The sequence below is a fragment of the Pseudoalteromonas sp. AWH4_217 genome (assembly GCF_056161105.1).
Genome location: NZ_JBSWYM010000001.1, coordinates 288,357 through 346,027 on the forward strand (window position 1 = coordinate 288,357; position 57,671 = coordinate 346,027).

Annotated in this window: 52 protein-coding genes and 1 riboswitch (2 of these 53 cut by a window edge); of the genes, 18 read left to right on the forward strand and 34 right to left on the reverse strand. The window is 49.0% G+C overall.

The genetic code is table 11. The features are described from left to right. From ACXAH1_RS01250 to ACXAH1_RS01265, 4 genes are all read right to left on the reverse strand, one after another. Positions 1 to 2,896, reverse strand: partial view of an efflux RND transporter permease subunit gene (locus ACXAH1_RS01250; protein ID WP_475193143.1) — the 5' portion only. 161 nt of this gene lie to the left of the window's left edge; only the first 2,896 of its 3,057 coding nucleotides appear in the window; it begins with the start codon at positions 2,894 to 2,896; the stop codon falls past the left edge of the window. Beyond that, complete coding sequence (locus ACXAH1_RS01255; RefSeq protein WP_475193149.1) at positions 2,893 to 3,960, reverse strand: efflux RND transporter periplasmic adaptor subunit; 1,068 nt, start codon at positions 3,958 to 3,960, stop codon at positions 2,893 to 2,895. Before ACXAH1_RS01255 ends, ACXAH1_RS01250 begins: the two co-directional genes overlap by 4 nt. A gap of 12 nt (positions 3,961 to 3,972) precedes the next feature. Further along, positions 3,973 to 4,662, reverse strand: a complete 690-nt coding sequence (locus ACXAH1_RS01260; RefSeq protein ID WP_475193151.1) for a DUF3313 family protein — start codon at positions 4,660 to 4,662, stop codon at positions 3,973 to 3,975. A 238-nt stretch (positions 4,663 to 4,900) separates the two neighbouring features. Then, positions 4,901 to 6,811, reverse strand: a complete 1,911-nt coding sequence (locus tag ACXAH1_RS01265; protein ID WP_475193154.1) for a flavin monoamine oxidase family protein — start codon at positions 6,809 to 6,811, stop codon at positions 4,901 to 4,903. 468 nt (positions 6,812 to 7,279) lie between these two features. On the opposite strand from ACXAH1_RS01265, the gene ACXAH1_RS01270 reads away from it, so the two are divergent. Next, entirely contained in the window at positions 7,280 to 7,840 is a 561-nt protein-coding gene (locus ACXAH1_RS01270) for a hypothetical protein (RefSeq protein ID WP_475193157.1), read from the forward strand. Between the two features lie 28 nt (positions 7,841 to 7,868). Here ACXAH1_RS01270 and ACXAH1_RS01275 read toward each other — a convergent pair whose 3' ends face one another. The 12 genes from ACXAH1_RS01275 to ACXAH1_RS01330 form a co-directional block, all read right to left on the reverse strand. Next, positions 7,869 to 8,135 carry a hypothetical protein gene (locus tag ACXAH1_RS01275; protein WP_290444398.1) on the reverse strand — a complete coding sequence of 89 codons (267 nt, stop codon included), beginning with the start codon at positions 8,133 to 8,135 and terminating at the stop codon, positions 7,869 to 7,871. A 59-nt stretch (positions 8,136 to 8,194) separates the two neighbouring features. Beyond that, positions 8,195 to 8,827 carry a DUF4178 domain-containing protein gene (locus ACXAH1_RS01280; protein ID WP_138550818.1) on the reverse strand — a complete coding sequence of 211 codons (633 nt, stop codon included), beginning with the start codon at positions 8,825 to 8,827 and terminating at the stop codon, positions 8,195 to 8,197. A 68-nt stretch (positions 8,828 to 8,895) separates the two neighbouring features. Beyond that, complete coding sequence (locus ACXAH1_RS01285) at positions 8,896 to 9,585, reverse strand: PspA/IM30 family protein (protein WP_138550819.1); 690 nt, start codon at positions 9,583 to 9,585, stop codon at positions 8,896 to 8,898. 15 nt (positions 9,586 to 9,600) lie between these two features. Beyond that, positions 9,601 to 10,014 carry a DUF2170 family protein gene (locus ACXAH1_RS01290; RefSeq protein WP_046004856.1) on the reverse strand — a complete coding sequence of 138 codons (414 nt, stop codon included), beginning with the start codon at positions 10,012 to 10,014 and terminating at the stop codon, positions 9,601 to 9,603. A gap of 79 nt (positions 10,015 to 10,093) precedes the next feature. Beyond that, positions 10,094 to 11,785, reverse strand: a complete 1,692-nt coding sequence (locus tag ACXAH1_RS01295; protein ID WP_475193295.1) for a polyamine aminopropyltransferase — start codon at positions 11,783 to 11,785, stop codon at positions 10,094 to 10,096. Positions 11,786 to 11,833: 48 nt separating this feature from the next. Further along, complete coding sequence (locus ACXAH1_RS01300; protein WP_138550820.1) at positions 11,834 to 12,733, reverse strand: DUF350 domain-containing protein; 900 nt, start codon at positions 12,731 to 12,733, stop codon at positions 11,834 to 11,836. Between the two features lie 24 nt (positions 12,734 to 12,757). After that, positions 12,758 to 13,702 carry a CHAD domain-containing protein gene (locus ACXAH1_RS01305; protein ID WP_475193164.1) on the reverse strand — a complete coding sequence of 315 codons (945 nt, stop codon included), beginning with the start codon at positions 13,700 to 13,702 and terminating at the stop codon, positions 12,758 to 12,760. Positions 13,703 to 13,993: 291 nt separating this feature from the next. Then, positions 13,994 to 14,440 (reverse strand): hypothetical protein, encoded by a 447-nt coding sequence (locus ACXAH1_RS01310; RefSeq protein ID WP_253050437.1) that lies wholly within the window; start codon positions 14,438 to 14,440, stop codon positions 13,994 to 13,996. A gap of 90 nt (positions 14,441 to 14,530) precedes the next feature. Continuing rightward, entirely contained in the window at positions 14,531 to 15,313 is a 783-nt protein-coding gene (locus ACXAH1_RS01315) for a sporulation protein (RefSeq protein WP_475193167.1), read from the reverse strand. A 437-nt stretch (positions 15,314 to 15,750) separates the two neighbouring features. Further along, entirely contained in the window at positions 15,751 to 17,400 is a 1,650-nt protein-coding gene (gene groL / locus ACXAH1_RS01320) for a chaperonin GroEL (RefSeq protein WP_054014886.1), read from the reverse strand. Between the two features lie 61 nt (positions 17,401 to 17,461). After that, positions 17,462 to 17,749 carry a co-chaperone GroES gene (locus ACXAH1_RS01325; protein WP_010383739.1) on the reverse strand — a complete coding sequence of 96 codons (288 nt, stop codon included), beginning with the start codon at positions 17,747 to 17,749 and terminating at the stop codon, positions 17,462 to 17,464. Between the two features lie 163 nt (positions 17,750 to 17,912). Then, on the reverse strand, positions 17,913 to 18,419 hold the full coding sequence (locus ACXAH1_RS01330) for an FxsA family protein (protein WP_054014888.1): 507 nt from the start codon (positions 18,417 to 18,419) through the stop codon (positions 17,913 to 17,915). A gap of 174 nt (positions 18,420 to 18,593) precedes the next feature. On the opposite strand from ACXAH1_RS01330, the gene cutA reads away from it, so the two are divergent. The 6 genes from cutA to ACXAH1_RS01360 all read left to right on the forward strand — a co-directional run bounded on the left by cutA (position 18,594) and on the right by ACXAH1_RS01360 (position 24,341). Then, a complete protein-coding gene (gene cutA, locus ACXAH1_RS01335) occupies positions 18,594 to 18,914 on the forward strand; it encodes a divalent-cation tolerance protein CutA (protein WP_475193173.1) in 321 nt (106 codons plus the stop codon). Further along, on the forward strand, positions 18,914 to 20,743 hold the full coding sequence (locus ACXAH1_RS01340; protein WP_475193176.1) for a protein-disulfide reductase DsbD: 1,830 nt from the start codon (positions 18,914 to 18,916) through the stop codon (positions 20,741 to 20,743). The genes cutA and ACXAH1_RS01340 overlap by 1 nt, the downstream gene beginning before the upstream one ends. Before the next feature lie 236 nt (positions 20,744 to 20,979). Further along, positions 20,980 to 21,441, forward strand: coding sequence for a type II 3-dehydroquinate dehydratase (gene aroQ, locus ACXAH1_RS01345; protein WP_054014891.1), 462 nt, complete (start codon positions 20,980 to 20,982; stop codon positions 21,439 to 21,441). A 19-nt stretch (positions 21,442 to 21,460) separates the two neighbouring features. Further along, a complete protein-coding gene (gene accB / locus ACXAH1_RS01350; RefSeq protein ID WP_475193178.1) occupies positions 21,461 to 21,925 on the forward strand; it encodes an acetyl-CoA carboxylase biotin carboxyl carrier protein in 465 nt (154 codons plus the stop codon). A 21-nt stretch (positions 21,926 to 21,946) separates the two neighbouring features. Continuing rightward, on the forward strand, positions 21,947 to 23,287 hold the full coding sequence (gene accC, locus ACXAH1_RS01355; RefSeq protein WP_058796541.1) for an acetyl-CoA carboxylase biotin carboxylase subunit: 1,341 nt from the start codon (positions 21,947 to 21,949) through the stop codon (positions 23,285 to 23,287). A 169-nt stretch (positions 23,288 to 23,456) separates the two neighbouring features. After that, a complete protein-coding gene (locus ACXAH1_RS01360) occupies positions 23,457 to 24,341 on the forward strand; it encodes a DMT family transporter (RefSeq protein ID WP_475193296.1) in 885 nt (294 codons plus the stop codon). 11 nt (positions 24,342 to 24,352) lie between these two features. Here ACXAH1_RS01360 and ACXAH1_RS01365 read toward each other — a convergent pair whose 3' ends face one another. The 4 genes from ACXAH1_RS01365 to ACXAH1_RS01380 all read right to left on the reverse strand — a co-directional run bounded on the left by ACXAH1_RS01365 (position 24,353) and on the right by ACXAH1_RS01380 (position 27,391). Then, on the reverse strand, positions 24,353 to 24,859 hold the full coding sequence (locus tag ACXAH1_RS01365; protein ID WP_475193179.1) for a DUF2489 domain-containing protein: 507 nt from the start codon (positions 24,857 to 24,859) through the stop codon (positions 24,353 to 24,355). Positions 24,860 to 24,862: 3 nt separating this feature from the next. After that, the gene (gene yihI, locus ACXAH1_RS01370) at positions 24,863 to 25,438 is read right to left on the reverse strand and encodes a Der GTPase-activating protein YihI (protein ID WP_475193182.1); all 576 of its coding nucleotides are present in this window, start codon (positions 25,436 to 25,438) and stop codon (positions 24,863 to 24,865) included. A 22-nt stretch (positions 25,439 to 25,460) separates the two neighbouring features. Beyond that, positions 25,461 to 26,111 (reverse strand): class I SAM-dependent methyltransferase, encoded by a 651-nt coding sequence (locus tag ACXAH1_RS01375; protein WP_253050416.1) that lies wholly within the window; start codon positions 26,109 to 26,111, stop codon positions 25,461 to 25,463. Between the two features lie 647 nt (positions 26,112 to 26,758). Continuing rightward, entirely contained in the window at positions 26,759 to 27,391 is a 633-nt protein-coding gene (locus tag ACXAH1_RS01380; protein ID WP_253050414.1) for a c-type cytochrome, read from the reverse strand. A gap of 370 nt (positions 27,392 to 27,761) precedes the next feature. Here ACXAH1_RS01380 and yihA point away from each other — a divergent pair, with 370 nt between their 5' ends. Beyond that, positions 27,762 to 28,409 carry a ribosome biogenesis GTP-binding protein YihA/YsxC gene (gene yihA / locus ACXAH1_RS01385; RefSeq protein ID WP_253050412.1) on the forward strand — a complete coding sequence of 216 codons (648 nt, stop codon included), beginning with the start codon at positions 27,762 to 27,764 and terminating at the stop codon, positions 28,407 to 28,409. A 29-nt stretch (positions 28,410 to 28,438) separates the two neighbouring features. Here the strand turns inward: yihA and ACXAH1_RS01390 are convergent, their stop codons facing one another. From ACXAH1_RS01390 to polA, 3 genes are all read right to left on the reverse strand, one after another. Next, the gene (locus ACXAH1_RS01390) at positions 28,439 to 28,969 is read right to left on the reverse strand and encodes a DUF1285 domain-containing protein (protein ID WP_475193187.1); all 531 of its coding nucleotides are present in this window, start codon (positions 28,967 to 28,969) and stop codon (positions 28,439 to 28,441) included. Beyond that, complete coding sequence (locus ACXAH1_RS01395) at positions 28,962 to 29,525, reverse strand: YceI family protein (protein WP_475193189.1); 564 nt, start codon at positions 29,523 to 29,525, stop codon at positions 28,962 to 28,964. The genes ACXAH1_RS01390 and ACXAH1_RS01395 overlap by 8 nt, the downstream gene beginning before the upstream one ends. Before the next feature lie 437 nt (positions 29,526 to 29,962). Beyond that, on the reverse strand, positions 29,963 to 32,716 hold the full coding sequence (gene polA, locus ACXAH1_RS01400) for a DNA polymerase I (protein ID WP_475193190.1): 2,754 nt from the start codon (positions 32,714 to 32,716) through the stop codon (positions 29,963 to 29,965). Positions 32,717 to 33,150: 434 nt separating this feature from the next. On the opposite strand from polA, the gene elbB reads away from it, so the two are divergent. The 3 genes from elbB to ACXAH1_RS01415 all read left to right on the forward strand — a co-directional run bounded on the left by elbB (position 33,151) and on the right by ACXAH1_RS01415 (position 37,166). Further along, positions 33,151 to 33,801, forward strand: coding sequence for an isoprenoid biosynthesis glyoxalase ElbB (elbB, locus tag ACXAH1_RS01405; RefSeq protein WP_475193191.1), 651 nt, complete (start codon positions 33,151 to 33,153; stop codon positions 33,799 to 33,801). 233 nt (positions 33,802 to 34,034) lie between these two features. Beyond that, complete coding sequence (locus ACXAH1_RS01410) at positions 34,035 to 34,424, forward strand: c-type cytochrome (protein WP_253050401.1); 390 nt, start codon at positions 34,035 to 34,037, stop codon at positions 34,422 to 34,424. A gap of 168 nt (positions 34,425 to 34,592) precedes the next feature. Then, on the forward strand, positions 34,593 to 37,166 hold the full coding sequence (locus ACXAH1_RS01415; RefSeq protein ID WP_475193194.1) for a sensor domain-containing diguanylate cyclase: 2,574 nt from the start codon (positions 34,593 to 34,595) through the stop codon (positions 37,164 to 37,166). On the opposite strand, the gene rep is transcribed toward ACXAH1_RS01415, so the two are convergent. Next, entirely contained in the window at positions 37,155 to 39,167 is a 2,013-nt protein-coding gene (rep, locus tag ACXAH1_RS01420; protein WP_054014906.1) for a DNA helicase Rep, read from the reverse strand. The genes ACXAH1_RS01415 and rep overlap by 12 nt on opposite strands. A gap of 127 nt (positions 39,168 to 39,294) precedes the next feature. On the opposite strand from rep, the gene ubiK reads away from it, so the two are divergent. Further along, positions 39,295 to 39,567 (forward strand): ubiquinone biosynthesis accessory factor UbiK, encoded by a 273-nt coding sequence (gene ubiK / locus ACXAH1_RS01425; protein WP_054014907.1) that lies wholly within the window; start codon positions 39,295 to 39,297, stop codon positions 39,565 to 39,567. Between the two features lie 3 nt (positions 39,568 to 39,570). Here the strand turns inward: ubiK and can are convergent, their stop codons facing one another. The 8 genes from can to ilvG form a co-directional block, all read right to left on the reverse strand. Continuing rightward, positions 39,571 to 40,239 (reverse strand): carbonate dehydratase, encoded by a 669-nt coding sequence (gene can / locus ACXAH1_RS01430; protein ID WP_138545212.1) that lies wholly within the window; start codon positions 40,237 to 40,239, stop codon positions 39,571 to 39,573. Positions 40,240 to 40,248: 9 nt separating this feature from the next. Continuing rightward, on the reverse strand, positions 40,249 to 41,442 hold the full coding sequence (locus ACXAH1_RS01435) for a methyltransferase (protein WP_475193196.1): 1,194 nt from the start codon (positions 41,440 to 41,442) through the stop codon (positions 40,249 to 40,251). Positions 41,443 to 41,517: 75 nt separating this feature from the next. Then, complete coding sequence (locus ACXAH1_RS01440; RefSeq protein WP_475193199.1) at positions 41,518 to 42,573, reverse strand: ABC transporter substrate-binding protein; 1,056 nt, start codon at positions 42,571 to 42,573, stop codon at positions 41,518 to 41,520. Between the two features lie 62 nt (positions 42,574 to 42,635). Then, complete coding sequence (gene ilvA, locus ACXAH1_RS01445; protein ID WP_475193203.1) at positions 42,636 to 44,180, reverse strand: threonine ammonia-lyase, biosynthetic; 1,545 nt, start codon at positions 44,178 to 44,180, stop codon at positions 42,636 to 42,638. Positions 44,181 to 44,182: 2 nt separating this feature from the next. After that, positions 44,183 to 46,039, reverse strand: a complete 1,857-nt coding sequence (ilvD, locus tag ACXAH1_RS01450; protein WP_475193204.1) for a dihydroxy-acid dehydratase — start codon at positions 46,037 to 46,039, stop codon at positions 44,183 to 44,185. A 110-nt stretch (positions 46,040 to 46,149) separates the two neighbouring features. Then, complete coding sequence (locus ACXAH1_RS01455; RefSeq protein ID WP_054014913.1) at positions 46,150 to 47,073, reverse strand: branched-chain amino acid transaminase; 924 nt, start codon at positions 47,071 to 47,073, stop codon at positions 46,150 to 46,152. A gap of 18 nt (positions 47,074 to 47,091) precedes the next feature. Beyond that, positions 47,092 to 47,331 carry an acetolactate synthase 2 small subunit gene (gene ilvM / locus ACXAH1_RS01460; protein WP_010383772.1) on the reverse strand — a complete coding sequence of 80 codons (240 nt, stop codon included), beginning with the start codon at positions 47,329 to 47,331 and terminating at the stop codon, positions 47,092 to 47,094. A gap of 32 nt (positions 47,332 to 47,363) precedes the next feature. Continuing rightward, complete coding sequence (gene ilvG, locus ACXAH1_RS01465; protein WP_475193207.1) at positions 47,364 to 49,019, reverse strand: acetolactate synthase 2 catalytic subunit; 1,656 nt, start codon at positions 49,017 to 49,019, stop codon at positions 47,364 to 47,366. Positions 49,020 to 49,526: 507 nt separating this feature from the next. Here ilvG and ACXAH1_RS01470 point away from each other — a divergent pair. Together ACXAH1_RS01470 and ACXAH1_RS01475 are read left to right on the forward strand one after the other, a co-directional pair. Further along, a complete protein-coding gene (locus tag ACXAH1_RS01470; RefSeq protein WP_475193209.1) occupies positions 49,527 to 50,408 on the forward strand; it encodes a TraB/GumN family protein in 882 nt (293 codons plus the stop codon). Between the two features lie 96 nt (positions 50,409 to 50,504). Next, positions 50,505 to 51,119: a hypothetical protein gene (locus ACXAH1_RS01475; RefSeq protein ID WP_475193212.1), complete on the forward strand. Its 615-nt coding sequence runs from the start codon at positions 50,505 to 50,507 to the stop codon at positions 51,117 to 51,119. Here ACXAH1_RS01475 and ACXAH1_RS01480 read toward each other — a convergent pair. Beyond that, positions 51,103 to 52,857: a response regulator gene (locus ACXAH1_RS01480; protein WP_475193213.1), complete on the reverse strand. Its 1,755-nt coding sequence runs from the start codon at positions 52,855 to 52,857 to the stop codon at positions 51,103 to 51,105. The genes ACXAH1_RS01475 and ACXAH1_RS01480 overlap by 17 nt on opposite strands. A gap of 173 nt (positions 52,858 to 53,030) precedes the next feature. Next, positions 53,031 to 53,207, forward strand: a riboswitch (Lysine riboswitch). Positions 53,208 to 53,320: 113 nt separating this feature from the next. Here ACXAH1_RS01480 and dapA point away from each other — a divergent pair. Genes dapA through ACXAH1_RS01500 form a run of 4 tightly spaced genes read left to right on the forward strand, consistent with a single transcriptional unit; the run spans position 53,321 to position 57,303 of the window. After that, positions 53,321 to 54,217 carry a 4-hydroxy-tetrahydrodipicolinate synthase gene (dapA, locus tag ACXAH1_RS01485; RefSeq protein WP_475193214.1) on the forward strand — a complete coding sequence of 299 codons (897 nt, stop codon included), beginning with the start codon at positions 53,321 to 53,323 and terminating at the stop codon, positions 54,215 to 54,217. 10 nt (positions 54,218 to 54,227) lie between these two features. Next, complete coding sequence (locus tag ACXAH1_RS01490; protein ID WP_138550849.1) at positions 54,228 to 54,968, forward strand: 2,3,4,5-tetrahydropyridine-2,6-dicarboxylate N-succinyltransferase; 741 nt, start codon at positions 54,228 to 54,230, stop codon at positions 54,966 to 54,968. Continuing rightward, positions 54,968 to 56,188: a PLP-dependent decarboxylase gene (locus ACXAH1_RS01495; RefSeq protein ID WP_475193216.1), complete on the forward strand. Its 1,221-nt coding sequence runs from the start codon at positions 54,968 to 54,970 to the stop codon at positions 56,186 to 56,188. Before ACXAH1_RS01490 ends, ACXAH1_RS01495 begins: the two co-directional genes overlap by 1 nt. Positions 56,189 to 56,190: 2 nt before the next feature. Beyond that, on the forward strand, positions 56,191 to 57,303 hold the full coding sequence (locus ACXAH1_RS01500; protein WP_475193218.1) for a succinylglutamate desuccinylase/aspartoacylase family protein: 1,113 nt from the start codon (positions 56,191 to 56,193) through the stop codon (positions 57,301 to 57,303). A gap of 303 nt (positions 57,304 to 57,606) precedes the next feature. Here the strand turns inward: ACXAH1_RS01500 and ACXAH1_RS01505 are convergent, their stop codons facing one another. Continuing rightward, positions 57,607 to 57,671, reverse strand: partial view of a hypothetical protein gene (locus tag ACXAH1_RS01505; RefSeq protein ID WP_138545198.1) — the final stretch only. The gene runs 139 nt beyond the window's last position; 65 of the gene's 204 nt are visible here — the last part of the coding sequence; its start codon lies beyond the right edge, outside the window; it ends in the stop codon at positions 57,607 to 57,609.

The window sequence follows — 57,671 nt, forward strand, 5'->3', positions numbered from 1 at the left end:
TTGCAGTGGTCAACAGAATTGGCCGCATCCGCTGTTGCGCAGCCTGAATAATGGCCAGTACCGGTTCGCCGCCCTGCTCTAACTCATACTTAATTCGCTCCAGTAACACAATTGCATTGTTGATCACTATGCCTGCCAAAGAGATGATCCCAAGCAGGGTCATAAAACCAAAGAAAGATTGCCCTACCAGTAGTCCGGCAACCACACCGATAAAGCCAAGCGGTACGGTCGTCAATACTATGGCTGACTTACGTAATGAATTAAACTGACCAACCAGCAGGATAACTATGATAAATACTGCAATGGGCATTTTCTCTGCAATGGACTGGTTGGCCTTACCTGACGACTCTGCTTCCCCCCCCAGTTCATAGCTGTAGCCAAATGGCCAGGTTTTTTGCTGCTCATTCAACCAGGGGATCAACTTAGAAAAGCCCTCGTCTGCGGTGATACCGTCCAGCTGAGCGCCCACAGTCACAGACTTGAGGCGGTCACGCCTGAGGATTTGTGCGTTTTCCCATACCACTTCGATATCTGCAACCTGCTTAAGTGGCACCGACTTACCCGATGCCTGGGAATAAACGACCATGGCTTCAAGTTTGCCAATGTCCTGTCTGTCAGCAGCCACAGAGCGCAGTGTCACCGGAATAAGTTCATCTCCCTCGCGATATCGCGTTAACTCCAGCCCACTGAGCCCGGTTTGCAATGAACTGGCAATATCCTTACTGGATACGCCAGCGCGCCGGGCACGAGTCTGATTGATTTTAATCTGCAACTTTTTAATGGGTAATCCCCAGTCATCACTCACAGCCTTTAACCCCTCAGTGTTACGCATCTGCGTTTTCAGCTCATTCACCAGCCCTGTCAGAACATGAATGTCATTACCAGACAGCCTCACTTCAACCGGGTTTTCTATGGGTGAGCCATTTTCGATTTTGCGCTGTTTGATAAGCAAATCGGGGTGTCGTTGCAGGGCATAAGTCTCTATCTTCTCCATTAATTCGTCGATATGACGATAAGAAGTTGTTGAGACTATCATCAAAGCATAATTCGAGCTGGTTGGTTCTGGCGTATGCGTTAACAAAAACCTCGGCCCGCCATTACCCACGTAACTTACCCAATTGGTAACCCCTTTTTCACGGCTCTCATTCACTTTGAGATCGCGAAGTAAGAACGCTTCCATGTCTTTGACCATAGCTTCCGTTGCACTCAGGCGCGTGCCAATCGGCAGCTCCAGCTCAACCTTAAAATAATCCCGATCAGACGGTGGGAAAAATAACTTAGGCACCAGCTGCAGGCCCTGTAGTGCAATGAAAAACATCAGGACACAGCCACCGACTGTCATCCAGCGATACTTAATCAGTCCCATCAGGATTTTCTTGTAGGTTAAGTACACCCCGCTGTCGTAATTGGCTGCCTCAGATTTTACTCGGGTAAACAGCACACAGAGCATAGGGATCATGGTCATTGCCAGCAACCAGGAGCACAGTAGCGTGATGGTAACCACTTTAAACAAAGACGCGGTGTACTCTCCTGTGGCTGATTCCGCCAGAAAAATAGGTAAAAATGCCGCCCCCGTTGTCAGTGAAGAAACCAGCAAAGGGACTTTCAACTCTTCAGCCGAGTCGACTGCGGCATCGACGGCAGACTTACCTCGCTCCATCTGCACCATAATGCTTTCTGACATCACAATACCGTTGTCCACCAGCATTCCTAACGCAATGATCAGTGCCGCCAGAGAAATTTGATCTATGCTGATGTCAAAAAACGACATAGCGAGTATGCCGAAAACCATACTCATCGGGATCAAGCTGGCCACAATCAAACCGGTTCTCAGTCCTAAGCTGAACAACATCACGATCGTGACTACCAGTACCGCCTGGATAAGATTTGATACAAAGTCATCGACTTTCTGTTCAACTTCTCGCGGTAAAAAAGACAATAGCTCGAAGTCGACACCTATCGGATACACAGACTCCAGATAATGAATTGCGTTGAGTACTTGCTCACCCAATAGCAAGTTATTACCGCCATGGCGCATTGAAATGGCAATGGTCATACCTTGTCTGTCAGCGACCCGTACCTTCACTTTGGCCGGATCCACATAATCTCGGTACACCCTGGCGATATCACTGAGCAAAATGACCTGCTCAGAGCCGGCGATATTAATAATGGTACCGGCAATGTCCTCTACCGACTCAAAATTACCGCTGGGTTCCAGTGCCAATGTTTCATCGTCAATAAAGATTGAGCCGCCCGGATTCACAATATTACGAGCTGCCAGTTGATCTTTCAGTTGCCCTGGCGAAATCCCCAGTGATGCCAGTTTGGCATTTTCGAATTCAATAAAGACGCGCTGTTCCTGGGCGCCAAAAATATCCACTTTGGCTGCTTCAGGGAGTCGTAACAGTTCATCTCTGACCTGTTCAGCCACTTCCTCCATTTCCCGATAGGAATACCCCTCAGCGGTCAGTCCTATGACAACCCCAAACACATCGCCAAATTCGTCATTCACTATGGGCTTTTGCGCGTCACTGGGGAGATCGTTTTCGACGGTTTCAATCTTGCGACGCAGATTGTCCCAGATTGGCCGCATTGCTTTGTAGCTTTCTTTGATGTTTACGCTAACGATCGAGACACCCGTTTTCGAGGTGCTTTTTACAAAATCCAGCTCTGGAATTTGTTGCACAACCTTTTCAATTTTATCGGTAACCAGCTCTTCGACTCGCTGTGGGCTTGCGCCGGGAAAGTAGGTAACAACCTGGGCTGTTCTGATGATGAATCCGGGGTCGTAATCTTTGGGCATTTTATTAAACGCCACTACACCAAAGAAGACCAAGGCAAAAATCAGAACCCACGTTGTGCGATTATTTTCTAACGCTAAACGGGTAATGTTCACTCACGACCTCCCTGGAATTTCACGACTTGCTGATCCGTCACTTTGCTCATACCAGCGGTGACCACATGAGCACCCGCAGTGACGCCGGAGATAACCGGAAAGCCCAGCGAAGATACTTCGCCGATCTGCACTGGCGTTTTACTTATTTTGCCTTTTCCTTCACCAAGTGATGATACCGTCCAGACATAATGCCCTTGTTCATCTTTCAACACTGTAGATAAGGGTAAATACAGGCGAGAACGCGCTTCGCTTGGTGCGCTGGCCATCACTTTTGCCGTCATGCCCGGCAAAATATTGTATCCGGGAGGAGGGAGCATCCCTAGTGTCACTTCGTAGGTTTTCGTCACCTCGTCAGCTTGTGTACTCACCTCGACAAACTCCAGTTCAAAGCGTTTACCCTCAATCGCAGCAAACTCTGCAAACACCTGCTTTGGCGTGTCTTTACTGACATGGATCATCAGGCTTTCCGGCACATTCACCTTCAAATTGATGTGCTCTATATCCTGTAATGTCGCCACCACTTGTTTGGCCTGTACTTCCTCAAACTGCTCCACATGTGTCCGTGCCACGATCCCCGAAAAAGACGCCTTCAGCTGTGTATACTCAAGGTTGTTTCTGGCATTGGCCAGCTTGGTTTTGGCGCTGGCAAACTGCGACTTCAGCAAGTCATAGTCAGACTGACTGATGGTGCCTGTTACAATCAACTGCTTACCACGCTCAAAATCGGCTTCTGCTTTCTCAAATGACGCCTGCGCTTCTTCCACTGCCAATTTATAGTCAGTATCATCCAGTTTCGCTATCACATCTCCTTTGGTGACTTCCTGGCCTTGTTTCACATTCAGGTGGGTTAGCTCACCAGATACTTTGAACGATAAATCAGCCGTGCTGGCTGCATCTACCACTGCCGGAAATTCCTGTAACGGTCCGAAATTATTAACACTGAGCTCAATGGTTCTGACTGGCCGCAATTGTGGCGCTTTGTCAGCCGTGGTCTGTTGTTCAGAACACGCGGACAGGTATGTCGTCATGGCAACGACTAAAAGGAAGGTGTGCTTTCTTATCATAGGTGATCACCGCTATATCATTTTTGATTTACTGATTGCTGTTACGAAGTTATCTATCCAGATATCGAGTACCGCTTTAACAGCTTGTGTATTTTCTTCGCCATTTTGCTTAAGAACTGATTCCACCTCTTTATGTGCAGACATCATCAGCACAGGTTCTGTGCTTTCGCCCAGGTAAAACATGCTTTCCAAAGACACTGAGGTCACAACTTCTGATTGCTCCGTTGCCATCAGATAGGCACTTTTGCCCGCACTATAAACCAGACGGATTGGAATAAAATCGCGTACTTCCATTGCTGTTTCCGTGAACTCAATTTGGGTAAACGCACCGCGAATCGTCAGTACGTCAGAATTGCGGCTCTGCGGTTGCTCAAGCACAACCCGATAATAGGGTGACAGCTTTTTCTGCAATTGGCTTTGCATATAGACACTTAATTTCGCTAAATGTCTTGGACTCAGTGCCATTTTTCTTTGTTCATCAAGTTGCAGCCAAATTTCAAAGTGAGGCAGGTAAATGGTACGCACCTTCTCCAGCGCACCGCTTTTAAGTAACTCCGATACGTACAGGGCTGTATCAGGGTATGTCTCTGAGGGTGCTAAACGCTGATAGTCAGGTAAAAACCCTGACTGGGTTGTCTTTTGAGTACTGCTACAGCCTGTCACGAACAGGGCCAGAAAAAACCATAAGATGATACAACGCATCGTCAAATCTCCATTTGATATTCAGTCCGCAATTCATACACCAGTTCAGTGCAACAGTCTGATCTAACGTGTTAATTGATGTATTCACATCGGCATTCAAAGTCTTCTATAAAAATAGCAGCCTTTTGCTTGGGTGCAGCAACATTTCCCCATCAAGACACCATTTATTCAGCAGATGTGCTGACAATGCATAGATCCAGAAGTGGCGTCTGTTGCGCCACTTCTGCTTGTTATACCGCTAAACGCCTTCAACCATAAGACGTGTATCCGGCAGACATGCCAAGTGCGGAATGGCCAGATCCGGACGTTCCATACGGTTCAACGCGTTCAGTGCCGCGGCAATAGCCCCCTCTTGCCAACCCGGTAATGACGACAGCTGATCACCGACGATAAAGAAGTTTGGCTGGGTTTGCGCTCCCTCAGAGGTCGTCACTGAACTCCCCTGCGTCAACACGTTAAAGTGGTGCACAGCCTGATCACCAACGACATGCCATTGGGCCCAGCCCCCTTTAATATAGGGCATGTTTTGCCAGGCAATCGCCAGACCATGCTCCAGACCATCACCAAATGCGTGACCAAATAACTTGGCACCTTCACGTGCTTTGTCCAGACGCGCCTGAACTGGTAATTTACCCCACTCATAAGCAATTTCAGAGAAGTTATAAGCCCCTGTGAGCACGCCTTTTTGATCATGATAAGCCGTTGAAGGATACCAGATCTGAGTAATATCATTGTCTGTCCATGAAATCCCACCGAAAATGGGGACCACGCCAATCTCGGAATCTGGCACGCTCAGGACATCCACATTAGCACTATCATCATGAACTTCCTGAACCTGGCTGCCCTGCCACAAGTAACGGTCTGCCTGCCAGCCCACTTTGGTGGTACAGGCCAGAAACTTAGCCTGATAACCGCCTTGATCATCGATAAACTGCGACTGATATACCGCCTGTAGTGCCGACTTAAACTCGCCATTGAGGCCCACTTTGCTGTTTGGATCCTGAAGCGTCTCTGAAAGTATTTCTTTTAAGAAAGGGATCGCCATATTGCTAAAGCAATAGTCAGCATACACAACATCAACATCTTGGGTGCCTATTTTGGCAATAGAGATAGCAAACTGCTGACGTGATGCGTCCCAGTCTATATGCCTGACCGGACTATTGAGTAATATGGTACCACCGAGTGCGGCGACCTGTTGCGCGAATGCATGCTGAACCTGATCCATGCCCCCTACCGGCTGAAACAACGTTGCCTGCCAGAGAAAATCAACGGGCTGATAAAAACGCGTCTTGTCCCAAAACTCTGAGCCCAGCAAGCTATCAAAACTCAAAGGTTCAGCTATCGTGCCGGCATCCACACCTGGCAGTTCGGTATAACCTGCCCGGGAACGACCATTCTCCATACCATCCTGACCGGCGGTGACCACATACTTGCCCATATTCGGCCCACTCGGGACTAGCTCTCCAAAGCTGATCATAAGCTCCCTAAGCTGCTCAGCGCGGCGCTGCACATCTTGCGCGCCGACCCCACACTCTGTGGTTTTGATCAACTGCTCAGCGTTTTCAAATACCATTTGTGCCAGCCAGCCACGCGTATTATGGTCAAGGCGTCGGTATACCAGCGGGAGACCCGCAAAACTATCCGACATCTGAACCAGGTTTGATTCACTGTTCATCACGTAAACTTCCACATCTACACTGAACTGTTTGAGGTATGACAGCAGACGTTTATGGCTCGAGGGGATCCGCCCCGGACCGGCATTCAGGTAAGGTTCCGCGTCACCCTGTGGTCTGTCAAAACGGACCACCTGAGGCTGGCCCGGTTTGGAATTAAATAACTGGCTGTCGACATCTTCTATTAACGTGTCCCCTGTACGCAGGCTCAAACAGCGACCTCCTGTGCGGCTTTGCGCTTCTAACACAGTGACCTCCATGCCCGACTGTTGTGCTAACAACTCATAGGCAGTCGTTAGCCCGGACACGCCTGCACCGATGATCACGGCTTTTTTGCCCTGATATTTATTTTTGGTCAGAGTAACGGGGCCCGGAGTGACCTTAAGTTGCTGATTGGTTGCATCATCCAATGCGGCATGCGCTCTGGCTTTGGGATGCTGTTGAAAAAAACGTGCGCGTGATTGGTGTTCTGCCATGAGTTGCTCCTTAAAAAAACACCGCCCCATGCCAGCTCTTTCACTCATCGTGGTTAACGGGTACACACCCGACATACATATCATGATGTAACACATAGAGCCGACCTGGTGGCCTGGGATAATAAACTGTCCCTACTACCTGCTGACTCCAGTAAGGTTTACCGCCTGTATCGCAAGCTGTTGCCTATGATGCAAGCCAGCGGTGATATCAGGCTCTGTAACTCTAGTTCAGTCACGCCTGTTCTGCCTGCTCATATTATGAATATATTCATGGTTACCACGAAACCGTGCGCTTCCCGCTCCATTTTTCCAAGCCACTATCATTTAATCAAAATACTCAAAGGTTGGTAAAAAGCAAAATATAAAGCTCAGTAACACGCTAAAAATCAAGGAATTAAATATGGAACATCCATTGCTTTCATACGTTAAATCCTAACCTAAGAACAACCGCTATAAGGAAGACAAAGTATGAATACGCAACAACTCAGCAGAACAAGAAATGTGTTTCTGATTGTCGTTCTGCTACTTCAGGCAGCTCAACTAATTTGGGAACATTTCAATGGTGGCATCGTCACCCATCATTTACTGATGCGTGCAGACTTACCGGGCATTTCAAACTGGTGGGGGCTGATTATTTTGCCCGCGCTGGTGTGGATAACAGGCATGCACATTCAGGCTAGGTTGACTGCAAATACACAGCACGACATGGTCGACAATAAAGCCTGGCGTAATATTCAACTGGGGTTTTGGTTACTGTTACTGTTTAGTCTGTGCCAGGCAATTATCTTCAGTCTGGGCTTTCATACGCTGGCCAAATTCATGTTACTGGGGCTGTTGATCACCGCACTGTTTATGCCACTTTATAGAATGGAGTGCATTTTGGGCTATGTTCTGGGCGCCAGTTTAACCTCAGGGCCCGCGATGCCTTTCGTCGGTGTGGTATTGTTTGCAACGGTATCGGCTTTGTCTCATTTTGCGATAAAACCGGTGATTGCACACGTTATTACCAAAAAGCACACCACAAGCTGATGAAGTAGGAAGCAGGGTGAGCACAGAGCTACCCCTGCGACTCGGTATAGCGATTGATCAGTAAACTGGCAACTTGCTGCTTTACTGCGCGCTTGTCGGTGGGGTCCACACCAAAACGTTGTGCCAGCAAGGCAATTTCTTCATCGGTAAGATTAAACGACAATCGCTGCCGGGTCTTTTTTGATTTGACCTCTAAATCGAGGATTTTTCGGATCATATCCGACGGCGTGAGTTCTTCGTCAATAGCCTGCTTTTTAAGGCTTTTCTGAACCTCAGTGGTTAGATCAAACGCCATCTGGGTGGCACGCAACGCCCGTTCCTGACGTTGCCATTTAGCTTGTTTATCAGTCACTATCAGGCCCCGGGAAACAGATCAACAATGTCGCTAAGCGGCCGAGTTAAAACCAGAGATACGTCTGTCTCACCGCCATCCCAAATTTCAATATTGATACTGTGCTTCTCGTCGGGCGATACCAGCTCAATCACTTCACAGGTTTCACCGCTTTCATCCTGGTAACGTGGCAATGTGCGACCCCGATAGTCCTGCTCGTAATAATAGGCCACATAAGGTGCCTCGCTTTGCTGGTAGCTCTGTCCCAGAAAACGCTCAAAGGCTGCCGGTCTGGCCTGTGTCTTAATTTCTGTCAGGGATTCTTCATCAAAAATCCGCGCAAATTCGTCCAGCGTAAATATCGCATCCACATCATCGCGTTGGATCTTCACTGCAAAGTTAGCAAATTCTTCGCCGTCATCTTGTTCTATCTGTAAAAAGACCACTTTGCCTGACTCTGATTCAAGCACAAACTCATACTCAGCACTGTGTTGATATTGATAGGTTTGCACCGCTGTAACCTTAAGCGTCTGACCTTTCAGCCAATCGGGGTAGGCAAAGGAATCAATCACCGTCAACATGTCTCCGACACGCAAGTCACGGGCATGATTCAGCTGACGCTCAGGGGCTTTCTTAGATTTGAAAAAACCAAACATAACTCACCTTTGAGAAAATAAACAAGGCAAAAAAGGAGGCCAGGCCTCCTTTTATCATTCAAACCACATTACTTGGCTTGTTTTGCCTTAATGCGATCCAGAATATCATTGCTCTTTTGCGTTGAGCCAATGCCCGCTTCCGCCATTTTTGCTTTCAGATCCGCGCCTGTTTCAGCAGCTTCCAGCTCTTTCGCTGCGGCCAGTTGATCTTGTCTGTCCAGCTGACGTTGCTTAATACGCTCCAGTGACTGACGTGCATTCACCATAGACGACTCATTGGTGTTAAGCGTGCTGTTTACCGCCATGGTGGCCTTTTGCACGCTTTCAGTGGTTTTCACCATAGTCAATTGACGCTGATTTTCTTTGATCGACTTTTCTGCGTCCTTAACTTGTTGCTTAAGCAGGATCACATGCTTAGTAAAACCATCCAGCACTTGCTGATGCTCTTCTTTCTCTGTTTCAAATTCACCAATCTTTTCAGCGATTTCGACTGCCAGCGCTTCATTACCCTGCTGCAATGCCTGACCTGCGTAGTCTTCATGCTCGGCAATGCTCTCATCCAGGGCGGCTAGTTTGCGTTTAGTCTGCATCTCTTTCGCCATCACTTCGGTCAGGCTTTTTTTGGCTTTTGCCAGCGCATTTTTGGCGTCGGCAATTTCCTGCTCAAAGATACGAATGCCATTGGCATCGACAATCGACTCACCCACTTCACGGGCACCACCACGTACGGCTGTAAATAATTTCTTTAAAATACTCATCTCACTGCTCCACAATTAATCTTTTAAATACACAGTCACGGCATCAAGCGCTTCGATGGCATTGTCTGCCAGAGTGACCAGTTCGTGCGTTATCTCATCGATGGAGGAGGAAACAGCCAGTGCGCCAAAAATAGCGTACTGTTCATCAATCTTAGCAAACGCACTCAAGGGGATAGGTACATTGAGTTTTAACAAAGCTTCATTTAACTCGTTCAATAACTCAGGCTTCACTTCGTTTTCGTTAAACAGATAGCTGATACACACCAGCTGCTCTTCTGTCTGAGTCACAAAAATCGGTAATTCGTCATTTCCCTCTACAATCACTTGCAATACATCTTGCTCACCCTCATTGCTGATCAGAAAGGACTCGAAGTTAGCACCTTCCGTTTCAAATGATGCCAATTTGATTGATAGTTCATTTAATTCCATCTTTTTTACCTTTTCGTTTTGACATATTATGTCTGAGTTAAGATTTGCACGTGCGACATAATATGTCAACACTGTTGCGTTAATTTTTATACAACTCATCTTCCGTTTGCCATGCCTGGCGGTAATAATCGTACAGAACACCAGAACCTAAACGATTGACTTCAATATCTTTATTCTTATCAAAGAAACGGTTAGGAAACGCGAAAGAGGACAGTAAATATTTTTTGCTCACCCAGTTGCTGGCAACCGGCAGGTGCTCGGCTGATGCAATTCTTGCACTGGCGGGCTGGCCGGTACGCGTTGCAATTGTCCACCCCCATTGACCAAAGGAGGGAATGTTCTGCTGATACTGCTCTACATGCTCAAACCCGGCCTGTTTTACCGTTTTTGCGATACTGATAAAGGCACTCTTGGCATGGTAAGGCGATGTCGACTGAATGGCTAATGCCCCATCGGGTGCCAACAGTTGACGAATATGATTATAAAAATAATCACTGTAAAGTTTATTCAGATCCGGATGGTTAGGGTCTGGCAGATCAATAATAATTGTATCGAATTGCTCACCGCGGTCGAGCATACTTTCGACTTCCAAAAAAGCGTCTGCCACAATCACCTCTGCTCTGGGGGAATTAAGCGCATCCTGATTGAGCCGCACCAGCTTGGAGGTAATCTCTGGTCTTGCCTCAAACGCCTGCCCCGGTAAACCAAACAATGACAGCAGCTGACCATCCAGGTCAATCAAGGTTGCGCTTTGTACCGGCCACTTAAGTACATCACGTAACGCCAGTCCGTCGCCACCACCAATGATCAGCACTTTATCATGGCGATTAGACGCCAGCATAGCCGGGTACACCAGCATAGTGTGATAGATTTGCTCGTCTACCGATGAAAACTGTAAGCGCCCATTTAAAAATAAGTCATTGATAGGAGTCGCCTGCGTACGACTGAGGCGCTCCGTGATCACCACATGCTGATATTTGGTCGACTCGGAGTAAATCACTTTGTCTTTGTATAGCACATTGCTGAGGTCTTTCATCCATGCAGTACCATTGAGTAGTATCACGGTAAACACGCCCAGCAACAGGATATGACACACCAGCAAGAGCCTGGCAAAGCGCACATACGGATGATAACGCCACAAAAAAATCAGCCCGGCAACAATGTTAAACAACGCTGTCCAGGCAGCAGCCTGCATAATGGGCAGCGCCAGCATAATCATGACCCAAATCGCGGCGCCGACGCCCGCACCAATATAGTCTGCCCCATAAATAGTGCCGGCGTTATTTTCCAAAAAGCGACCATAGACCTGCTGACGAATACGGGCGATCAAGGGAATTTCCATGCCTATCAATATGCCCAGAATTAAGCCAAATATATAAGGCAAAAAGCGGGCAAACTCTTGCAACTGCTGGAGCGGTCTGCCATCGAGTAAACTATCAGGTGGCAGGTTATAGAGACTGGAGAGGGTGTGCGGTAAGGTGTAGGTCAATGCGATAATGCTGGCGATGATCAAAATACTGCTCATCCCCAATAAAGCAATCAGGCTTTCCAGCCAGGCAAACGCCGTAAATGGGTCTTTAAACCAGCGCGCTAAAAATGCACCTATTCCCATTGCCACTATCATAGTGCCAATCATGGCATAAATGGCGCTTTCAACTGAGCCAAGTACCCTGCCGGCATAATGGGAGAGTAAATATTCATAGATCAGACCACAACCAGCTAAAATGGCCATCACACCGATCAGTAACACATCGTGACCAAGCAGCGACATGCTGCCGGTCACTTTAGGTTGATTTGGGGGTACCGATACACTCAAGAATTACGCACCCAGCAAGGTTGCCATGGTAACACCGACCGCAAAGGACACCGCCGCGGAAATGGTTGCCACACCAATGTTCTTCTGACGATTCACTTCATCGGAAATATCAGTGCCGGCCAGAATAACCTTGATCATCACCAGATGTAACAGCGCGAACAACACGATACTACCCAGCGCGGCAATACTCCAGTACGTCAGGCTACTGACCATATTGTCGGCCACATAAGGTGCCAGGCCAGACGCGGCAGTCAATGCCAATGCTGCACCAATAAGAAACCCGGCATAGCGAATACCAACCGCCACATTGTTGTCCACAATGGCCTGTTGCAAACAGTCACCGTTACGGTTTGTGCGTTTAAACAGTTGTACCCGGTATTGGCTTACCAGCAACATGCACACGTTACCTATGACAAAAGCTGCCACCACGATAGGCAACCCATACCAGCCTTCCGTCAGTACCCATAGCAGTGCTGAGCGGATCACAATGGCAACACTGACCACATGACCAAAGTCAATCAAAGCCGACGTGATGTTGCCTTTGAGGATTTCACTGTGCAAATCCACTTTGCGCAGCGCCACTTTGTCCTGAAAAAAATGTCCCAGCTTGATCAACACAATCCCCACGGCGCCATAGCCTGCCATTTGCAGGGCTTCCTGAGTCAGTGTACTTGCGAAAGCACCGCTGGTTATTCCAGTCAGTACAATGGCAAGCCCGGTCAAACCACCTGCAAAACTCAAACCAAAAGCAAAGTTGTCGCGCTCGGTAATTTCGTCATTCGCGTGCAGGTTTGACACCCACCCCTTGATATATTTTAAGCTCACAAACAGGGCAATGATCACCGCCATATCGATGAGAAGTGCCTGAAATGTCCAGGCAGTTAATCCGTTAAATTGATACATGTATTAACTCCGCTATCTGATGCACTACTTGCCCCGGCTAACGCCGCGAGAGGTCCGGTTTGAACTATTGCGAATTGAGCCTGATCCCGATTTTGCTCTCGAGTAGCTGCTTCGCGATACTGATGAGGGGGTGTGACTGGCACGACTGAGACCAGAAGCGCCCGATTTTCTTTTTGCATAGGGGCTAGTGAACTGCTTACCCTGGCGCTGATAAGACTGTCGGGTACGCTGCTCAATTGTATTCTGGCGCTTGTAGCTCTGATAACTGGTGTATCGTTTGCGGCCATAATCGCTGTAGTAGCTATATTTTCGACGCTTACTCCAGCTACTGTATTCCACATCCCCCACCAAATCACCGAGCATTCTGTACATGCCATACCACATCCAAAAACTGGTACCATTGGAGCTGGTCTGCCACTCACCATAGTTGGCGTTGCCGACTAATTGGTTACCCACTGCTTGCTGGCCGCTATTGGCTGCCTGCTCGGCAGCCTGACTGACAGCACCGACCCGAGCCAGTGTGCCGTTGGACATATCTGCCAGAACATTGATGGGATCAGTCAGTGCATCGTTGAATAAACTCACAGAAGCGGCTTCTTTGAGTAGTACCGCCTGCTCAATAAGGTCATCACTGCTCATACCCGGCTGAGGAGATTTGAGCGCCTGATAGCGGGTCAGTAAATTTTGATATAGTGGACCGGCACTGGTTGCATCCTGTGCAACCAATTGAGCAATCTTACTCAATTGTGGATTCTGCTGGCTCAGCACCTTGCCATATTCGGTTAAGAGATTGGCATTACGCACTTGATTTTTATCGAGCGCATCACCTAAGGTGTTGATGGCCCTTGAGGCGTCCTGAAGTGTGTAAGTAATCGTTTGCTGGATGCGCTCCTCTTTCGATTCGCACCCCAACATTAAGCACATTACACAGAGCAGACTTATCAGTTTCCAAACTTTAAAATCGGACATTCATTGTCACCTGATCTACCTTGATACGAATTCAGATTTTCTATTCTACATAATTGCAGTGGATAACCAAGCACCAATATATAACTCGCTTCATAAAGTTCAAAAAATAAAGGTACAGAGGTGAAAGCAAGAATGTGTAGACATACACAAACATTGAAATAAAAATGACGTTTAAATGAGATATAGATACTTGCGCAAAAAAGACAGTATTAACAATTCATTTAATAATAATCACATAGTGAAGAATAATGGGCAGATTTATTCTGCCCATAAATACGCAAATGCCAAAGGCTAGAAAGTCACCAGCACTTCAACATCATCACCTTCATATAATGCTGTATAGTTAATGATTGCAGGCTTTTGACCACCAGGGCTCATCATACTGGCACTGCACCATATTTTTTGTAAACTGACGTCCTGAGAGGACTGTGCGATATCTGAATACCTCAGATCCTGTTGCTCTATCGCTTCGTCGACAGCATCCAGCACTTTTGCCAAATCTGCCGAGCGCCCTTTTACCTCAACAGCTCGCTCGTACGTGATTTCGCCTGCTTTGCCTGCCTGGGTTAGCATCACATTAAACAACTGAGATTTTGCCTCTTCTTTTACGATGTCATGAACCAATTCCATGACATCATCATCGTCGCATTGTGGCAGCTCAGTGGAGGGTTCGTCACTACCACATGCAGTAAGCAGTAATAAGGCTGGGATAGTTACCAAAGAAGTGAGTGCTTTCATTATAGTCCTTATAATTATCTATAAAATAGTCAGTGCCTGCGGCATAACTGCCGTGTTGTATACCGCGGGCCTGGCAATAAAACCTGAGTGTTAACAGTTATCCTCAAGCAGGTCATAAATCAGATCTTCGAGGTCCTCCAGGTTATCTTCGTCAATAACCAGGCGGGCCTTTGATTCATCTAAATCCAGTGCCTCGGCAAAAAATCCTCTGAGGCCCCGAGCTTTACGGTCAATTTCAAAAATAACCTCCAGCTGACTGCCACGATTGAAAAAGACTATCTCTACTTCATCGAAACGGCCATGAAATTCGCCGGCAATGGTTTTGAACTCCAGCTCCTGTACGAATGGCAGGCGAGAGAAAGAAGCCTCTTCAATACCTTCACAGTCCGATTCATACAATTTGAAACCCAGTTCTTCCATGCTGTCGATAACGGCTTGTTGCAGGTCGGTTGGTACGACACGGATATAATCACGATCGGATTTATCCAACGCCATGTCGATGTCCAGATTAGTGGCAATCCAGGTTTGAGACTCGCCGACTGTGATAGGCGTTTCCAGGTCTAAATCGAATGCAAAGGGAATATGCTTTTCATCACCCGGCTCAATGGTAAACCGCTCATTAATGCGAAATTTGGCCAAGGTGTGTTGCTTTGTGACAGTTTCCGACTCACCTTCACTGTTTTCTCTTTCAACGGTGTAAGTACACATCACTTTGAGATCGATTTTGTTGATCTCCTGAGCGACTTTGCCACCGTTAATTTTGACTGTGCCGGAAATTTCCTCGCCAGGTGCAACCTGGTGGTGATCTAACAAAGTGTCTACTTTTGCTGCGCCAATACCAACAGCGCCAAGTGCTTTCTTGAAAAAAGACATATTCATCCTTATTGATTTTATTACCCTCAATCTTTGAAGGTTTTCACGGTCGATTATAGAAAAGAATATAAACGCGTCAACCGCTTTTTCTTTGCAAATATTTGACGATAATAATATAAACTCACAAAAGCACGCCACATTGAGAGTATATTTCCCCAACACAAACACACTAACAATAAGAAGCATTACTTATTTAACCATTAAAATGAGAAGAAAAGCTCACATAAATATGATTATATTTATATGGAAGAGTTAAATTAAATAGATTTGCATCTATTAAAACAGATATATCGCACAATCCTGATGTTCAATTTCCTCAGTACATACAACCCCAACGACCTCATCACATCATTCACTTTGCCAAATTTTTAATACACAAAATAAAAAAACCCGGCAAAGCCGGGTTCTTTTTAAAGCCTAAAGTGCTTGGGGACAGATTACATCATACCGCCCATACCACCCATGCCGCCCATGCCACCCATGTCAGGGGCACCCGCTGCTTCTTCCTTTGGAATTTCAGCAACCATAGCTTCTGTGGTGATCATCAGACCAGCTACAGACGCTGCGAACTGCAGTGCAGAACGTGTTACTTTAGTTGGGTCAAGGATACCCATTTCGATCATGTCGTCGTACTGACCGTTCGCCGCGTTGTAACCATAGTTACCTTCGCCGCCTTTCACTGCGTTAACAACCACAGATGCTTCGTCACCCGCGTTTGATACGATTTGACGCAGTGGTGCTTCCATCGCGCGTAGCGCCACTTTAATACCGTGGTTCTGATCTTCGTTGTCGCCTGTTAGTGATTCAATCTTGCTCGCAACGCGAACCAGTGCAACACCACCACCAGGTACTACGCCTTCTTCAACCGCAGCACGCGTTGCGTGCAGGGCGTCTTCAACGCGGTCTTTCTTCTCTTTCATTTCAACTTCAGTTGCGGCACCGACTTTGATCACTGCAACACCGCCGGCCAGTTTTGCCATACGCTCTTGTAGTTTCTCTTTGTCGTAATCTGAAGTCGCTTCTTCGATTTGTGCTTTGATTTGCGCAACGCGGCCGTCAATGCCTTCCTGCTCGCCTGCACCATCAATGATGGTTGTGTCATCTTTAGTGATTACAACGCGCTTCGCAGTACCCAGGTCTTCAACCGTGGCTTTTTCAAGCTCAAGGCCAATCTCTTCAGAGATAACCGTACCGCCAGTCAGGATAGCAATATCCTGTAGCATAGCTTTACGACGGTCGCCGAAACCTGGCGCCTTAACCGCTGCAACTTTTACGATGCCACGCATGTTGTTCACAACCAGCGTCGCCAGCGCTTCACCTTCTAGGTCTTCAGCAATGATCAACAGAGGCTTGCTGGTTTTTGCAACCGCTTCCAGAGTTGGCAGCAGTTCACGGATGTTAGATACTTTTTTGTCAACCAACAGAATGTGTGGGTTGTCCAGTTCAACCTGGCCTTTTTCAGCATTGTTGATGAAATACGGAGACAGGTAACCACGGTCAAACTGCATACCTTCAACAACGTCTAATTCGTTCTGTAGTGACTGGCCTTCTTCTACGGTGATAACACCAGATTCACGACCTACTTTTTCCATTGCTTCTGCAATGATGTCACCAATTTCTTTGTCAGAGTTTGCAGAGATAGTACCTACCTGCGCAATCGCTTTCGCGTCTGAACAAGGAACAGATAGCGCTTTAAGCTCTTCAACCGCAGCAATCACTGCTTTGTCGATACCACGCTTCAGATCCATCGGGTTCATACCCGCAGCCACTGATTTAAGACCTTCGTTCACGATAGCTTGTGCCAGTACCGTTGCAGTGGTAGTACCGTCACCCGCCGCATCGTTTGCTTTAGACGCGACTTCTTTTACCATTTGTGCGCCCATATTCTCGAACTTGTCTTCCAGTTCGATCTCTTTTGCAACAGATACACCATCTTTAGTGATAGTAGGGGCACCGAATGATTTATCCAGTACTACGTTACGGCCTTTTGGACCCAAAGTTACTTTTACTGCGTCTGCCAGTACATTTACGCCTTTAAGCATTTTAGTGCGGGCATCGCCTGCAAAACGAACTTCTTTAGCTGCCATGATATTTATTCCTCTAAATTCTTTTCGATTAACCGTTAAATGTTGAGTGCGACGACCAGGCTTATTCTACGATACCCAGGATGTTGTCTTCGCGCATGATCAGGTATTCCTGACCTTCGATTTTTTCTGTTTTCTCAACGTACGAGCCAAATAATACTGTGTCGCCCGCTTTAACTTGTAATGCTCTCACTTCACCATTGTCCAACACGCGGCCGTTGCCCACAGCAACCACTTCACCACGGGTTGATTTTTCAGCGGCAGAACCAGTTAAAACGATACCGCCAGCAGACTTTGTTTCTTCTTCAAGACGCTTAACAATAACGCGATCATGTAAAGGACGAATGTTCATGTGTTTAGTTCTCCTAACAGTTTCTGAACAATGACAGAATACATAGTGTAAGATGTTTGCCCGCTCAAACTCACCGTTTATAAGGGGCTAACTAATTAATTTCTAAGTTGCTTCACTTTATGGGGATGGGCAAAACAAAACCCAAGCATTTTTTTCAATTTTTTTAGTCCTTGCGTTTAAACTCGCCTTCTAACGTGGTATTCCCCTCATCACGCTGCGATTGTCCATGACCTGAAGGACGACCAGCAAACGGGTCGAACTGCTGCTCTTGTTGCTGTGTAGTGTGTTGGCTGAACATGCCACCACTTTGCACCTGCACGGTGGCACGTTGCAGCAGCGCCTTGGCTAATTTTTGGCGAATGGCCGGCGTGAGCAGCATAAAGCCCAATACATCAGTCATAATTCCCGGCGTCATCAGCAATACACCGGCAATGATCACACAAATACCGGCAAACAAATCGCTGGCGGGTAACTGGCCGCGTGCCATTTGTTGTTGCACGTTGGCGTAGGCACCCAGACCTTGTTGCTTTACAAGGCGCGCCCCAAACACCGCGGTCAGGATCACCAGTGCCAGGGTGGCAAATCCGCCGATGACTTCACTGACTTGCAATAACAGGGCTATTTCAGCGATGGGAATAACAATAAAGAGTAGAAAAAGGACTTTAAACATAGGATCTCCAAAATAACTGAAATAGATGTATGGGTCCTCGGGTCTTATTTCAAGCCCGCGCATCAGGCACGGCAATGCACACGACCAATGCGCTGAAAGTAAAGGTGAAGCGCTTGGGATACCCAGCATGTTTGGTTACACTAGAGCAAATTTAGCTCAAGTGAAAGGATAACCATGACGACGCCTTACCGATTGGTCATGACCACCTGTGGCACTCATGCGCAGGCCCAAGACATTGCCAAGCATCTGGTGGCAAATAAACAGGCAGCCTGTGTGAACATTTTGCCAAACGTTGAGTCCATCTATGTGTGGCAGGGTGAGGTCACTCAGGACAGCGAGTACAAGTTAATGATTAAAACGCATGTTGACTTGGTCGAGGCCGTCATGGAGATCATTCACCGTTTGCACCAATACGATGTGCCTGAAATTCAGGTCATTGAAATCTGTGCGGGATCGCGGGACTATTTTAACTGGATTGATGAGGTACTGAATTAATGCGAATGCTGACGCGCTTTTTACCCAGCGGCATACTGGCCGTTTTGACCGCCCTGTTGATGCTGCTAAGCACCAGCAGCCAGGCGGCAGGCAATGCCACTGTGCTCGATAGCTTGCTCGCTCCCAAGCAGCAAACGTTTTTACCCGTCGAAGAAGCGTTTAAGTTCGACTTCGACCAGCAGGGCAAAGTGCTGTTTACCGGCTGGGACATTGCACCCGGCTACTACTTATATAAGAAGAAACTGGAGATCATCGCCAAAGGGGCCGACATTTCAGTGCCCGAATATGCGCAGGGTGAAATGATCGAGGATGAATTTTTTGGCAAAACCGAAGTGTATTTTGACCAATTTGCCGTGATCTCACGACTCAGTAACATCACCGACGGTGCGGTAGTCAAAATTCGCTATCAGGGCTGTGCCGAAGCCGGGCTGTGTTACCCGCCCGAAGTGATCACTGTGCCTTTAACTGTACTCGTCAGTGGCGGCGATGCTGATGCAACCCCTCCCGCCAAAGCAACCAGCCAGCCTGAGCCTGGATCCGCTAACGGCGACGATGTGAGCTTCACGGAGCGACTGGCGCAGCAATCGCTGCTCACTAACCTGGCGGTGTTTTTTGCGGTGGGTGTGGGCCTGGCCTTTACACCGTGTGTTTTCCCGATGTTTCCAATCCTCTCTAGCCTTATCGCCGGACAGCAAAATTTGTCGACTAAAAAGGCCTTTAGCCTGTCTTTTGTTTATGTTCAGGGCATGGCCGTGACCTATGCCGCTCTTGGTTTAGTGGTGGCCTATTTTGGTGGCCAGGTGCAAGGCTATCTGCAACATCCGGCGGTGCTGATAAGCTTTAGTTTACTGTTTGTGTTACTGGCCTTTGCAATGTTCGGCTGGTACGAAATCAAACTGCCCAGCGGCATGATGAGTAAGCTTACTGAGATCAGTAATCAGCAAAGTGGCGGCAACTATGCCGGAGTGTTTTCCATGGGCGTGTTGTCAGGCCTGATTGCCTCACCTTGTACCACGGCCCCCTTGTCTGCGGCCCTGCTTTATGTTGCTCAAAGCGGCGACTTTATGGTGGGCGGCCTGACGCTGTATGCGCTGAGTCTGGGTATGGGTCTGCCGCTGCTGCTGCTTGGCACCTCAGGCGGTAAACTACTACCCAAAGCGGGAGGCTGGATGGATCAGGTGAAAACCCTGTTCGGTTTTGTCATGCTGTTTGTGCCTTTGATCCTGCTTGAGCGGATCCTCGACTTCAATATCATTCTGGGGCTGGCCTCGGTACTGGCAGTAGCTACGGCCCTGTATTTGCATCACTGGCAAAGTGGTCAGGCACAAGGTAAAGGTAAAACCCTGCTGTGGGCGATGGCAACCAGCTTGTTTGTGGTTGGCTTACTGACTGCCAGAAGCGTGGTTTTCCCTGGCACAGAAACGACTCAGGTGAGTGTAGCACAACAAGAGTCCAAGCAAGGCTTCAGACTGCTGGACGACCTGGCTGCGCTGAATGCAGCGGTCGAGCAAGCCAACAGTCAGGGAAAAATCGCCATGGTGGATCTGTATGCCGAATGGTGTGTGGCCTGTAAAGAGTTTGAAAAATACACCTTTCCTACCGAGCAGGTACAGGCGCAGTTTGCCTATTTCGACACCCTAAAACTTGACCTGACCGAGAGTAACGACACCACCATAGAAATCATGGAAGCGTTTACGGTGTTCGGTCTGCCCAGCATTTTGTTCTTTGATGCGCAGGGCAACGAGATCCCCGAACTGCGCGTAACCGGATTCCAGGATGCCGATGAGTTCGCTGCCCACCTGGAAAAAGTGCGCCAACACGTCCTGTAACCTTCTTTTCAGCGAACGATTCGCTATCCACGACACAGAGGCCTGAAGATTTGCCTCTGTGCCTCGTCTCTTTCTATGCTGATTAGACCAGTATTTTGCTGCTATTTACCTTGAACTCTCTATAATAGTTCGCGAACGTGAGAAATATTTGCTATTTACTGTGCATACGCTTAAGTTAACAAGGTCTTTTTCGAAAAAAGTGGCTTTGTTTTCTAAATAAAGGAATTTCACGCATTATGTCTACAAATTTGAAGATTTTAGTCCTGAATGGCCCAAACCTGAACATGCTGGGCCGACGTGAGCCGGATAAGTACGGCACCCGGACCTTAAAAGACATCATGCAGAGCCTGACGCAAAGCGCAGTAAATTACGATGTTGAGCTAAGTCATTTTCAGAGCAATAGCGAAGCAGAGCTGATTGAGCATATTCATGCTCAGTATGATCGTGTTGATTGTATCATCTTCAACCCAGCTGCTTTCACGCATACCAGTATTGCTTTGCGAGATGCCCTACTAAGCGTCAGCATTCCGTTTTATGAAGTGCATTTATCAAATGTCTATGCACGCGAGCCCTTTCGCCACAAGTCCTACTTTTCGGATGTGGCGCAAGGCGTAATATGTGGATTAGGTGCACTGGGCTACGAAGCGGCATTAATGGCGGCCGTAGCCAAGCTGCGCAAACAAGATAACTCAAATTAACTAACAGGCGGGTCAAGTTATGGATATTCGCAAGATCAAAAAACTTATCGAATTAGTAGAAGAATCAGGCATTGCTGAGCTGGAAATCACCGAAGGTGAAGAGTCGGTACGCATCAATCGTCACAGCAGCGCTCCGGTTATTGCTCAGCCACAGCAGTACTCAGTACCAGCCGCAGCGGCTCCAGCACCAGTAGCAGCACCAGCTGCGCCAGCTGCAGAAGCACCGGCAGCAGCAAATAACACGCCAGCTGGCCATCAGGTGAAGTCACCTATGGTTGGTACTTTCTACTCAGCGTCTTCTCCAACTGCTGCGGCTTACGTAGAAGTGGGTTCAAAAGTTAACGTGGGCGACACACTGTGTATCGTTGAAGCGATGAAGATGATGAACCAAATCGAGTCAGACAAAGCCGGTGTTGTAAAGGCGATCCTGGTTGAAAATGGCGATGCGGTTGAGTTTGATCAACCTCTGTTCATCATCGAATAATGCCCCTGGAAGGTTAACACTATGCTAGATAAAGTAGTCATTGCAAACCGAGGCGAAATTGCGCTTCGCGTATTGCGTGCCTGCAAGGAGCTGGGGATTAAAACAGTTGCGGTCCATTCGACTGCCGACCGTGACCTCAAACACGTGCTACTTGCAGACGAAACCATTTGTATTGGTAAACCCGCCGCCAGTGAAAGTTACCTGGATATTCCACGCATCATTGCTGCAGCTGAAGTTACTGATGCCGTTGCCATTCACCCAGGCTACGGCTTCCTGTCTGAGAATGCAGATTTTGCCGATCAGGTTGAACAGAGCGGCTTTATCTTTATCGGTCCAAAGGGCGATACCATTCGTCTGATGGGTGATAAAGTGTCAGCGATTGAAGCAATGCGTAAAGCAGGCGTCCCTTGTGTACCAGGTTCAGATGGTCCGCTAACGGATGACAATGAGCGCAACGTACAGATCGCTAAGCGTATCGGTTACCCGGTAATCATCAAAGCCGCCGGTGGCGGTGGTGGTCGCGGTATGCGTGTTGTACGTTCTGAAGAAGAGCTACTTGACTCAATCGCACTGACGCAAACTGAAGCCCAACAGTTCTTTGGTAATGGCATGGTATACATGGAGAAATTCCTTGAAAACCCACGTCATATCGAAGTACAAGTCTTAGCAGACGGACAAGGTAATGCCATCCATCTGGGCGAGCGTGACTGTTCAATGCAACGTCGTCACCAGAAGGTTGTGGAAGAAGCACCTGCACCTGGTATTACTGCAGAAATGCGTAAGTTCATTGGTGATCGCTGTACACGTGCCTGTATCGAGATCGGTTACCGTGGTGCCGGTACGTTTGAATTCTTGTATGAAAATGGTGAATTCTACTTCATTGAGATGAACACACGTATCCAGGTAGAGCACCCGGTGACTGAAATGGTGACTGGCGTTGACCTGATCAAAGAGCAGCTGAAAATTGCTGCAGGTCAACCCTTGTCTATCACTCAGGATGATGTTGTGATCCGTGGCCATGCGATTGAGTGTCGTATCAATGCTGAAGATCCGGAAAGTTTCATTCCGTCTCCAGGCAAGATCACACGTTTCCACCCAGCCGGTGGATTGGGCATTCGCTGGGACAGCCATATTTATGCTGATTACACAGTGCCGCCGCATTACGACTCAATGATCGGTAAACTGATCACTTACGGTGAAAACCGTGACGTGGCCATTGCCCGAGCGCGTAACGCGTTGAATGAACTTGTGATTGACGGTATTAAAACCAATACCCCGCTACACAAGAAAATTCTGGCGGACGAAAACTTCCAAAACGGTGGCACAAACATCCACTATCTGGAAAAGAAACTGGGCCTGTAAGCCCGTTTACGCAGGGGAGAAGGCGCCCCTGCGTATATTCCCTCCCCTTGCCCCAAATAGCCACTTTCAGAACTCATTGTTCATTTATCGTTGCATCCAGACGCCACTTCCGTCACTTTAATTGCATTATTCACCTCACCTGCAGACTGGCTCTGTAAAAGGGAAGATGATGACATTATCTAGTTTTTTACGTTTGATCTGTCTGGCAGCAATCTGGGGCGGTTCATTTTTGTTTATGCGTATTGCCGCACCGACCTTTGGACCGGCTTATCTAATCGAGTTCAGAGTGAGCTTTGCCGCACTTGCTTTGCTCGTGATAGCCTGGTATCTGAAGCAATCACTACATTTTCGTGTTCATGCACGCCACTATTTTACGCTGGGCTTACTCAATACCGCGCTGCCCTTCGTGCTCTTTGCCTATGCGGCGCAAACGCTTACCGTATCTATGCTGGCAATTTTAAACGCCACGGCTGCCATTTGGGGTGCTTTGATCGCTTTTTTCTGGCACCGAACGCCTCTTTCAGTGAAGTCCCTGCTCGGTATGGGGCTGGGTATTTTTGGCGTTATTGTCTTAGTTGGCTGGGATAAGACTCTTGTATCAGAAATACTGGTTTGGCCGGTCCTGGCAGGTGTACTTGCTGCTGTCAGTTACGGGGTTGCGAGCAACTATGCTAAAAATGCACCCCAGATCCCCGCGTTTGATAATGCCCATGGCAGCATGTGGGCCGCCGTCCTCTGGCTACTACCGCTGCTCCCTTTCATGCCCATGCGGGCAGTACCAGATAGTGCCGAGATCTCTGCCGTGATCGCCTTAGGGGTGATCTGTACCGGCATTGCTTACTTGTTGTATTTTAGATTAATTTCAGAGGTAGGCGCGGCTTCTGCGCTATCGGTGACTTTCTTAATCCCCCTGTTTGGGATTATCTGGGGCTATCTGGTGTTAGACGAGCAGGTTGGGCTCAATACGTTAGGCGGGATGGTACTGGTATTAACGGGCACTATGCTGGTGACGGGCTTTTCACCCGCCACCCTGCGAGCTGTGCGCGCACAGTAGATCATGTATGGCTACTGAAATACCACATTTTCGCTGCCAGGCAGCGGTTTAAAACGATTCAGTAGCTTTTCACAGTCTTCCAGGATCTGAGCTTCAAGGCGCTCTTCAGCACGCCAGCGCTGCGCATCCATTTTATAAATCTCTTTCTTACTGTATTTTTTTCGAGCGTCATGGGTCGGCATTTCTTTAACTTCCTCGTACATCTCATGCACGCCCGGATAACTCTGGCTCAGCTCGATTTCCTCGTCAAAGCTGTATTGAGACATCAGCACCCATACCCGCAAACAGCCTTCAGAGTATTCACACTGCTTCTGCTGCATCGCTTTGGCTATCAGATTGATACTATCGGACAGCTTGGCATTGCGTTCCTGACGAGAACGTGCCAGCTTCTCTTTTTGCTCCTGCTGCAATTTTGCTATCGTGTCTTTCTGAATTTTCAGCTGCCACAGCAGCTTGCCGGCGTAAAATGCCAGACCGGCGATGATCAACGCGCCTACCACAATCGCGGCTATCCACATAGTTTAACGCTCCTCGTCTTCGTCTGTTAACCACTCATCTGCCAGATCACTGCTCATCCACTGATCCAGCTCATCTTCTTGCGCCATATCAGCTTCTTCGAACTCATCATCAATGCCCAGTAACTCACATAACTCCTGATGGCGTGCCACTGACTTATTGAAGTACTTAGCATCTTTGCCAGTCAATAGCTCACCACGCTCATGACGCTCCAATAGTGCCATCAGACGCTCATCATTTTCCAGTTGGCGCAGCTCTTCTTCCGGCGTTAATGCCACTGGCGCGACCTTCTTCAACTCCACCTGAGGTTTGAGGTCACGATTAAGCTTAGGCTCGCTGGCCTGATGTGGCTGAGGTACCAGCGCAACCGGCTTTTTACTGCCCGCACGTGGATCCTTCTTACTACCCGAAGTCTTACTCTCTTCCACTTTGGCTTCTTGTGCATTGCGAGATCCAGGCTTCTTACCCTTGTGCTTTTTATTGCGCTGCTCTTTGAGCGCTCTGAGCTCCTGGAGCTTCTCTTTGCTTAACCTTGGCGTACCTATGTTGCCAACCTTACGGGATTTCTTCTTTCTCGTCATACTAGTCTTTACTCATTCTGTACTATCGCTTAGTTAAAATGATGACATCATTACCAATCACTTCAACCTGGGTATTAAATTGCTCTGCAATATAGGCAAATGTCTCACGGCTAAAAAACGCAATATGGGTTTGATCGTTTTTATAGTGCCAGTTTGCAAAGCGTGCTGGATCTATTACCAGCTTAGTCATTAATGCCAATGGTGCACCAGGCTTGAGCATCGCCAGTAACTGGTGCAGCACTTTGCCGGGCTGGGCCAGGTGTTCTATCACCTCACTACAGGTAATAAAGTCATACTGGTGATCCAACACTTTGGGATCATTGGCATAGTATAAATCATATAGCGCCATTCGATGGCCGGCCTCGGTTAGCATTTTAGCTAACAGGGGGCCTGGACCACAGCCAAAATCCAGTCCTGATTGGGCCGCCGGTAAGCGCTCGCACAGTGGGTCAGCCAACCGGGACAGAAAGCGCCGATAGCCGGGATCCATCAGATCATTTTCATGGCTGTCATAAATGGCTTTTTCTTGCTCAGCGCTTAATCTCTGTTCGGGGGAAACTGACACCAGCTTGCAGCGCTGACACTGCCAGTAGTCTCTGAATTTGTCCTGATGGTAGTGCGTCAGTGAGTCGCCTTCGCAAAGGCCGCAACGCCATGACTGTGGATTTTGCAACTGAGATAAACCGAAATGCCTTAAAGGCCGTATTGTATCAGCAATCAATTAGTGAACAAATATGCACACACAAATAAAAAAGCGGCAGAGATTGCTCTCTACCGCTTACTAATCTGAGCGTCACAAACTGGACACTTCTCCCTTCGACTTTTAAGTCTTTATTATTTTTATTGTGGTATCTTCCGTTTTGTTTTTGTTGTCACTTCCGTGAACACTTTCCATATTGTTATTGTTATCAAACTTCCAATGCATTTTTTATTTTCGGTCTTCCTGACACTTTCTTGGTCATCCTGCGTATTCAAAGAGAATACCTAATCTTGCCACCGACGCTTCCGATACGAATTGTCCCTGTTTTTGTATTATCTGGCGACAACGAATAATCTACGCCGATCTGAAACAGTTACAACTAAACAATAACAAAATTATTACCTGAATATTTTAGAACAACATTAAACCAATTTTATTACAATAGGTTACAACTGAACGCAGGATGAAATTAAGTCAAGTCCTACACACTTCATAAGCATATATCCTACATCAATATTGAGATATATCTCACAAAGCAAGATCAAAAAAAGGCAGCCCTGTTGCTGCCTTTTTTACAATACCCAGAGTTTACACTGGGCTTATTTTGTATCTATACGACTTTAGTGTAGGCCACCTAAGTATTTAGACAATACTTCGATGTCTTTATCGGTCAGTTTTTTCGCAATGTCACTCATCATGCCGTTTGGATCGTTGTTACGATCGCCACTGCGGAATTTTTCAAGCTGTGCCTTGATATACTCAGGGTGCTGGAATGAGATTTTCGGGAACTTTGACAGAGACGTACCGTTACCACGTGGACCGTGACACGCAGCACAAGACGGAATACCACGCTCAGCATCGCCCGCTTTATATAGTTTTTGACCGACTTCAACCACATCTTCTGGTGTAGTACCTGAAGACATAGGCAGCGACGCAAAATACGCAGACAAGTCTTTCATGTCTTGATCCGATAAAGGCATAGCCATGCCACTCATCACAGGATCCATACGACCTTCTTTACCACCCGACGTCATGCCAAGCTTAAACTCTTGTAGTTGCTTGTAGATGTAATCCGCATGTTGACCAGCGATTTTCGGATACATAGTAACAGGAGCATTGCCATCCGGACCGTGACACGCCGCACAGGTTGCTGCCTTTGCTTTACCGGCTTGCGCATCGCCATCAAATGCCGCGACGTTGCTGGCTGACAAGGACCCTAGCAACATAGTTAAAGTTAATGCTATTTTTTTCATGGTAAATTCTCTGTTTCCGACCCTGTAATTTTGACCCCAGCCGAAAAAGCCTCGTTTCTTTTACTGCGTGGGCAAATCTTATTTGAGACCGACTGACCAAGCTTGCTAATTGTGCACTAATTGGCACCGACAAAGTCAACGGGCTCGAGTTTTACGTTGCAATTGCTACATTCTACACGATATTAATTTCTCTGGCACGTTTTCTGCTCACATTAAGCCCATAAATTATAGGGATTTGACCTGGATTAAGTTTCCCCTTGAGGACATAGCGTAAAAACTCACCCAAGGTGAAGATTTTATCGGCTTTTGCTTTAGCAACCAAGTATAATAAAATAGACAATAATGAGATCAATCCCCTTGAGGAGTCGAAGTGCTAAAATCCCGCATGCCGTATAATCGTGCTCAGTTTGTGACGAGTGCCCCTGATATTTCCCGATTACCCGCCGATACCGGCATTGAAGTCGCGTTTGCCGGACGCTCCAATGCAGGGAAATCCAGTGCGCTAAACGCCCTGACTGATCAGAAGCTGGCACGGACCAGTAAAACGCCGGGCCGTACTCAGCTCATCAATACCTTCTCACTCGATGATGATAAACGCCTGATCGATTTACCCGGATATGGCTTTGCAAAAGTGCCGCTGGAAATGAAAAAGAAATGGCAGAAATCACTGGGCGAATACTTGCAAAAGCGTCAGAGCCTGAAAGGTATTGTGGTATTGATGGACATTCGTCACCCGCTCAAAGACCTGGATATGGACTTGATTAACTGGGCTGCTGGCAGTGACATTCCGGTACTGGCACTGTTAACCAAGGCCGACAAGTTAAAGCAAGGCAAGCGTAAAGCAGAGGTACTGCAGGTGCGTAAAGCACTGGCGGAGCTTAACGCCGATATTACTGTACACGCGTTTTCTTCTTTAAAAGGGTTGGGTCTTAAAGAGCTGGCCTGGCAGCTGGATGACTGGTTCCTGGGACCATATGTCAAAGAAGAGGCTGAGCAAGACACGCCTGCTGCTGAGTAATAGACTTCAGGCTGCGCCCCTGGCGCAGCCTAGCCAATCACAAACGGCATATCTGCCGACGTTAACACAAACTCATCACCCCGCGCCTGTGCTAATTCAGCCCACTGATAATAGACCGAACGGCTAATTCGTGCCGATAAACCATAATTGAGCATCAAATATGGGACCGGCTGATCTTGGTAGGATTTAAGCACCAGGGGAAACTCGCTGCAAACAGGCCATAGCCGGCCCAAATTATCCTGTGCGATTAAAGTCGTCGACAAGCCCAACGTGGGTGCCAGGTTGCAATATTGCCAGCTTACAATCACAAAGGGACTATCTGCGACTTTTACCGGGCACGTCTCGGCGGGTGACTTAAGCAAATACTGGCCCTGCTCATAACACAACACGCTGGCGAACAGCCTGACCAGTCCTTCTCGACTGATAGGCGCGCCCTCGTGAAACCAGCGACCTTGTGCGTCAATTTCAAATGCGCCGACGCCACACTCATCCGCATGCCAGCGCCCGGTGGGTGCATGCTGCGTCACATAATGTGAGATCAGCGCATCTAGATTACTCACTGAACACCAGATTGAAAGTGACCGGTACGGCGGTTGCAATTGTATTCAGACCAGCAACTTTACGCAGCGCTTCAATCCCCGCATCCAGGCCAAAATCACGACTGTTGATCAACACAGCGCGCAGTGGTGTCACCTGAAGTTGCTGATGGGCTTTGTTCACCACCAGATCCACATTCAGTGTTGCAACCTGACCATGCAGTGCCAGCGTAACAGGCACCTTTTGGATAATTTGAACACCCGGTTTCAGTGACTTGAGATACTGACTCACATTGGCAGAGATTTTAGCCTCTGGGAATTTAGCCACCTCAAACAGCATCTTTTGCATGCGTTCATTACGAATGGGGATCAGGCTTTCAACGCTGCTCAGATCCAGTCTTAGATCCAGTTCACCGGCCTTATTTATGGTGCCAGACAACTGTTTAAAGTGATGATTTTCAGCAACACTGCCCGCTTTAATAGAGGTAAAACTCACATCGCTATGTGCGGTGTCTAATTGCCACGCCTGAGCAAACTGCGCCGACAGGCCAAGGATTGAAAAAAGAAAGGGTTTAAGCATGACGTATTCCTTGAAAATGAAAGTCGTCATCTTAACTGTATCCCGTAAGCAGATGCAACGACATGGCACCTAATACTGGCCTGACATGGCACTTGGGATATATTCGAGTGAGAGCGAGAAAAACCGGCTCGCACCATTCACATTGCGAGCCGTTATAGCAATCTGGGGAGAAGCTATCAATACACTGTATCTTCACAAGGAGAGATACATCATCAACAGGATGTCCTACAGGAAGAGGACGCGCGCACTGTAGCAAATCACTTAGGGGAAATAAACAGCCAAAAGCAAGTTATGCGCCAATTTGATATTTTTTAAACATCAGATTGCGCATTTTTACCTCTGAGTTACACAAGATACATTTGCAGGGCCCGCCATTACTGGGATCGGGGCAATAAAAAACACGGCCTGAGCCGTGTTTTTTTGGGATACCCATATCGCTAGTGCGCCTGCTCCCAGTTTTCACCGTGATCGGCTTCAACCAACAGAGGAACATCCAACTTGGCTGCGTCACTCATAAGTTGACAGACATGCTCGCTAAACTGCGCCACTTTATCGGCTTTCACCTCAAAGACCAGTTCATCGTGCACCTGCATTAACAGCTTAATATCACTGTCCTGCTGAGTCGCCAGCCACTGTGCCACTTTAATCATGGCCTTCTTGATAATGTCCGCAGCCGTGCCCTGCATTGGGGCATTGATTGCTGCGCGCTCAGCCGCCTTACGACGGGCACCATTACGCGCCTTGATATCCGGCAGATATAAACGTCGACCGAACAGGGTTTCAACATAGCCCTGCTCTGCAGCTTTCTCCCGTGTCGTCTCCATATATTCAAGCACACCCGGGAAGCGTTCAAAGTACTTATCCATATAGTGCTGTGCTTCATGGCGCGGAATATCCAGCTGTCTGGCCAGGCCAAAGGCACTCATACCGTAGATCAGTCCGAAGTTTACCGCTTTGGCCTTGCGGCGCATATCCGACGTAACCTCTTCAAGCGGTACAGAGAAGACCTCTGATGCAGTGGCACTGTGGACATCTTTACCTTCTGCAAAGGCTTTTAACAGACCGGCATCCTGCGACAGATGCGCCATGATCCGCAGTTCAATCTGGCTGTAGTCCGCTGCCATAATTACATGGTCCTGATCTGCCACAAATGCCTGGCGGATCCGGCGGCCAGCTTCATTACGGATCGGAATGTTCTGCAGGTTAGGATCGGTGGAGCTGAGACGACCAGTGGCCGTGACAGCCTGATGATACGAGGTATGAACGCGCTGAGTCTGCTCGTTAACCATCTTGGGCAGTTTATCGGTATAAGTAGATTTGAGTTTGGCCAGACCGCGATGCTCGATGATCAGTTTAGGTAACGGATAATCATGGGCCAGCTCCTGCAATACTTCTTCCGCAGTAGACGGCGCGCCTTTAGGCGTCTTCTTTAAAACCGGCAGCTCTAGCTTGTCAAACAGGATTGCCTGTAACTGTTTGGTCGAGCTGAGGTTGAACTCTTCTCCCGCCAGCTCAAAGGCTTCCTGCTCCAACTCTTTTAGGCGCGTTTCAATGTTATGACTCTGCTGTGCCAGCATATCGCTGTCGATCTTCACACCGGTGCGCTCAATATCAGACAACACGCTGACCAGCGGCAGCTCGATGTCTTCAAACACACTCACTAAGGTCGGATGCTGCTGTAGTTGTGGCCACAGGTGCTGATGCAGGCGTAAGGTGATATCGGCATCTTCCGCTGCATACGGTGCAGCTTTGTCCAGTTCAATCTGATTAAACGTCAGCTGGTTTTTACCTTTACCTGCGATCTCTTCAAAGCTGATATTTTTATGCCCCAGGTATTTAAGTGCCAGCGAGTCCATATCATGGCGCGTACCCACACTGTTAAATACATAAGACTCCAGCATAGTGTCAAAGGCAATGCCATTGAGCTCCAGACCGGCGCGTGCCAGCACGCTCTTGTCGTACTTCAGGTTTTGTCCCACTTTTTTATGCTTGGGATCTGCCAGGATCGGGCCAATCAACTCAAACACCAGCTGCTTGTCAAGCTGTTCGGGCGCACCCATATAATCATGTCCCAATGGAAGATACGCCGCTTCGCCTGCTGCGACCGCAAAACTCATACCGACCAGTTCAGCCTGCATATAGTCCAGACTGGTGGTTTCGGTATCGAAGGCAAACAGCTCAGCTTCACGCAGCTTATCGAGCCAGCGATCCAACTGCTCGCGCTCTAAAATGGTTTCATAGTCCACCTCAACCGGTGGCGTGACCACAGAGTCCAGCTCTGTGTCTGCGGCCGTTTCCGGCGCGCTCTTACCATCCAGCAGTTCAGCCAGCCAGCGTTTGAATTCACATTGGCCATACAGCTCAATCAACTGATCTTTGTCCATTTCCTGGATCTTGAATTGTTCCAGGTCTTGTTCAACCTCACAATCCAGTTTGATGGTTGCCAGCTCGTAGGATAGCTTTAACTGTGCCTCGTGTTCAGCCAGCTTCTTCGCCATGGTTTTGGAACCACGGAAACCCAGATCAGCGATTTTATCAAGATTTGCATAGAGATCGTCAATTGATCCCAAGCCCTGCAGCATAGCCAGCGCGGTTTTTTCACCAACGCCAGGTACACCTGGAATGTTATCCACTTTATCACCCATCAGCGCCAGATAATCGATGATCAATTCTGGCCCGATACCAAACTTATCCACTACGCCCTGCGGGTCTAAAATGGTGTTGGTCATGGTGTTGATTAACGTGACATGCTCATTGACCAGCTGTGCCATGTCTTTATCACCCGTGCTGATCAGCACATGCCTTTGCTGCTCTGACGCCAGGCGGGAAAAAGTCCCGATCACATCATCGGCTTCAACGCCTTCAATACTGACCAGCGGCAACCCCATAGCGCGAATAATATCGTGGATCGGCGCTATCTGCGTGCGCAAATCATCGGGCATCGGCGGACGATGAGCTTTATATTCGCTGTACATCTCATTTCTGAAAGTCGGCCCCTTGGCATCAAACACTACCACCATATGGCTGGGCTGATATTGCTTGAGTAAGCTTTTCAGCATATTGATGACACCATAGATGGCGCCCGTGGCTTCTCCTTTTGAATTGGTCAGGTGCGGTGGCGCATGATAGGCACGAAACAAATACGACGAACCATCGACCAGGATCAGCGGATTTTCAGGGATCTGAGACATAGTTATAGGGATCCTAAAATTGGAAGTTTTAAATCTGGGTTAGCATGCCATAAGGACGAGAATAAAACGAGTCTGGCACAGTCCAAAACGACCCATAAGAAATGGGGATGGCCTGTGGATAACTTTGTAGATAAACATGAGCTATCGGCCCACACATCAAAAAGACGTCTAGGATAAAAAAGTAAAACACTGAATATAAAAGGAAATTTATTTTTACTCTTTTATATGCTTTAAGCTAAGATTGTGGACAGTGACTTTGGAGTCAGTTTACAGCCAGTTATTGAGTGGCTATAAATTCACCGCTTTTTCATGAGCGGAGGCGTATACTAACACAAACGATCAAAGATCAAAGCAGATCCTTTATATTTTTTTATTACTAGCTTAATGACAAAATTGCATATATCGCAAAACAAAGACTTTAAACGGAGATCCCGATGAAACAAGTAGCGATCATTTTAAGCGGTTGTGGCGTCTTTGACGGTGCTGAGATCCACGAATCTGTACTCACTATGCTTCACCTTGAGCGCCTGGGTGCAAGTTATCAGTGTTTTGCACCCGACATCCAGCAACATCATGTGATCAATCACCTCACCGGTGAAGAGCAAGACGAGCAACGCAATGTTCGAGTTGAGGCGGCACGTATTGCGCGTGGGGAAGTTGCAGATCTCGCCACACTGGATGCCAGTGCATTTGATGCATTGATCCTGCCTGGTGGCTTCGGCGTCGCAAAAAACCTATCCGACTTTGCCTTTAAAGGGGCTGAATCCAATATCCTGGAGACGCTCAAAACAAGCTGTCAGGCTTTCAGCCAACTAGGTAAACCCATCGCTTATCTGTGTATTGCACCTGCGCTTATTGGTCATATCCACCCAGCTGGTACGCTGGCCACCATAGGCAATGATGAGGCTACAGCTCAGGCAGTTGAAGCTTTGGGTGCCAGCCACGTTGCCTGCGGTGTGGCTGAGATCGTGGTCGATGACAATCACAAAGTCATCAGTACCCCTGCATATATGCTGGCAGGCTCAATTAGCGAAGCATCAAGCGGTATCGAAAAAGCCGTACAAAAGCTACTTGAGCTGGCCTAGCGCTAAACCCGGGCGGCACTATGCCGCCTCTGTCAACCTGTTTAATAATTAAGCAAACCAATTCAATTCATCTACTCTCAACCCTATGATTTTTTGCCCTAACGCAATAAATTTTATTTTTTAGTCGCTTATACTCAAGTTTACGTTTTATAAATTAGTTGGTGACGTTATAATCGGCTTAATTCCGTCATCCATCGTGATAGATCACGTTCAATTTGAAGTGAGCAAGGTAAATGAAGAAACTTTCAGCAGCACTGTTATTGCTATCTACTGCGGCAATCGCACAGCCATTCGACAATTCTTTAACTGAAGAAGCGATCAAAAAGCGTCTTGAGCCTGTGGGCTCTGTCTACCTGGCTGGTGCCGAAGATACTGCTGCCGCGGCGCCTACTGGTCCGCGTTCAGGTGAGCAAGTGTACCAGGCTTCCTGTTTTGCCTGTCATGGCACAGGTGCACTAGGCGCACCTAAAACAGCTGATGACTGGGCACCACGTATTGCAAAAGGCAAAGATGTGCTACTTGACCACGCAATCAATGGTTTCAACGCGATGCCTCCTCGCGGTACCTGTATGGACTGTAGCGATGACGAAATCGCCGCAGCGATTGATTTTATGATCAAGTAAAAAATCGCCGTGCGGGGGGAGTTAATTCCCCCTGCAAATGGCGTGTCATGTCGCAGAATTTAAGACAATTATCACCATAATGTTATTAAAATTTTGCACTTGACCCCCCATTGTAAAAATGAAAATATAAGAACAATAAATAGACAATAATAACTCTTGGTTTCATCATTGGAAGATCCCAGCGTCTTAGTTCGCAAACTGACTCGGAAAAATCGCCGTTTAGAGTCCTTGCTGAAAAAATACAAACAAAACTCGCACTTGCAGCATGCCTTGATCCAATTATCAGAGCAGGCCAGTACGGTTGCGGAGTTGACGCTGCTGTACCCCGCGATTCACAACATATTAGAGCAATATCTACCCAGTAAAAGCTTTTATGTCGTATTACAGAACCAGTTCACTCAGGGTCTGGAACTGTCTTATTTTGTTGATGAAAAAGATGGCATCTCAGTGCCATTGCACGAGGCAAATCACTTTAGCCAGGGGATCACCGGTTACGTCTTTAAAAATCGACAAACCTTGTATCTTAAGCGCCAACAAATGGAGCAAATGAGTGCTCAGGGTCTGTTTAAAGCACTGGGAACCCAAGCTGAGCATTGGGTGGGCGTGCCTATTTTCCGAGAAAAAACCATCATAGGTGTGATGGTCTCGCAAAATTACTCTTCGGATCAGTTTTACAGCGAACAACAAGTCGAGCTGCTCGAAGTCATGTCTTTATATCTGGCAACGGCAATTGAGCGCGTTAAAAAACGCGAGCTGCTAGAATCCGAGGTAAAAATTCGAACCCGAGCTCTGATGCAGAGTAATGAGGCACTTAATACCGAAATTGAGCAACGTAAACGGGCGCTGGAACGACAGCAGATCCTGTTTAAGATAGCAGAGCTGGCCACCCAGTTCAGTGATATCGACGATGTTTACCAGCAAGTCCACCAGATCATGCGTTCCATTACTTTTGCCGATAACCTCTTTATTGCGCTGCATGACAAAGAATCTAACTGGCTAACTTTCCCGTACAGCGTAGACGAGATGACAGACTACAAACCTCGTCCGTTTGCCAATGGCTATAGTGAGCTAGTGATCACCACTGAGCGCAGTCAGCTGATCGACACCAAGCGAGCTCAGGTCCTGATAGACAATGAAATCGTCAAACGGCCCAACAATTATCAGCTAAAGAACGCAGCCACCAGTTGGCTTGGCGCCCCCCTGAAAACGGCAAAAGGGGTTATAGGGCTGATTGCTTGTCAGGCCTATAACCATGAGTACGAATATAATCATGAAGATGTTGAATTAATTTCATTTGTCTCGAATCAGATTGCCTCGGTTTTACAAACCCATTTGGCCAATCAGGCCCTCAAAGCCAGTAATCTGGAGCTGGAACATCGGGTGGCTGAAAAAACCAAAGAACTGCGTCAGACTAATTTGCATTTACAGATGCAAATTGAGGAAAGAAAGAAAATTGAGCAGCAGCTTTATCATGATGCCCATCATGATCCGCTGACCACGTTACCAAACCGTTTGCTGTTTCTCACTCAGCTCGAGAAAACCTTACAAAAATACCAGCGTTACCCGGAAAATAATTTTGCCGTTTTATTTATCGATCTCGATAAATTTAAAGACATCAACGATGAACTCGGCCACCAGGCTGGCGACCAGTTTTTAATCTGGGTCAGTAAAGCATTTGCCGAGTGTATTCGTGAACACGACTTGCTGGCACGACTGGCGGGAGATGAGTTTGTGATCCTGCTGGATCATCTGAGCGATCGCCAACAGGCCGAAGACGTCGCCAAGCGTCTGATCAGGGTAATGCAGCAGCCTTTCTGTATGAAGGGTGTATGCATGCAAAGTGGCGCCAGTATTGGTATTACCTATAGCAACAAAGATTACAAAAATACCGACGAAATTATTCGCGATGCCGACGCAGCCATGTACTATGCCAAAAATGCAGGCCGGGGACGGTACGAGTTTTATCACCCGCTACTCAGCGCGGCCAGCACGCAAAGTAAGCAAACCGAGTATCACCATCTCAGTGCACTGCCAGTTCACTTCCGCAGTACCGAGATCGTTAGTATGGCCAATCATGGTCAGCAAATCGTCATGCTGGAAGCGTTTGGCGAACACCCTGTTCTGGGCAGTACCAGCTTCGATATCCTTAAAAAGTTTGCTGCTGCTAAAGATGAGCAACTAAAAATTGAAATGCAGCTGCTTACTCAAGCGCTTGAGCAGGCCAGCAGTATTGCCAAAAACAGTGACATCGATGTGTTATTTGCCTGTTCCTGTGCCATTTTAGAAAGCGCCACATTTAGTGAGCTGAAACAACTTCTGAGCCCCAGAGCCAGTAACTTATGCTTGTTATTTGATGAAAATGAGATCCGCTATGCCTCAAGTATGCAGCTCGAAAATCTCAAGGAGCTGTGTAGCCTGGGCATTGCGGTTGGACTCAACGATTTTGCCAAAGATCGCTGCGATCTGGCGCTGGTCAGTCATATTGATTTTAAATATCTGCTACTCAGTTCAACATTCAGCAAACGTGTTTTACAGCAAAATAGCTATGATGTGCAGCTACAAGGGATCCTGGCGGTTACCGCATTGAAATCGATTCAGGTTATTGCTAAAGGCCCGGCGATCCTGAACTTCAGAAGCCTGCTGGAGCGCCACGGGCTCAGTTTGTTTTTTGGTAAGCAGCAAAGCTTGACTGGTGCCAGCCAGAACGAAACCCGTTCCGCTCACGAGTCGTTACCGCTTTAACATGGCCCGAAGATTTGCCACTCGGGCCTGACCTTTCTCCATACGCTCGGCCTGTGACTGCACGGGCTTTTTACCCTCACTTTGAATGTCATCCTGCGGCATTTCCTGCACAAAGCGACTGAGTTCCGGGGTGATCTGCTCACCGAACTGACGACGGCTCCTGGCATACGTCATGGTCAATGTCTGCTGTGCACGAGTTACGCCTACATAGGCCAGACGACGTTCCTCCTCCACATTGTCTTCGTCGATGCTGGTCTGGTGTGGCAATAAGCCTTCTTCCATACCGACCATAAAGACGTGGGGATATTCCAGTCCTTTCGAGGCATGTAAGGTCAGCAGTTGCACTGCATCGCTGTCGTCTTCTTCTTCGTTACGCTCAAGCATGTCTCGTAAAGTTAGCTTACTGACCACCTCAGGTAAGGTCATGGGTGGATTGTCGGCATCGCCCGTGAGCATGTCGCTGATCCAGCGATACAGTTCAGACACGTTCTTCATGCGCATTTCGGCGGCTTTGGCGCTGGGCGACGACTCATACAAATAGGCTTCGTAATTAATCTCCCGCACCATGTCCTTCACGGCTTCCAGGGTATCTCCGCGGGTTGCCCTGTCACTCAGCTCCACCACCCAGCGGGCAAACCCCATCAGGGCGTTCAGACCACGGCCACTAAGGCGCTGCGGCAGCTCAGGTTCAAAACAGGCAGCAAACAAACTGATATGTTTATCATTGGCCAGGCTACCCAGCTTTTCTAATGTCACCGGTCCGATCTCACGGCGCGGGGTGTTTACAATCCGCAAGAAGGCATTGTCGTCGTCCTGATTCACCAACAGACGCAAATACGCCATGATATCCTTAATCTCACTGCGGGCGAAAAATGACATTCCGCCACTGATCTTATACGGAATACGGTTGGCCATCAGGGCTTTTTCGAATACCCGGGCCTGGTGGTTACCCCGATACAAAATGGCGTAATCTTTGTAACTGGTACGCTTCATAAACTTATGGGAGATGATCTCCGCCACCACCCGCTCGGCTTCATGCTCTTCATCGCGAGTTGGGATCAGCCGCAGTGGATCCCCATACCCCAGCTCACTGAATAGTTTTTTATCGAACTCATGGGGGTTATTGGCGATCAGAATGTTCGCCGCCTTAAGGATCCGTCCGGCACTGCGATAGTTTTGTTCCAGCTTAATCAAACGCAGCCCCGGAAAATCTTTGCTCAGCAGCACCAGATTTTGTGGCTTTGCGCCACGCCAAGAATAGATGGACTGGTCGTCATCCCCAACCACGGTAAAGCGGGCACGTTCGCCCACCAACAATTTTACCAGCTGATACTGGCTGGTGTTGGTATCCTGATATTCATCCACCAGCAGGTAGCGAAAACGCGCCTGCCAGCGCTCGCGCACTTCGACTGAGCTGTTTAATAACAAGGTTGGGATCATGATCAGATCGTCAAAGTCCAGCGCATTATAGGCTCTGAGCTGGGTCTGATAACGCGCATAAAGCTGGGCAAACAGTGCTTTTTGCGCTTCACCGGCTTCGCGAATGGCGCGCTCGGGCTGGATCAGTTCATTTTTCCAGTTGCCAATTTGCATTTTCAGCAGATTGAGCAGATCTTTGTCACGATCCAGCTCTTTTTCGGTCAGTTCGGCCAGCAGCTGATGCGTATCCTGATCGTCAAACAAGGAAAAACCGGGCTTGTAACCCAGCGTTTTTACTTCTTTTTTGATGATCTCCAGTCCCAGTGTGTGGAAAGTGGATACCCATAACCCTTTGGCTTCTTGCTTACCCAGCGTCTGCGATACCCGTTCACGCATCTCCTTGGCGGCTTTATTGGTAAAAGTCACCGCCGCAATGTTACGTGCTTTGTACTCACATTTCTGCACCAGATAGGCAATTTTATTGGTGATCACCCGGGTTTTACCTGAGCCGGCTCCGGCCAGTACCAGACAGGGTCCGCTGATATACTTAACGGCTTCGTCTTGTTTCGGGTTCAGTTTCATAATCTGTGATCACCTTTAGTCAATAAGCTGCTAAGTTTACCGTAATGCTCAAGTGGATCCCAAGCGCTTTTAACCGGTGACCGCTTTAGGTAAGATAGAGACAATAATCAAGCTTAGAGGCCAGCCCATGATCAACCCAGCAAAAATTGAAGAAATCGCCAAGCAGATCTCCAGTAACATGCCACAAGGTGTAAAAAATCTGGCAGATACCTTTGAAAGCAAAACCAAACAAGCCATTCAAAATAAATTGGCAGAAATGGATTTTGTCAGTCGTGAAGAATTTGATATTCAGAGTAAAGTGCTGATCAAAACCCGTGAAAAGCTGACAGAGCTGGAGGCCAAAGTGGCTGAACTGGAAGCTAAACTGGCTACTCAGAATAACGACCAGCCAGAGCAGTAATATCTACAGCTGGTATCGCTTAGCAAGGTCTACCAGGGCCCGCTCGTAGTGCGCTGCCAGTTGCTCTTCATACTCAATCTGCGTGTTGAGCTCCTTCAGCAATCCATCTGCCAGACCATACACCCAGCCATGAATGGTTAGTTTCTGCCCTCGTGCCCAGGCATCTTGTACCACATTGGTTCGACACACATTGCGCACCTGTTCGATCACATTGAGCTCACACAGGGCATCGCAACGCTGATCAGGGTGGATCTCATTGAGCATCGCCTGATGCATTTCTTTGACATCACCAACATGGCGCAGCCAGTTATCGATCAGACCCAAGCGCGCATCTTCCAGCGCAGCGCGAACACCGCCACACCCATAATGCCCCACAATCAGTACATGCTCTACTTTTAATACCTCAATGGCATACTGCATCACAGATAAGCAATTATGGTCGGTATGCACCACCACATTGGCCACATTGCGATGAACAAATAGATCCCCCGGCATTAAGTCGACAATCTGATTGGCGGGTACCCGAGAGTCGGAGCAGCCAATCCACAGATAATTGGGGTTCTGCTGCATCGACAGCTTGGCAAAAAACTCCGGGTTGTTGGTCTGAGTCTGTTTCGCCCACTGGCGATTGTTGTTGAGCAAGTGTTGCAGCTGGCTGTCAGACTGACACATGGCTTTTCCTTATTCTACTGATTGACACCGCGTAGCCTGAATTAAGATATTTCTTGGTGTCAGTGATTTATGACAAAATTCTGAGAGACTGACATCATACCCGGCCTGTTCAAGATATAATACCCTGTCGAGCACCAGCCACAGTTCTATCGCGCGGCGAAAGGCATGGCGTACCAGCTCGATACGCTCTGTGATGCGCTGACGTGCACGCCCTTGCGCCAGGTAATGGTCAGCATCAAAGTGTGCCGGTAAGTCTAGCTGTTTTTGGTCTGCCGCCCAGTGACAGAAATCAACAAACGACCCGGAAAAAATCGCCTTATTTACAGAGGGCACACTCAGATATTGAGTATCACCTGTCACATCACGACGCAGCGCATCAAAGGCCAGTCGCCACTGCACCTCCCGCTTGCGCACCTTAGCCACTCGACCCGGCGCGGTGACCGTTTCCTGCAACGCCAACTTCATGTCACTGTGTGACAAACTGAGTATGCTCTGTGCGGCAGCATCGCTCATCGCCTGGTAGGCAGGTTCAGTAAACAGATGATAACAACAGGGTGACAGGCTGATCTGCTCACACCCTGCGGCGCAGGCCTGTGCCATAAAAGTTTGATGCAAACGACCACACGCATGCAGCGCAACCGCCTGTTGTTGTGGTTTAAAATAATGCTCGATGGGGTCTTTAAGTACGTCGGCACAATGAAAGGTCATGGCCAGACCTTGTTGTTGTGCACTGTGTTGCCCCTGCTGACACAAGGCAGCCTGCAACTCCACGCTGTCAACATGCACAGCACCCTGATATGCCAGCAGGCGCCCTAAATGGCCTTTGCCTGCACACCATTCAAGGACAGGTAATTTTGTCTGGGCTATCTGACCGACAAAGTCTTGTAACTGCGTCAGCTTACGACCTTTGATGCCATTGCTGAGCCAGAAGGGAAACTCTGGCCGACTCGCTGGCTCCAGTGTCAGTGCCGTCAGTGTTGGTAGCTTGGACAACCCAGAAATGTACGGCGCCAGAAACGACAACAACGCTGCCGGCTCTTGGTCCAGTGCCGTCACTTCCTCGTCACTCAGCGACAGCAACGTACTTTTGAGTTCAGGCCAGGGAATATCAGTATGATCGAAAGCCAGCAACTGCCAGTACTGACGGGAGTCCGCAAGCAGAGCATCCAGGGCTAAAAACTGAGAATGAAAGGAACTGCGCATACAAGTCACCGGCACCGAACAAAACAAAGGGCGCTCATTGTATGCGCTCGCGCCCCGCGCGCAAAGCACTGACCGTCATTTTAGGGTAAAACGCCGATGGCGGAAAAAAATCAGGTGTATGTACATGGGCACACAAATCACTGTCACTATCACCGCTAAGGTCAACATCCACGACCAGCTGGTTTCTTCCTGATCCGGCTCGGTATATATAAACTGATGCTTTTGTTCGTGAAACAGAGCAAGATCGAGTCGGTAGAGCTGCGCAATCCACAACCAGCGAGCCTGCGACATTGCGCCCAGTGCAATCCCGGGGGCTTTAATAAAAGGCATCAGTTTGTCGGCCTCATTGGCCAACGCTTCAATACTCTTACCCGTTGCATACGCCGTCTTTGTCACTGCAAGCGCTTCGTCCGGGTTACTCATAGCATAGCGCCAACCCTGCAAAGAAGCCCGACGAAAGCGCGCCACGGTGTCAGGTCGGTAGTTCAGCACATCTTCAGAGGTAAACAAGATATCGGCATACACATTCAGACCAAAGTGTTTTGGGCAGATCTGCCGTGTCGCCACGCCTTGCTGCGCAAGTTTATAGGGTTCATTTGAAATATAAACCTGCAAGGCATCAAAGCGCCCGGCAATAAAGTCTTTTATGGGCTCTAACCCGGCATAGAGTGGCAACTGAGTCACGTCAATCCCGGCGCGTTCCAGCATGACAACCAGTTCAGCCCCCTCGACCCTACCCAAATGACTGATTTTTTTTCCTACAAAATCTTTGGGTACATAAATGTCGCTCTCGGCGCGAACCATCCAGCAATAGGGAGAAGACTGAAACACCGCTGCCAGTGCAACCAAAGGCTTGCCCCTCAGACGTTGCTGTAAAATACCTGAGTGCGTTACACCAAACTGTGCCTGTCCCGACAAGACTTTAAATTGCTCATCCGGGTTATCCGGATCGGCTGCTACGATTTTGACATTCAGCCCCTGCTGGCGATAGAAGCCTTTTTTTTCTGCCATATAGTAACCAGCAAACTGGAACTGATGGGTCCATTTAAGTTGTAGCGTCACGTCTTCCAGTGCGGCGAGCATATCACACCACAGCAGCAAGACTGCCAACACTAAAGGGGAATAACTCATTGTGATATGCGCCCGGAGCCTGCCTTGTTACAACTATAGAAGGCACCGGACGGATTGCAATACTAGCTGACGCGACGGTCTGCCTGTGGGATATCGTGCTGAAGATACTGTTTAAAACACGGATTATCTGTTTCTTCCTGATACTGGTAACCCAAACGTTGCAGGTGCTCATCAAAGCACACACTGTCCTGCGCACCCAGTTCAAACGCCGCCAGTACATTACCCTGCGCTGCACCATGGTTACGATAATGAAATAGCGTGATGTTCCAGTTGCTGCCAAGGGTATCTAAAAAGCGCGCCAGTGCACCGGGATATTCAGGAAACTCAAATCGAAACAACCGTTCGCTCAGGGCCACGGGCGGTTTACCCCCAACCATATAACGAATATGCAGCTTCGCCAGTTCATTATCAGACAAATCAGTAAACTGATAATTCGCTTCACTCAGGCTGGTTTTAAGCTCCTGTAACTCCTGCTCACCACCGCGTAAACCGACCCCCGCAAAGATCTGTGCGGTGTCGCCACCGGCGTAACGATAGTTGAACTCAGTGATTGCCCGGCCAGACAAAGTGTGACAAAAGCGTTTAAAGCTGCCTTTGGATTCCTCTATGGTCACACCCAGCAACGCTTCACTGCGTGCACCCAGTGCCGTGCGCTCAGCAATATACCGTAAGCGGTCAAAATTCAGATTCGCGCCGGATAGCACCGCAGCCAGTGTTAAGCCCCGCTCGTCGCGCTCCTGACACCACTTTTTAAGCCCGGCCGTGGCCAGTGCCCCGGAAGGCTCAGCGATGGCGCGGGTTTCAACGAAAATATCCTGTACCGCCGCGCAAATTTCGTCTGCGCTGACCGTGACCACGTCATCACAAAACTGCTCGGCCAGACGAAAAGTCTCACTGCCAATGCGTTTCACCGCCACACCATCAGCAAAGCTGCCGACTCGCTCCAGCTCCACCGGCCGCCCGGCTTCCAGTGCCGCTTTCAGACAGGCACTTTCCTCGGCTTCAACACCCACCACGCGGATCTCGGGGCGCAACGATTTAATGTATACGGCCATACCGGCCAGTAAGCCTCCGCCCCCAACGGGCACGAATACCACATCCAACTGATGCAGCTGTTGCATCAGCTCGCGTGCAACGGTCCCCTGGCCTATGATCACGTCTTTATCATCAAATGGTGGTACAAACACACCGCCTTCCGATTTACATAAAGACTGAGCGTACTCCTGCGCGGCATCAAAATGATGACCATACAAGACCACTTCTCCTCCCTGGCTGCGTACCGCATTGACTTTTATCTCTGGTGTCGTCACCGGCATCACTATGATGGCTCGATGACCCAAATGAGCGGCGCTTAACGCCACCCCCTGAGCATGATTGCCGGCTGAGGCCGTCACGACCAGACTATTTGCGGGCAGCTTGCTCAGCTTGTGATATGCACCACGTAATTTAAACGAATAAACCGGTTGTTGATCTTCGCGCTTGAGCCAGATCTGATGTCCGAGCCGGGCGGAAAGCCCGCTCAGCTCACTGACCTCGGTCTCCCGGACCAGTGGCGATACATTGGCCTGCACAACAGCACGAAAATAATCGAGCTCTTTTGCCACCATAATTAACTCAATGCCTCCAGCTTCTCGAAATCGCGTACCGCACCTTTGTCTGCACTGGTCGCCAGCAGGGCATAGGCCTTCAGAGCGGGGCTCACATAACGCTGACGATCCAGCGGCTTATAAGCCATTTTCCCACGGCCGTCTTGCTGTTCTTTACGTGCTTGCAGCTGCTGTTCATCCAGTAGCACGTCAATGCTGCGTGCAGGAATATCAATGCGGATCATATCGCCGTTTTCCACCAACGCCAGCGCACCGCCACTTGCGGCTTCTGGTGAGGCATGGCCAATCGACAAGCCAGACGTGCCACCAGAGAAGCGGCCATCGGTTAACAAGGCACAGTCTTTATCCAGCCCCATAGATTTGAGGTAGCTGGTCGGATACAGCATTTCCTGCATACCCGGCCCACCTTTGGGGCCTTCGTAGCGGATCACTACTACATCACCTTTTTTCACCTTGCCACCGAGGATCCCCTCTACGGCATCATCCTGAGATTCAAACACCACAGCTGGGCCTTCAAAGCACAGCATGTCATCATCCACCCCGGCACTTTTCACGATACAGCCATCCAGCGCCAGGTTGCCGGTCAGCACCGCCAGACCACCGTCCTGACGAAACGCGTGTTCAACACTGCGAATGCAGCCGCCCTCACGATCCAGATCCAGCTCATCCCAGCGACACTCCTGACTCATAGCTTGTGTGGTGCGTACGCCAGCGGGACCTGCACGATAGAAGGTTTGCGCACGCTCATTACTCGGATCGGTGGCATCCCAACGTTTAATGACCTCGCCAAGGGTGCCACCTGCCACATGGCCTACTGCTAAATCGAGTTTGTCGGCTTTGGCCAGTTCATTCAGAATCGCCATGATGCCACCGGCGCGGTGGACGTCTTCAATATGATATTGCTGAGTTGCCGGTGCCACCTTACATAAGAAAGGCGTGGTACGAGATAAGCGATCGATGTCGGCCATATCAAATTCGACCCCACCTTCGATGGCTGCCGCGAGCAAATGCAGCACGGTATTAGACGAGCCCCCCATGGCAATATCCAGGGTCATGGCATTGGTAAACGCAGCCTGGTTAGCAATGTTACGCGGCAGTGCAGCCTCATTGTCTTTGCCATAATAATCTTCGCACAACGCCATGATGCGCTTTGCGGCCCCTTCATATAAAAAACGGCGATCGGCATGGGTGGCCAGGGTAGTACCATTACCCGGTAATGCCAGGCCCAGTGCCTCTAATAAACAGTTCATAGAGTTGGCGGTAAACATGCCTGAGCAGGAACCACAGGTTGGGCAGGCCGAGCGCTCTACCTGCTCGGAGTCTTCGTCGCTGACACTGGGGTCTGCGCCTTTGACCATGGCATCAACCAGGTCGAGTTTGATGTCGATGTCGGCGAGGCGCGTTTTGCCCGCTTCCATCGGCCCACCCGAGACAAAGATCACCGGGATATTCAACCGCAGCGCCGCCAGCAGCATGCCTGGGGTGATTTTGTCGCAGTTTGAAATACACACCATGGCATCGGCGCAGTGGGCATTAACCATGTATTCTACCGAATCGGCGATGAGATCCCTTGATGGCAAAGAATACAACATGCCACCATGGCCCATCGCTATGCCATCATCGATGGCAATGGTATTAAATTCGCGCGGCACACCACCGGCATCCCGGATGGCATCGGCCATCAACTCGCTGAGTTGGTTGAGGTGCACGTGCCCGGGCACAAACTGGGTATACGAGTTCACCACCGCCACGATGGGCTTATGAAAATCACTGTCGGTCATGCCCGTGGCGCGCCAGAGTGCACGAGCGCCTGCTTGTTGTCTGCCTTCAGTGGTTGTTTTGCTGCGTAACTTTGCCATGTTGACCCCTTTTCCAGTTTGCGCTGCCTGGCTGGCAACGGCTTTCCTCATTCCAAAAAATGTTTGCCGGATCAGCCGATCCGGCGTGTATTTATTAACAGTGCCTGAGCCTATTCGTTTACGTAGTCCAGCCAGCCTTGTGGATCGTCACTTTGCCCTTTCACCAGATCAAAGTACGCCTGTTGTAACTCTGCGGTGATAGGTCCGCGTTTACCATCACCCACCTGAATTTGATCAACGCTACGAACAGGCACGACTTCGGCAGCGGTGCCCACCATAAAGAATTCATCCGCCAGATACAGACCTTCGCGGGCGATAGGCTCTTCTCTGACCTCATAGCCTCGGGCTCTGGCCAGGTGCATAATGGTGTCACGGGTTAAACCAGGCAAAATGCTCGCTGTCGCTGGCGGGGTATAGATGATGCCCTTGCGGATCACAAAAAGGTTCTCACCGGCGCCTTCACTCAGATAGCCGTTGACATCCAATGCAATGCCTTCAACATAGCCGTGACGTTTAGCTTCTGCCGTTATGAGCTGGGAAGACAAATAGTTACCGCCCGCTTTAGCTGCAGTTGGCATAGTATTGGGTGCAAGACGCTGCCAGGAGGAAACACATGCGTCCACACCATTCTCTAAACTGCCTTCGCCCAGGTAAGCGCCCCACTCCATTGCCGCAACAGTCACTTCCGCGCGGTGTGATTTCGGGTGTACACCCAGACCAACGTGGCCTAGAAAGGCAAAAGGACGCAGGTAAGCATTGGTGAAACCATTTTTAGCTACCGCGTCTTTACACGCCTGCATGATCTCTTCTTGAGTGTAAGGGATCTCGATGCGATAAATTTTGGCCGAATCAAATAAACGCTGAATATGATCCTTGAGACGGAAAATAGCCGGACCCTTTGGCGTATCGTACGCGCGGATCCCTTCAAATACGGAGCTTCCATAATGTATGGCATGACTGAGCACGTGCGTGGTAGCTTGCTCATAAGGGATTAGTTCGCCATTATGCCAAATGTATTGTGAAGTTTGTGTCATTGTTTAAAACCTTATTTATTATATTGCCTGCTGTAGTGTGTGCAGATCGACTGACTGCACTTCAACCAGCTTATTTAATTGTGACGTCAATAGATAGATGGGTTTGTCACTATCTACCGTCATTTTGACGTGAAATAACTCTTCGTGGCCCTGAAGCTCCAATTGTGTCAGCCGAAACCCGCGATGACGGGCTACGCGCAAAAAACGCTCGACTGCGATGGCCTGGTTGTTTACCGCTACGGTGAGTTGATGTTTCATGGTGTTCGCTCCGTCAAAGGAAGTAAGTAAAATTAATCTTGCTGTTGCGATTGCGTCAGCATTTCATGGTTTGCAGCGCCCGGCGGTACTAATGGCCAGACATTTTCTTTGTCGTCGATGCAGGCATGCAATATATAAGGGCCCGTTGAAGCCAGCAGCGCATCGACCGCTCCATCGACCTCATCCGCGCGGGTGATGGTCTGTCCCGGAATACCGAACACCGCAGCCAGCTGGACAAAATCCGGGTTATCCGACAGATTGGTCTCACTGTAGCGGCCATCAAAAAAGAGCTGCTGCCACTGGCGTACCATGCCCAGGCGCTGGTTATCGAGAATGACAATTTTGACCGGTAAGTTATTGCGTCGTATGGTCGCCAGCTCCTGTATATTCATCATGATAGAGCCATCGCCGGATACCGTTATCACCATGTCTTCAGGACGAGCAACCTGAGCACCTATGGCAGCCGGTAAACCAAACCCCATGGTGCCTGCGCCGCCACTACTCAGGTGATTACTTGGATGGCTGAATCGCATATGTTGTGCCACCCACATCTGGTGTTGACCCACATCACAACACACCACCCCCGTATCCGGCATCAAACGGCTTAAGCGGTTCAGCAGATAAGGAGCATATACCTTGTCACCAGGGTAGTCATAACGCCATGCATGTTGCTCAGCCAGCGCACTGATATGGGCACGCCAAGATGCAGGAGCTACCTCCCCTTGTAATAGCGGCAATGACACTTTCAAATCAGCAATCAGTGAAGCAGCCACAGGTTTACGCTTACCCACTTCAGCCGGGTCGATGTCCAGGTGGATCACTTTGGCCGCAGCGGCAAACTTCGCCAGATTGCCCGTTACCCGATCGTCAAAGCGCGCGCCAATACAAACCAGCAAATCACACTCCTGCACTGCCAGGTTTGCAGCCTGACCACCATGCATGCCCAACATCCCCAGATCGTATGCATACTCAGGCTTCACGCTGCCCAACGCTTTGAGTGTCGACACCGCTGGCATCTGTGTACGTTGCAAAAAAGCCATTAGCTCGGCCTGTGCATCTGCACTGTGAACGCCTCCGCCCACATAAGCCACCGGCTTTTTCGCCTGCGCCAAAAGCGCATTGGCTTTGTCCAGCTCAAAACTCGACAATGGCGTTGGCTGATACGCTTCGGCTTGCCAGGCAGTCACAGGAACCTGGGCCTGCTGAATGTCTTTCGGAATATCCACCAACACCGGACCTGGGCGGCCTGACTGCGCAATATGCATGGCCTGCTGCAGCACTTCTGCCAAATCTTCACCGCGTTCAACCATGAAACTGTGCTTAGTACAGGATAGCGACATACCCAGTACATCAACCTCCTGAAAGGCATCAGAACCAATCGCGGCAGTAGGCACCTGACCGGTGATAGCCAGTAGCGGTACCGAGTCCATCATGGCATCGGCCAGAGCAGTCACCAGATTGGTTGCGCCTGGGCCTGATGTCGCAAAACAGACGCCCAGCTTACCTGTGCTTCTGGCGTAGCCAACCGCTGCAAACCCGGCGCCTTGTTCATGGCGAGTCAGATAATGCTTCAGTGGCGCACCGTATAGCGCATCGTAAATCGGCATGATGGCTCCACCCGGATACCCGAATACCGAACTCACCCCTTGTTTTACCAACATGTCTATTACCAATTGTGCGCCTGTCATTGTTTTGCCTATTGCCCTTTGTCTTTGAATTTGGCCCTAAAACGAAAAAGCCCCCCGAACTTCTCAGTGCGGGGGGCTTTTTGCTAATACTTTTTAAACAGCACTAACCAGCCCCCGCGGTAATAATAATCACCACGTTGATAATCACGACTAGTAGAGAAACTGTTTTCATCATGTCACTGCTCTTTTAATAAAACCGAATACGTTGCACGCGCTCGAAGCGCTCCTGTGTGCTCTTTTTTTATTAGTAACCCGTGAGCGGCTAACAAGTCAACCCTCAAAACTATGCTAATTAGAGAGTGTTCTCGAGTTGATTTTGAAAATAAATCTAAAATACCGAACTTTTGAGAATAAAAAATGCCAATTTAAAAACTCACCTCACCTTAAAGCCAAAGAGAGTATTTTTTCTCACACGATTCATCCTTACGCGTAACAACATTAAATTTTTATGATTTACTCCGGGAATTGATTATGATGTACCCACTTTAATCGTATTCGGAGGGAGCCATGCCCCATCTTACTCGCCTGACCCTGCTGTTCTTTGTGCTCGTTGTCTCACTACTCAGTCACCCTGTCACAGCAAAACCAGCTCTGTGGAGTGTGGAAAAAAACGGCGTTACCTCTTATTTATTTGGTACCGTTCATGTTGGTGACGCGTCTATGGAGGGGTTAGATAAACGCCTCAAAATAGCCATAGCCAACAGCCAAACTGTGGTGGTCGAGCTAAACACCAAAGCCATCACCGCAGCACAGCTACAGCGCAGAACTTTGCCATTCATGCTGCTTGAACAAGGGCAGACACTAAGAACCAATTTGACACCCGAAACCTACAAACAAGTTGAGCAGTATTTATCAGCACGTGACATCAAGATAGAGCTGTTCAATCATTATCAACCCTGGTTTGTGATGCTCACTATTTTACAACTGGAGTACACCAAAGCAGGCTTCGGTGAAGAATTTGGCATTGACGGGCAAGTCATAGAGTATGCAACTCAGCTCAACAAGCCAATCATGGAGTTGGAAAGTCTTGAGCAACAGCTCACCATATTCACTGCGCTAAGCACGCAAAGTGACGCCATGATAGTCGACACACTCAAGCAGGTTAAAGACTTTGACCACTACTTCACCAAGATGCTCACGGCATGGAAAAAAGGCGATTATCAACAGCTTAATGAGTTTTATGATATGAGCTTTGATGACACTCAGTACGGCCAACAGGCAGAGCAAGTCATGCTTATTCAGCGTAACAATGCCTGGGTGCAAACGCTCACACCCAAGCTCGTCAACAACGCCCACTTTATTGCTGTCGGTGCACTACACTTGCCCCAGGAACATGGCTTGATCAGTCAATTCCAAAACCAAGGTTTCAAGGTGCAACGCATCTATTAACCATCTGAAAAGCGACTTTTTTGAGTCGCTTTTAAACCTTTGGGCTTTCGTGTGCGTCACACAGATATCAATACGACACCAACAAAGGACAACAGGATGAGAAGCAATCTGATCACTGCCGCACTACTGATACTGAGCGCAACAACTCAGGCTAATGAAACACGCACGTTAACCCATTCCTTCGACATAGCTGACAGCTCAGAGCTGGAAATTCAGTTTCCGATAGGCAAGCTGAAAACGATGAGTCATTCAGGTAAAACGATCGATGTAACCATTGAACTGGAGCCCGCCGAACACGATATAGACTGGTTGCCAGACGCATTGGCTGACGTACAGTTAGACAGCCGCCGCGAGGGGGATGACCTGAACCTGAGCATCAATAATAAGTATGTAAAACAAAGCTGGATAGTTAAAGTCCCAGACTCAATGGAGCTGGATATCGAGATTGACGTAGGTAACGTCAAACTCCTCGGTTTGCGCAATGACGCAGATGTTGAAATTGGCGTTGGCAATGTCAATATTGAGACTGCGGCTGGCGATTTTCGTCGGGTACGCTTCGATGCCGGCGTAGGGAAAACGCGCTTATCTGACATGCCAGGAGAGGTTGATACCGAGCGCAACATGGTAGGTGAAACGCTGCGTTATCGCGGTAAAGGCGAGCACAGCATTGATGTTGAAGTCGGTGTTGGCAACATCACTTTGCGCCGTTAGCAGACAAGATTTTAATCAGAGCCCGCTCCAGGGCATCCTGCTCCACTGGCTTAAACAAATAATCGGTCGCGCCCAGCTGCATGGCCGATTTAATTGCCTGCTCAGAGGTATTGGCCGTCAGCACCAGAATAGGAGTCGACAGTGCCAGCGTCTGACGAATTTCTTTTATTGCTTTAAACCCATCCATGATCGGCATATTCAGATCCATCAGAATGACATCGAAAGACTGATGAGCCAGTACCTCAATTGCTTGTCCACCGTGGCTGGCATGGATACTGGTTAACTCCAGACTCTCAAGCATTTTTTCGATGATTTTGGCATTCAGCAGATTATCCTCAACCAGTAAGACTTTGCAGCGGGTAATACCGTGCACCTGCTCTGGCTCAGGGAGGCGCTTCAGGGGTACACTCAATGACGCTTTGGTGCCATGAGGCTGACGGGCAACAAACGTTAACTCACCAGACATAATTGCCAATAGTAAATTGCAGCGTGCCAGACCCAGTTGTAAACCCTGGAAGTGGTGTCTGTCTGAGTTATTTTCTGAGGGAGGCGCATTCACACGCGCCATATTAAAGCCAGGCCCGCTGTCTTCTACTTCACAATAAAAGCGCCAATTTAACTCGTCCTCTTCACAATTAACCGGCTCAACCCACGCCGTCAAACTCACTATGCCCTGGTCGGTAAATTTTACCGCGTTGTCAAGCAACTGGCCTATAACCCAGCTCAAACGTTCGTGATCACATTCAAAAATTTTCTCGGCGTGACTGCTCACGTGATAGCTAAAATCCAATCCTTTTTCTTTTGCCAGTAGACGATAAGTGGCGATGGATTGCCCCAGCGTATCAGTTAAGCGCGCCGGATGAAAATTGAGTTCAGGTTGCTGTTCGTCAGACAATCGATTGTAATCTTCCACAGAGGCGATCAGGGCTTTCAATTGCTGTGCCGCCTTATTGGCCTGCGCCAGATACCCTTCACGCTGAGACTCCTGATATAAGTGTAAATATCCCAGTACCGCCTGCAAAGGCGTGCGTAATTCATGGCTGGCGCGGGCCAGGAACATAGCCCGGCTTTGGTTGGCATGTTCTGCTTTCAGACGCGTTTGCTGTAAGCGCTCGATTGCGCTGGCAATACTGCGCTCCATTGGAAAAAAGATCCACTTGATCTCAGCAATAAGCAACGTCAGCCCCACCAACCACATCAGTAATTGCAGATTTCTCAGTTTCTCGATCTTCTGGTTGGCTGATTGTTCGAACAACAACACAGCATGATCTAAATCTTGCAGCAGCAACTGAGAGCGGGTATGGATCTCCTGGATCTGGTCCGGGCTAGGTTGCTCAGCGGTGCTTGAAAGCAAAGATAAATACTGATTTAACTGGGTGTTCAAATCCCCAGGCTGCTCAAAATACCAGGCAGACAGTTCGGCGTTCAGATGCACAAAATCCTCGCCATCACGCATAGTCAAAAAGTCGTGGTTACTTTGTAGCAGCTGCAACGCGTTGCTCAAAGCCTGAAGGTCAGCAGCAACATTGCGCTCACGCATAATGATCACATATTCCAAATGCAACGCCGCTTTTTGCGATAGCATGCGCTGCATACCAGCAACATTGATCACCCTGGCAGCCTGCTTTTGCTGGTCCAGTAAATACAGGGTCAGGCCGGTTGTCATGGTCAGTAACAGCAACATAATAACCAGCGCCACCAGGTATTTCAGGCGATAGCGTGTAACCAGATTGTTCAAATCATCCCTCCACTTGCCAGTCGATTCGTCCAGACTCCTGACTCATTCCCAGTTTAGATTAAATTTCAAACTTTTGCCGACGGCGACTTGACACCCAGACGGCCAAAATGTTTCAATGCGCCCGTACCCTATTTTATCCAGACGGCCATACATACAAGATGTATGGGTGTCTTAGGGCTGGAAGAGGTGCGTTATTCAGGTATTTGAGTGGAGGAGAGCAAACTCCCGAGAAACTCAAAGAGGGGAATTAACGCCGAGAAGTATTGTGTTTTGCTTACACTGTGCTTCGGGCGACTGGGCTGAATCCCAGCGACTGTCACCAACACATTTGGTGGAGAGCTTCTGGTCTTAGAAACAATATGGCCAGCGGCCTATTCTTTTTAAGTCCATTGCTCTTCGAATTTTAAACGGTTCGGAGCGGGACACTTCCCTGACTACCGGACCAGCAAGAAGTTCGGTAGAGATGAAATCACACACTTTGCAACCTGAACAGTTATCTGACTACCCGTTATGGACGGCTTTAGTTACGCCTTTTGATGCGTACGATCAGGTCGATTACCACAGCTTAGAGCAACTCGTTGCGCAGCAAGTCGAAGCAAACAATGGCATCTTGCTGTTGGGAAGCACCGGTGAGGGATTAGCCCTGACCCTTGCTGAACAACGAAAAATCGTTGAGTTTGTTTGTGCGTTGGAGCCACAAGTACCCATTATGGTTGCAGTTGGCGGCATCAACCTGTCAGCCCAGCTAGAGTGGGTTGAGTTTTGCAATACACAAAACATTGATGCCCTGCTACTGGGCTCCCCACTCTATGCCAAGCCCGGCGTAGTTGGCCAGACTCAGTGGTTCGATGCGCTACTGTGCGCCACTTCACTGCCATGTATGTTATACAACGTTCCTGGTCGCAGTGCCGTTGCCATTGCCCCTGAAGTGCTGACTAATCTGGCACATCATGACAATTTGTGGGCACTCAAAGAAGCCAGCGGTGACATTGCCACGTTTGAATCCTTCCGCCGTGCGCTGCCAAAACTGGCAATTTACAGCGGTGACGATGCTTTGCTTCCCTACTTTGCCCAGGCCGGTGCCGCCGGTTTGGTTTCTGTGGCAGCCAACGCCTGGCCTTCTCAAACCGCAGAGTTTGTGCGCCGCACACTCAGTGGCACCAGCCCTAACCTGTTTACCATCTGGGCCGACGCCATTAGCAGTCTGTTTACCGTTGCAAACCCCATCCCGGTTAAAACGCTCATGCATCTGCAAGGTAATTTGGCCACGCCTCACCTCAGGCCGCCACTGACGCATCTGGAACTAACCAATAATGCGGCTCTGAGCGCCGCCAACGAACAGATTTTATCCTGGAATTAAGAGAATCCCTATGACCTGGTCAACACTTTTAGATAATTTAGAAAATGGCTCACAACGTGCGGCAACCCAAGACGAACAAGGCAACTGGCATGCTAACGTCGAAGTAAAAGAAGGTATCCTGGCGGCATTTCGTGCGGGTCAGAACACCGAGTATCCAGGTGGCTTTGTAGACAAAGACAACCTGGCACCGCGTGGTTTCTCAGCCGGTGATGCGGTACGTATGGTCCCCGGAGGCAGTAGCGTACGCCGCGGTGCTTATGTCGCACCCGGCACCATTATTATGCCACCCGCTTATGTCAATATCGGTGCCTATATAGACAGTGGCACTATGGTCGACAGTCATGCATTGGTTGGCTCCTGTGCTCAAATAGGAAAGAACGTTCACCTCAGCGCCGCCGTACAGATCGGTGGAGTATTAGAGCCAGTCGGTGCCAGCCCGGTTGTTGTCGAAGACGATGCCTTCATTGGCGCGGGATGCGTACTGGTTGAGGGCGTAGTCGTGAAACAAGGCGCTGTGTTGGCACCTGGTGTTCGCTTGTCTGCCAGCATTCCGGTGTACGACTGTGTTAATGAGCGTACGCTGGACAAAGGCGAAGCCATTCCTCCGTTTGCCATTGTGATCCCAGGCTCACGCCCGGCTTCCAGTGACTGGGCCAAAGCCCAGGGGCTGAGCATGTCCTGCGCCTTGATAGTGAAATATCGTGACGAACAAAGTGATGCATCATTAGAACTCGAAGAGGTGCTTCGCTAATGTTGGCCTTGAGTACGCCTTTGCGCGAGCAACTTAATGCGCTGTGCACAGAGCAGGACAACTGTGACCTGGCAACGCCCTTTTTTGTCTATGATCTCGATGCGCTGCACGCCCATGTAAGCCGCCTTACCACCCAAGATGTGGTGAAACTCTGGTACGCGGTCAAAGCCAACCCTCTCTCCAGTGTGCTTAACACGCTAGACAAAGCAGGGTTCAACTTTGACGTTGCCAGCCGTGGCGAGCTTACACAAGTGCTGTCACAGGACATCGCAGCTGAGCGCGTACTCAACACCGGGCCGGCCAAGTCGCCAGCCCAGATCCAACATTTCCTCGATGCTGGCGTCACCACCTTTGTGGCTGAAAGCCTAAACCAGGTGCGCTGGTTAAACGATGCGGCACAACAACACCAAAAAACCTTAACTGTGTTGCTGCGTGTGCAATTGCGCTGGCCAGCAGGCGACAAAAACCCGCTTGGTGGCGACAGCCTGACCCCGTTTGGACTCGGATGTGAACAGTGGCAGCAACTCACGTTGAGCGACTATCCTGCACTGGACTTTGCGGGTCTGCATATTTTCCAGTGGGGCAATATGCTGGATGCGGCAAAGCTGGCCAGCTTATGGCAGCAAATGGTGCCGCCTCTGATGGCATTAAGTAAGCAACTAGGCATGACGCTGAGGATCCTCGATCTGGGCGGCGGATTAGGCGTGCCTTATGAACCGGAGCAGCAACCGCTTGACTGGGATCAGATTATCGACAGCCTGGCCGTCATCAAGGCCGAAGCAGGCGTGCAGGAGCTGTGGATGGAGTTGGGTCGCTATGCGGTCGCGCACTGTGGCTACTATCTGAACCCGGTTGTAGAGCAAAAAGAAAACTATGACGAACATCAGCTGATCCTTGCCGGCGGTATCAATCACCTGCTACGCCCGGCGGTAACCGGTCAGGCTTTTCCGGTCCAGGCACTGCGCGCATCTGCTGCCGCTGATCGCCAGTATCATTTGCATGGTCCCTTGTGTACCGCGCTGGATCACCTCGGGGCTCACCCCCTACCTGAGGACCTCGGGTATGGCGACTGGCTGATATTTGGCCAGTGTGGTGCTTATGGCTTTACCGAGAGTATGCCTTACTTTCTGTGCCATGAACTGCCGGCTGAATACGTCTTTAAGCAGGGCCAGTTGTACTGCATTCGTCAAAGCGAGCACGCCGACTATTATCTGAGGTAATCATGAACACAATTACACAGCAACATATCCAGGTTGGGGAAATTGCCAATGGTCTGCCATTGACCATTCCCGTATACCGCCTGCAGGGCGATGGCACAGGGCCAAACGTATACATCCAGGCAAATATGCATGGCGCTGAGGTGCAGGGTAATGCCGTGATCTATGCACTGCTGGAGCAACTGAAACATCTGACACTGGCCGGTGACATTACTCTGGTACCTTATGCCAACCCGATTGGCTGTAACCAGAAATCCGGTGAGTTTACGCTCGGGCGCTTTGACCCTATTACCGGGGTAAACTGGAACCGCATGTACTATGACCACAGTGCACAGGTGCAAACTTGTCTTGCAAAGTACAGCCAGGCCCCCGATGCAACGCTGATTGCGGCCTTTCGCGAACAACTATGCAAAGCAACCGATGCCTTACTTGATGCACCCGCACATACACTGAATACAGGCAAGCGAATTGCACTGACACTGCAAAAATTAGCCCATCAGGCAGACATTGTCTTGGATCTGCACACAGGTCCCATTTCGGCAAAGCACTTATATTGCCCAGAGTATGCTAAAGACAGCGCACGCTATTTTGATATTCCTCATGTACTGCTGATCCCCAATGAATTCGATGGGGCAATGGATGAAGCCAGCTTCTGTCCCTGGTGGCAGCTAAGTGATGCGCTAAAAGAACAAGGTCGTGACCTGCCCGTCCCCGTAGAAGCATTTACAGTTGAGCTGGGCTCTCAGGAAAAAATTGATCTCGATGAAGCCGTACATGATGCCAATAGCATCCTCAGTTACCTGACTCACAAAGAAGTGATAGCAGATGGCAACCATCAACCAAGAGACATCAAACGTTACGCCTGCGCACTCAAAGATTACCTGACTTATTACGCCCCCATGGGCGGCATGGTGGAGTATAAAGCGCAGCTTGGTGGGCACATTAAAGCAGGAGAGTGTATTGCGCGGATTTTGCGTATGGAGCAATACTTATCCGAAATGCCCCTGCACAGCCTGACATTGACACAAGATGCTATTGCGATACTGCATTTCGCTTCGGCCAGTGTTAATCAGGGCACTGAGTTATATAAATTTTTTACTAACTACTATGAACTGTAGTGGGGTCCTGCAGATAGGTCAGTACTCAGTTCGCGTAACGCACAAAACGAAGCAACGATTGCGTGAGAGTAGGTGAGCAAGCCCTCACTTGCTAAGGTGAGGCGGCAACACACGTTGCCGCCGCCCTTTTTATACCAATTTGCTTAATTAAGTGTTCTATTTTGAGGCGAGAAAACAGGGTCGATAACCAGGCAAAAATTTGCGAACTCATACCTTAGGTAAAGGTTCTAAATGAGAAATTTTTAACGCCGTTAGCGTCATATTTGCTCCTTCAAATTGAACAGGTATTAAGTGAAATTGGTATTAATCCGGCATACAGATTTCGTTACGAGCAGAGTAGCAGTCCCGGCCAGTAGGACAACCCAGAA

Coding starts and splice junctions, on each gene's coding strand:
- ACXAH1_RS01290 (WP_046004856.1), bottom strand. CDS start 10,014: ATGGAATTAAATGAACTATCAATCAAATTGGCATCATTTGAAACGGAA.
- ACXAH1_RS01380 (WP_253050414.1), bottom strand. CDS start 27,391: ATGAAAAAAATAGCATTAACTTTAACTATGTTGCTAGGGTCCTTGTCA.
- ACXAH1_RS01260 (WP_475193151.1), bottom strand. CDS start 4,662: ATGCGTTGTATCATCTTATGGTTTTTTCTGGCCCTGTTCGTGACAGGC.
- ilvD (WP_475193204.1), bottom strand. CDS start 46,039: ATGGCAAAGTTACGCAGCAAAACAACCACTGAAGGCAGACAACAAGCA.
- ACXAH1_RS01265 (WP_475193154.1), bottom strand. CDS start 6,811: ATGGCAGAACACCAATCACGCGCACGTTTTTTTCAACAGCATCCCAAA.
- ACXAH1_RS01365 (WP_475193179.1), bottom strand. CDS start 24,859: ATGTGGATAGCCGCGATTGTGGTAGGCGCGTTGATCATCGCCGGTCTG.
- ACXAH1_RS01470 (WP_475193209.1), top strand. CDS start 49,527: ATGCCCCATCTTACTCGCCTGACCCTGCTGTTCTTTGTGCTCGTTGTC.
- ACXAH1_RS01295 (WP_475193295.1), bottom strand. CDS start 11,785: ATGTCGCTGCTTGGTCACGATGTGTTACTGATCGGTGTGATGGCCATT.
- ACXAH1_RS01325 (WP_010383739.1), bottom strand. CDS start 17,749: ATGAACATTCGTCCTTTACATGATCGCGTTATTGTTAAGCGTCTTGAA.
- yihI (WP_475193182.1), bottom strand. CDS start 25,438: ATGACGAGAAAGAAGAAATCCCGTAAGGTTGGCAACATAGGTACGCCA.
- ACXAH1_RS01410 (WP_253050401.1), top strand. CDS start 34,035: ATGAAGAAACTTTCAGCAGCACTGTTATTGCTATCTACTGCGGCAATC.
- ACXAH1_RS01455 (WP_054014913.1), bottom strand. CDS start 47,073: ATGACACAAACTTCACAATACATTTGGCATAATGGCGAACTAATCCCT.
- accC (WP_058796541.1), top strand. CDS start 21,947: ATGCTAGATAAAGTAGTCATTGCAAACCGAGGCGAAATTGCGCTTCGC.
- ACXAH1_RS01440 (WP_475193199.1), bottom strand. CDS start 42,573: ATGAGTTATTCCCCTTTAGTGTTGGCAGTCTTGCTGCTGTGGTGTGAT.
- ACXAH1_RS01490 (WP_138550849.1), top strand. CDS start 54,228: ATGACCTGGTCAACACTTTTAGATAATTTAGAAAATGGCTCACAACGT.
- ilvM (WP_010383772.1), bottom strand. CDS start 47,331: ATGAAACATCAACTCACCGTAGCGGTAAACAACCAGGCCATCGCAGTC.
- ACXAH1_RS01500 (WP_475193218.1), top strand. CDS start 56,191: ATGAACACAATTACACAGCAACATATCCAGGTTGGGGAAATTGCCAAT.
- ACXAH1_RS01305 (WP_475193164.1), bottom strand. CDS start 13,702: ATGTCCGATTTTAAAGTTTGGAAACTGATAAGTCTGCTCTGTGTAATG.
- ACXAH1_RS01300 (WP_138550820.1), bottom strand. CDS start 12,733: ATGTATCAATTTAACGGATTAACTGCCTGGACATTTCAGGCACTTCTC.
- polA (WP_475193190.1), bottom strand. CDS start 32,716: ATGTCTCAGATCCCTGAAAATCCGCTGATCCTGGTCGATGGTTCGTCG.
- accB (WP_475193178.1), top strand. CDS start 21,461: ATGGATATTCGCAAGATCAAAAAACTTATCGAATTAGTAGAAGAATCA.
- ACXAH1_RS01340 (WP_475193176.1), top strand. CDS start 18,914: ATGCGAATGCTGACGCGCTTTTTACCCAGCGGCATACTGGCCGTTTTG.
- ACXAH1_RS01270 (WP_475193157.1), top strand. CDS start 7,280: ATGAATACGCAACAACTCAGCAGAACAAGAAATGTGTTTCTGATTGTC.
- ACXAH1_RS01475 (WP_475193212.1), top strand. CDS start 50,505: ATGAGAAGCAATCTGATCACTGCCGCACTACTGATACTGAGCGCAACA.
- aroQ (WP_054014891.1), top strand. CDS start 20,980: ATGTCTACAAATTTGAAGATTTTAGTCCTGAATGGCCCAAACCTGAAC.
- rep (WP_054014906.1), bottom strand. CDS start 39,167: ATGAAACTGAACCCGAAACAAGACGAAGCCGTTAAGTATATCAGCGGA.
- cutA (WP_475193173.1), top strand. CDS start 18,594: ATGACGACGCCTTACCGATTGGTCATGACCACCTGTGGCACTCATGCG.
- ACXAH1_RS01330 (WP_054014888.1), bottom strand. CDS start 18,419: ATGTTTAAAGTCCTTTTTCTACTCTTTATTGTTATTCCCATCGCTGAA.
- ACXAH1_RS01255 (WP_475193149.1), bottom strand. CDS start 3,960: ATGATAAGAAAGCACACCTTCCTTTTAGTCGTTGCCATGACGACATAC.
- ACXAH1_RS01285 (WP_138550819.1), bottom strand. CDS start 9,585: ATGAGTATTTTAAAGAAATTATTTACAGCCGTACGTGGTGGTGCCCGT.
- ACXAH1_RS01395 (WP_475193189.1), bottom strand. CDS start 29,525: ATGCTTAAACCCTTTCTTTTTTCAATCCTTGGCCTGTCGGCGCAGTTT.
- ACXAH1_RS01280 (WP_138550818.1), bottom strand. CDS start 8,827: ATGTTTGGTTTTTTCAAATCTAAGAAAGCCCCTGAGCGTCAGCTGAAT.
- ilvA (WP_475193203.1), bottom strand. CDS start 44,180: ATGGTGGCAAAAGAGCTCGATTATTTTCGTGCTGTTGTGCAGGCCAAT.
- ubiK (WP_054014907.1), top strand. CDS start 39,295: ATGATCAACCCAGCAAAAATTGAAGAAATCGCCAAGCAGATCTCCAGT.
- dapA (WP_475193214.1), top strand. CDS start 53,321: ATGAAATCACACACTTTGCAACCTGAACAGTTATCTGACTACCCGTTA.
- elbB (WP_475193191.1), top strand. CDS start 33,151: ATGAAACAAGTAGCGATCATTTTAAGCGGTTGTGGCGTCTTTGACGGT.
- ilvG (WP_475193207.1), bottom strand. CDS start 49,019: ATGACAGGCGCACAATTGGTAATAGACATGTTGGTAAAACAAGGGGTG.
- ACXAH1_RS01360 (WP_475193296.1), top strand. CDS start 23,457: ATGACATTATCTAGTTTTTTACGTTTGATCTGTCTGGCAGCAATCTGG.
- can (WP_138545212.1), bottom strand. CDS start 40,239: ATGTGTCAGTCTGACAGCCAGCTGCAACACTTGCTCAACAACAATCGC.
- ACXAH1_RS01275 (WP_290444398.1), bottom strand. CDS start 8,135: ATGGCGTTTGATCTAACCACTGAGGTTCAGAAAAGCCTTAAAAAGCAG.
- ACXAH1_RS01495 (WP_475193216.1), top strand. CDS start 54,968: ATGTTGGCCTTGAGTACGCCTTTGCGCGAGCAACTTAATGCGCTGTGC.
- ACXAH1_RS01315 (WP_475193167.1), bottom strand. CDS start 15,313: ATGTCTTTTTTCAAGAAAGCACTTGGCGCTGTTGGTATTGGCGCAGCA.
- ACXAH1_RS01435 (WP_475193196.1), bottom strand. CDS start 41,442: ATGCGCAGTTCCTTTCATTCTCAGTTTTTAGCCCTGGATGCTCTGCTT.
- ACXAH1_RS01310 (WP_253050437.1), bottom strand. CDS start 14,440: ATGAAAGCACTCACTTCTTTGGTAACTATCCCAGCCTTATTACTGCTT.
- groL (WP_054014886.1), bottom strand. CDS start 17,400: ATGGCAGCTAAAGAAGTTCGTTTTGCAGGCGATGCCCGCACTAAAATG.